The 40,452-nt window shown below is 72.6% G+C and carries 34 protein-coding genes, 1 tRNA gene and 2 pseudogenes; 17 read left to right on the top strand and 20 right to left on the bottom strand.

Annotation, left to right across the window (positions count from 1 at the left end):
- Window positions 1-270: 270 nt before the first annotated feature.
- From ACWDGI_RS18165 to ACWDGI_RS18155, 3 genes are all read right to left on the bottom strand, one after another.
- Window positions 271-1,041 carry an SDR family oxidoreductase gene (locus ACWDGI_RS18165; RefSeq protein ID WP_450760137.1) on the bottom strand — a complete coding sequence of 257 codons (771 nt, stop codon included), beginning with the start codon at window positions 1,039-1,041 and terminating at the stop codon, window positions 271-273.
- 96 nt (window positions 1,042-1,137) lie between these two features.
- Window positions 1,138-2,673, bottom strand: coding sequence for an RNA polymerase subunit sigma-70 (locus ACWDGI_RS18160; RefSeq protein WP_450760135.1), 1,536 nt, complete (start codon window positions 2,671-2,673; stop codon window positions 1,138-1,140).
- Between the two features lie 24 nt (window positions 2,674-2,697).
- Window positions 2,698-3,273, bottom strand: coding sequence for a TetR/AcrR family transcriptional regulator (locus ACWDGI_RS18155; protein WP_450760133.1), 576 nt, complete (start codon window positions 3,271-3,273; stop codon window positions 2,698-2,700).
- Window positions 3,274-3,438: 165 nt separating this feature from the next.
- Here ACWDGI_RS18155 and ACWDGI_RS18150 point away from each other — a divergent pair, with 165 nt between their 5' ends.
- Window positions 3,439-4,458, top strand: coding sequence for an aldo/keto reductase (locus tag ACWDGI_RS18150; protein WP_450760131.1), 1,020 nt, complete (start codon window positions 3,439-3,441; stop codon window positions 4,456-4,458).
- A 22-nt stretch (window positions 4,459-4,480) separates the two neighbouring features.
- Entirely contained in the window at window positions 4,481-5,362 is an 882-nt protein-coding gene (locus ACWDGI_RS18145) for an LLM class flavin-dependent oxidoreductase (RefSeq protein WP_450760129.1), read from the top strand.
- Window positions 5,363-5,602: 240 nt separating this feature from the next.
- Here the strand turns inward: ACWDGI_RS18145 and ACWDGI_RS18140 are convergent, their stop codons facing one another.
- From ACWDGI_RS18140 to ACWDGI_RS18120, 5 genes are all read right to left on the bottom strand, one after another.
- On the bottom strand, window positions 5,603-5,890 hold the full coding sequence (locus tag ACWDGI_RS18140) for an SCO5918 family protein (RefSeq protein ID WP_450760127.1): 288 nt from the start codon (window positions 5,888-5,890) through the stop codon (window positions 5,603-5,605).
- A gap of 223 nt (window positions 5,891-6,113) precedes the next feature.
- A complete protein-coding gene (locus ACWDGI_RS18135; protein WP_450760125.1) occupies window positions 6,114-7,652 on the bottom strand; it encodes a DEAD/DEAH box helicase in 1,539 nt (512 codons plus the stop codon).
- Window positions 7,653-7,831: 179 nt separating this feature from the next.
- Window positions 7,832-8,035 (bottom strand): cold-shock protein, encoded by a 204-nt coding sequence (locus ACWDGI_RS18130; protein WP_031482971.1) that lies wholly within the window; start codon window positions 8,033-8,035, stop codon window positions 7,832-7,834.
- A 232-nt stretch (window positions 8,036-8,267) separates the two neighbouring features.
- On the bottom strand, window positions 8,268-8,606 hold the full coding sequence (locus ACWDGI_RS18125; protein WP_450760123.1) for a helix-turn-helix domain-containing protein: 339 nt from the start codon (window positions 8,604-8,606) through the stop codon (window positions 8,268-8,270).
- Between the two features lie 280 nt (window positions 8,607-8,886).
- Entirely contained in the window at window positions 8,887-9,744 is an 858-nt protein-coding gene (locus ACWDGI_RS18120) for an MBL fold metallo-hydrolase (protein ID WP_450760121.1), read from the bottom strand.
- 449 nt (window positions 9,745-10,193) lie between these two features.
- Here ACWDGI_RS18120 and ACWDGI_RS18115 point away from each other — a divergent pair, with 449 nt between their 5' ends.
- Both ACWDGI_RS18115 and ACWDGI_RS18110 read left to right on the top strand, forming a co-directional pair.
- The gene (locus ACWDGI_RS18115; RefSeq protein WP_450760119.1) at window positions 10,194-10,637 is read left to right on the top strand and encodes a hypothetical protein; all 444 of its coding nucleotides are present in this window, start codon (window positions 10,194-10,196) and stop codon (window positions 10,635-10,637) included.
- Window positions 10,638-10,846: 209 nt separating this feature from the next.
- On the top strand, window positions 10,847-13,663 hold the full coding sequence (locus tag ACWDGI_RS18110) for an AAA family ATPase (protein WP_450760117.1): 2,817 nt from the start codon (window positions 10,847-10,849) through the stop codon (window positions 13,661-13,663).
- Window positions 13,664-13,759: 96 nt separating this feature from the next.
- Here the strand turns inward: ACWDGI_RS18110 and ACWDGI_RS18105 are convergent, their stop codons facing one another.
- The gene (locus ACWDGI_RS18105; protein WP_450760115.1) at window positions 13,760-14,827 is read right to left on the bottom strand and encodes a 2-dehydropantoate 2-reductase; all 1,068 of its coding nucleotides are present in this window, start codon (window positions 14,825-14,827) and stop codon (window positions 13,760-13,762) included.
- 173 nt (window positions 14,828-15,000) lie between these two features.
- On the opposite strand from ACWDGI_RS18105, the gene ACWDGI_RS18100 reads away from it, so the two are divergent.
- Window positions 15,001-15,393: a nuclear transport factor 2 family protein gene (locus tag ACWDGI_RS18100; RefSeq protein WP_450760113.1), complete on the top strand. Its 393-nt coding sequence runs from the start codon at window positions 15,001-15,003 to the stop codon at window positions 15,391-15,393.
- 439 nt (window positions 15,394-15,832) lie between these two features.
- Here the strand turns inward: ACWDGI_RS18100 and ACWDGI_RS18095 are convergent, their stop codons facing one another.
- On the bottom strand, window positions 15,833-18,247 hold the full coding sequence (locus tag ACWDGI_RS18095; protein WP_450760111.1) for a SpoIIE family protein phosphatase: 2,415 nt from the start codon (window positions 18,245-18,247) through the stop codon (window positions 15,833-15,835).
- Between the two features lie 562 nt (window positions 18,248-18,809).
- Here ACWDGI_RS18095 and ACWDGI_RS18090 point away from each other — a divergent pair.
- On the top strand, window positions 18,810-21,095 hold the full coding sequence (locus ACWDGI_RS18090; RefSeq protein ID WP_450760109.1) for a tetratricopeptide repeat protein: 2,286 nt from the start codon (window positions 18,810-18,812) through the stop codon (window positions 21,093-21,095).
- On the opposite strand, the gene ACWDGI_RS18085 is transcribed toward ACWDGI_RS18090, so the two are convergent.
- Window positions 21,070-21,900 (bottom strand): PP2C family protein-serine/threonine phosphatase, encoded by an 831-nt coding sequence (locus ACWDGI_RS18085; protein ID WP_450760107.1) that lies wholly within the window; start codon window positions 21,898-21,900, stop codon window positions 21,070-21,072. The genes ACWDGI_RS18090 and ACWDGI_RS18085 overlap by 26 nt on opposite strands.
- Before the next feature lie 334 nt (window positions 21,901-22,234).
- Here ACWDGI_RS18085 and sigJ point away from each other — a divergent pair, with 334 nt between their 5' ends.
- Complete coding sequence (gene sigJ, locus ACWDGI_RS18080) at window positions 22,235-23,191, top strand: RNA polymerase sigma factor SigJ (RefSeq protein WP_450760105.1); 957 nt, start codon at window positions 22,235-22,237, stop codon at window positions 23,189-23,191.
- A gap of 121 nt (window positions 23,192-23,312) precedes the next feature.
- Window positions 23,313-24,512: an NAD(P)/FAD-dependent oxidoreductase gene (locus ACWDGI_RS18075; RefSeq protein WP_450760103.1), complete on the top strand. Its 1,200-nt coding sequence runs from the start codon at window positions 23,313-23,315 to the stop codon at window positions 24,510-24,512.
- Between the two features lie 72 nt (window positions 24,513-24,584).
- Here the strand turns inward: ACWDGI_RS18075 and ACWDGI_RS18070 are convergent, their stop codons facing one another.
- A complete protein-coding gene (locus tag ACWDGI_RS18070; RefSeq protein ID WP_450760101.1) occupies window positions 24,585-24,908 on the bottom strand; it encodes an antibiotic biosynthesis monooxygenase family protein in 324 nt (107 codons plus the stop codon).
- Between the two features lie 197 nt (window positions 24,909-25,105).
- Between ACWDGI_RS18070 and ACWDGI_RS18065 the strand changes: the two genes are divergently transcribed.
- From ACWDGI_RS18065 to ACWDGI_RS18045, 5 genes are all read left to right on the top strand, one after another.
- Window positions 25,106-26,584, top strand: coding sequence for an FG-GAP and VCBS repeat-containing protein (locus tag ACWDGI_RS18065; protein WP_450760099.1), 1,479 nt, complete (start codon window positions 25,106-25,108; stop codon window positions 26,582-26,584).
- Window positions 26,585-26,771: 187 nt separating this feature from the next.
- Window positions 26,772-28,241, top strand: a complete 1,470-nt coding sequence (locus ACWDGI_RS18060; RefSeq protein ID WP_450760098.1) for an FG-GAP-like repeat-containing protein — start codon at window positions 26,772-26,774, stop codon at window positions 28,239-28,241.
- Window positions 28,242-28,488: 247 nt separating this feature from the next.
- Window positions 28,489-29,937, top strand: a complete 1,449-nt coding sequence (locus tag ACWDGI_RS18055) for an FG-GAP-like repeat-containing protein (RefSeq protein WP_450760096.1) — start codon at window positions 28,489-28,491, stop codon at window positions 29,935-29,937.
- Window positions 29,938-29,939: 2 nt separating this feature from the next.
- Window positions 29,940-31,367: an FG-GAP-like repeat-containing protein gene (locus tag ACWDGI_RS18050; protein WP_450760094.1), complete on the top strand. Its 1,428-nt coding sequence runs from the start codon at window positions 29,940-29,942 to the stop codon at window positions 31,365-31,367.
- 64 nt (window positions 31,368-31,431) lie between these two features.
- Window positions 31,432-32,460, top strand: coding sequence for a Yip1 family protein (locus ACWDGI_RS18045; protein WP_450760092.1), 1,029 nt, complete (start codon window positions 31,432-31,434; stop codon window positions 32,458-32,460).
- Window positions 32,461-32,660: 200 nt separating this feature from the next.
- Here the strand turns inward: ACWDGI_RS18045 and ACWDGI_RS18040 are convergent, their stop codons facing one another.
- The 5 genes from ACWDGI_RS18040 to ACWDGI_RS18020 all read right to left on the bottom strand — a co-directional run bounded on the left by ACWDGI_RS18040 (window position 32,661) and on the right by ACWDGI_RS18020 (window position 36,205).
- The gene (locus tag ACWDGI_RS18040; RefSeq protein ID WP_450760090.1) at window positions 32,661-33,941 is read right to left on the bottom strand and encodes an MFS transporter; all 1,281 of its coding nucleotides are present in this window, start codon (window positions 33,939-33,941) and stop codon (window positions 32,661-32,663) included.
- A 130-nt stretch (window positions 33,942-34,071) separates the two neighbouring features.
- On the bottom strand, window positions 34,072-34,650 hold the full coding sequence (locus tag ACWDGI_RS18035) for a TetR/AcrR family transcriptional regulator (RefSeq protein WP_450760088.1): 579 nt from the start codon (window positions 34,648-34,650) through the stop codon (window positions 34,072-34,074).
- A gap of 218 nt (window positions 34,651-34,868) precedes the next feature.
- Window positions 34,869-35,381 carry a phosphoribosyltransferase gene (locus tag ACWDGI_RS18030; RefSeq protein ID WP_450760086.1) on the bottom strand — a complete coding sequence of 171 codons (513 nt, stop codon included), beginning with the start codon at window positions 35,379-35,381 and terminating at the stop codon, window positions 34,869-34,871.
- A 10-nt stretch (window positions 35,382-35,391) separates the two neighbouring features.
- Window positions 35,392-35,967: a dCTP deaminase gene (gene dcd, locus ACWDGI_RS18025; protein WP_351709320.1), complete on the bottom strand. Its 576-nt coding sequence runs from the start codon at window positions 35,965-35,967 to the stop codon at window positions 35,392-35,394.
- Between the two features lie 73 nt (window positions 35,968-36,040).
- On the bottom strand, window positions 36,041-36,205 hold the full coding sequence (locus ACWDGI_RS18020; RefSeq protein WP_362728503.1) for a hypothetical protein: 165 nt from the start codon (window positions 36,203-36,205) through the stop codon (window positions 36,041-36,043).
- A gap of 283 nt (window positions 36,206-36,488) precedes the next feature.
- Between ACWDGI_RS18020 and ACWDGI_RS18015 the strand changes: the two genes are divergently transcribed.
- Window positions 36,489-36,562 (top strand) — tRNA-Gly (locus ACWDGI_RS18015).
- 49 nt (window positions 36,563-36,611) lie between these two features.
- Here the strand turns inward: ACWDGI_RS18015 and ACWDGI_RS18010 are convergent.
- From ACWDGI_RS18010 to ACWDGI_RS18000, 3 genes and pseudogenes are all read right to left on the bottom strand, one after another.
- The gene (locus ACWDGI_RS18010; protein ID WP_450760083.1) at window positions 36,612-37,781 is read right to left on the bottom strand and encodes a tyrosine-type recombinase/integrase; all 1,170 of its coding nucleotides are present in this window, start codon (window positions 37,779-37,781) and stop codon (window positions 36,612-36,614) included.
- A complete protein-coding gene (locus ACWDGI_RS18005) occupies window positions 37,781-37,993 on the bottom strand; it encodes an excisionase family DNA-binding protein (protein WP_381740982.1) in 213 nt (70 codons plus the stop codon). Before ACWDGI_RS18005 ends, ACWDGI_RS18010 begins: the two co-directional genes overlap by 1 nt.
- Window positions 37,990-39,503 (bottom strand): annotated as a pseudogene (locus tag ACWDGI_RS18000) (replication initiator). Before ACWDGI_RS18000 ends, ACWDGI_RS18005 begins: the two are co-directional and overlap by 4 nt.
- Between ACWDGI_RS18000 and ACWDGI_RS17995 the strand changes: the two are divergent.
- The 3 genes and pseudogenes from ACWDGI_RS17995 (at window position 39,455) to ACWDGI_RS17985 (ending at window position 40,378) form a co-directional block, all read left to right on the top strand.
- A pseudogene (locus ACWDGI_RS17995) lies at window positions 39,455-39,695 on the top strand (ATP-binding protein). The pseudogenes ACWDGI_RS18000 and ACWDGI_RS17995 overlap by 49 nt on opposite strands.
- Window positions 39,695-40,078, top strand: a complete 384-nt coding sequence (locus tag ACWDGI_RS17990; RefSeq protein WP_450760715.1) for a hypothetical protein — start codon at window positions 39,695-39,697, stop codon at window positions 40,076-40,078. Before ACWDGI_RS17995 ends, ACWDGI_RS17990 begins: the two are co-directional and overlap by 1 nt.
- 63 nt (window positions 40,079-40,141) lie before the next feature.
- Window positions 40,142-40,378 (top strand): hypothetical protein, encoded by a 237-nt coding sequence (locus ACWDGI_RS17985; RefSeq protein WP_450760081.1) that lies wholly within the window; start codon window positions 40,142-40,144, stop codon window positions 40,376-40,378.
- Window positions 40,379-40,452: the final 74 nt, after the last annotated feature.

Here is a 40,452-nt window from a genome sequence, read left to right as displayed (position 1 = left end):
CCCGGACCGGTGACCGGGGTCCGCACCCGGCGCCTGGGTCGGTGACCCCCCGTTCCACCCGGCGTCCGGACCGGTGACCGGGGTCCGCACCCGGCGCCTGGGTCGGTGACCCCCCGTTCCACCCGGCGTCCGGACCGGTGACCGGGGTCCGCACCCGGCGTCCGGGACGGTGCCCCCCGTTCCACCCGGCGTCCGGACCGGCGACCAAGGTTCGCACCCGGCGTCCGGACCGGTGACCTCGGTTCCCACCCGGCGTCTGGGGCCGTGGCGTCAGCTGGGGAACATCCCGGCGGTCGCGTTGACCCAGGTGCCGGTGAGGGCGACCCCGGCGTCCGAGGCGAGGAACGCGGCCAGCGCCGCGATGTCCGCGATCCGCGGAGAGCGCTTCGTCATCCGCAGCGAATCCAGGTGGGCGCGGATACCGGCAACCGCCGCCTCGTCCATCGCCGGGGCGCCCGCCGCGCTCAGCTTCTCCGGGGTGAGCGTGTCGGTGACCCCGGCGGCCCAGATCCCGCAGACCCGGACGCCGGACGGGCCGACCTCCTGGGCGAGCTGCCGGACGAGCGCGTCGATCGCGCCGTCGGCGGCGCCCGTACCGCCGAGCATCGGGGTGCCGTTGTGGGAACCGCTGTTCAGGGCGAGGATCACACCCGAACCCTGCGCGGCCATCCGGCGCGCGGCCGCCTTGGCGGTGATGAACTGGCAGGCGATGCCCCGCACCACCGGCCGGGTGTAGTCCTCGACCGACATCTCGGTCAGCGGGACGCCCTGGAGGTCCCCGCGCGGTACGAGGTTGAGGGAGACGTCGATCCGGCCCGCCCGCTCGACCACGGCTTCCGCGTGCGCCTCGACGGCGGCCTCGTCCTCGGCGTCGACCACGTCGAACTCGGCGCCGGTCTCCGCCGCGACCTCCCGCAGCGTCGCCGCCGTACGCCCGGCCAGGAACACCCGCGCCCCGGCCCGTGCGTACTCCCGCGCCACCCCGGCCCCGAGCGCACCGGCTCCGCCGTACACGACCGCGACCTTGTCCTTCAGCAACATGACTGGAGCTCCGTTCGGCTTCGTGAATGTCCGTTGCCTCATAGGACGCGCGGCAGCCGTGAACTCATCGGTCTCATCGAATCGGTTCGGTTCGGTTCAGAGTGTCATCGGCAGGCCGAAGGCCGGGAAGAGGTGGGGCTCGAAGGTGGTGATCTCGGCGATCCGGCCGCCCTCGATCCGCAGCACGTCGATGAGCTGGGCGCGGAAGACGCTGGTCCCGGGGCGTTGCAGGTAACCGGCCACGGCGGGCTGGCCGTTGGCGCGCACGGGCAGGTGGCGCCAGTGGCCTGCGAACATCGGGGACGCCGGGTCGAGGTTGGGACGGACGAAGCCGAAGAGCGCGTCGCGGGAGGTGAACCAGAACGGGTTCGGCGGCATGGTGAGCACCGCGTCCTCGCGGACGAGGTCGACCATGGCGTCGATGTCGGCGCGGGCGGCGGCTTCCATGTAGCGCTGGAGCAGGGCCAGGTCCGTCGCGCTGGGGGCGGTGGCCGGGGCCGACCAGTCCTCCCGGCGTCCGGGCAGCGCCTCCCGAAGAGCCGAACGGCCGCGCTGCACCGCGCTGTTGGTCGAGGCGAGGCTCGCGCCCAGCAGGTCGGCGGTCTCCCGCGCCGACCAGCCGGCCACATCACGCAGGATCACCGCGGCCCGTTGGCGGGGCGGGAGCTGCTGGATGGCGGTGAGGAAGACCAGCTCCAGGGTCTCGCCGGCCACGGCCTGCTCGTCGGGCTCGTGCTGCGGCGCGGCGGGCTCGGGCAACTGGTCGTCGGGGAACGGCTGCAGCCAGGGCATACGGGGTGGCGGCGGACCGTCGCCCGAGTCCATGCCCGGCACGGGTTCGTAGGGGACCGGGCGCCGGTTCTGCCTGCGCAGGAAGTCCAGGCACAGGTTGGTGGCGATCCGGTACAGCCAGGCGCGGGTGTTGTCGACCCCGTCCAGGGTCTCCTTGGCCCGCCAGGCCCGCAGGAACGCCTCCTGGGTGAGGTCCTCGGCCTCGTCGTAGGACCCGAGCAACCGGTAGCAGTGCACGCGCAGTTCGCGGCGGTGGCCCTCGACGAGGGCGGTGAAGTCGGTGTCGTCGGATTTCGTCTCGGTCGGGGGCGTGACGATTTCCGGGGCGGCCGGTGCGACGCTTCCCGTGACGATTTCCGGGGCGGCGGGGGTGACGTGTTCCGTGACGTTTTTCGCGTCGGCCGCTGTGACGTCTCCCGCGCTGACCGTCGTTACGTCTCCCGCACTGACCGTCGTTACGCCTCCCGCACCGGCGGTCGTGACGCCTCCCGCGTCGACGCCTCCGAGGGCGGTCCGGCCCGGCCGCCGCCCCGACGATTGCCCCTGCCCCGACCCCGACCCCGACCCCTCCCCGGCCTCCCGGGCGAGGCGTCGTAGCTGGGCGAAGCGGGTGGTGAGGTCCTCCACGTCCGCGTGGAACGCGGTCCCCGGCGCCAGCCGCACCCGCCCGAGCCGGTCCCCGAGGTCCGAGAGCAGTTCCCTGGCCGGGGGCGTGCCGTCCGCCCGTCGCCGTTGCCGGTAGGCCCGCTGGCGGCAGGCCTGGGAGCAGTACGACGCGGTACGGCCGGGGCCGCCGCCGCTCTCGATCGGGTTGCCGCAGGCCTCGCAACTGCCTCTCATGCCCGGCACCTTATGCCCGGTGTGTCATGTCCGGCCCAGCCCGGTGACGAGAAGGGCGACGAGTCGGCGGGCGTCGTAGCCGGGGTCGTTCTCCGCGCCGATGCAGAGGTTGCCGACGCCGCGCATCAGCTCGATCGCGGCGATGTCGGTGTGGATCTCGCCGGACTCGGTCGCCGCGTCGAGGAGCCGGGTGCAGACCGGCACCAGACGGTCCAGGAAGTGGGCGTGCAGGGTGTCGAAGCCCGCCTGGTCGGAGCGCAGGGCCGCGGCGAGGCCGTGCTTGGTGACCAGGAAGTCCACGAAGAGGTCGATCCAGCTGCGCAGCGCGTCGTACGGGCCGGGCGCGTCGGCCAGCAGGGCCGGGCCGGCCTCGGCGCAGGCCTCCACCTGGTGCCGGTAGACGGCGATGATCAGGTCCGCGCGGGTCGCGAAGTGCCGGTAGATCGTCGCCGTGCCGACGCCCGCCCGGGCCGCGATGTCGCGTACCGGCGCCTCCACGCCCGACGCGACGAACGCCGCCGCGGCCGCCTCCAGCAGGGTCGTCTCGTTGCGCCGGGCGTCCGCCCGGCGGGGCCGGACCGCCTGCTCCTCGTCCTTCATCGTCCGTCCTTCGTCGGGTGCTCCCTCCGGTGTCACCCTATCGGGGCGTTGCTAAACGGGACAGCGTTCCGTATCGTCGAAGACGTGAAACGGGACATCGTCCCGCTTTCTGGTTCGTCCCTGTTGTCTTTGTGTTGTGTTACGTCAATGTGAGGAGACCCGGTCATGCAGTACCGCAGCTTGGGCCGTACCGGTGTGCAGGTCAGCGCGCTCGCGCTCGGCGCGATGAACTTCGGCGCGGTCGGCCGCACCACGCAGGCGGAGGCGACGGCGATCGTCGACGCCGCGCTGGACGCCGGCATCAACCTGATCGACACCGCCGACATGTACGGCCAGGGCGAGTCGGAGGAGATGGTCGGCAAGGCGATCGCCGGCCGCCGTGAGGACATCGTGCTGGCCACGAAGGCGGGCATGCCGATGGGCGACGAGCGCAATCACCGCGGCGGTTCACGGCGGTGGCTGGTCACCGGGCTGGAGAACAGCCTGCGCCGGCTCGGCGTCGACCACGTGGACCTCTACCAGATACACCGCTGGGACCCGGCCACGAGCGACGAGGAGACCCTGTCGGCGCTGACCGACCTGCAACGCGCGGGAAAGATCCGCCACTTCGGCTCCTCGACCTTCCCGGCGTACCGGATCGTGCAGGGCCAATGGGCGGCGCGCGAGCACCACCTGAGCCGTTACGTCACCGAACAGCCCAGCTACTCCCTGCTCCAGCGCGGCGTCGAGGCCCACGTGCTGCCGGTGACCGAGGAGTACGGGATGGGCGTGCTGGCGTGGAGCCCGCTGGCCTCGGGCTGGCTGTCGGGGGCCGTGCGCAAGGGCCGGCCCATCACGACCAACCGGTCCCAGCTCCTTCCCGACCGCTTCGATCTCGCCCTGCCCGCCAACCAGGCCCGGCTCGACGCCGTGGAGCGGCTCGCCGCCGTGGCCGAGGAGGCCGGACTGACCCTGATCCAGCTCGCGCTCGGCTTCGTCACCGCGCACCCCGCCGTCACCAGCGCCCTCATCGGCCCCCGCACCCAGGACCACCTGAACTCCCAGCTCGCCGCCGCCGACACGGTGCTCTCCGCCGATGTCCTCGACGCGATCGACGCGATCGTCGCGCCCGGCACCGACCTGGCCGCCCACGAGAAGCACGACACCCCGCCCGCTCTGCTCGACCCGTTGCTGCGCCGCCGCTGACCAACGGCAGAGAGGCCGCCCCATGGCATCCACGACCACGACCCCACCCCGCTTCGGGATCATGACCGCTCCCATGCAGGTGTCGTACGACGACGTCCTGCGGGTCTGGCGGGAGGCGGACGCGATTCCCCAGATCGAGCACGCCTGGCTCTTCGACCACCTCATGCCGATCGGCGGCGATCCCGAAGGGCCGATCTTCGAGGGCTGGACGCTGCTGTCCGCCCTGGCCGCCCAGACGCGACGGCTGCGCCTCGGGCTCCTGGTGACCAGCAACCGTCTCCGGCCGCCCGCGATACTGGCGAAGATCGCCACGACCGTCGACGTCGTCTCCGGCGGCCGGCTCGACTTCGGCATCGGTGTCGGCTCACGGCCGCACCCGCCCGAGGCCCGCCGCGAATACCGGGCGCACGGCCTGCCCTTCATCCCTCCGGCACAGGCCGTCGAGAACCTCGCCGAGGCCTGCGCCCTGATCCGCCGGTTGTGGACGGCCGCCGAACCCTTCGACTTCCACGGCACCCACCACCAGCTCACCGGTGCCTTCGCCAACCCCAAACCCGTCCAGCGCCCGCATCCGCCGATCCTGATCGGGGGCCGCTCGGCGGCGACCCTGCGGGTGACCGCCGAACACGCCGACCTCTGGAACATCCCGGGCGGCGACATCGAGGACTGCGTGCGCCGCAGTGCCCTTCTGGACCGCTACTGCTCGGAGATCGGCCGCGACCCCGCCGAGATCGCCCGCTCCATCCATCTTCCCGTCTCCTACGACCACCCGGAAACGACCCGCACCGCGATCGCGGAGGCACTGAACGCCGGCTTCCGGCACATCGTCCTGGGCCTGCCGGCCCCGTATCCGGAGGGAGTCGCGAGCTGGGTGACAGACGAACTGATCGACAAGGAGGCCTGACTTCCCCGGGGGAGAGAGGGGGGAAGAGATGTCGTCCCGGACGCGTGGCGTACCGGTTGCCGCCGGGCAGCCCCACGGCGACAACCGGCTGAGCGGGGCGTGCCGGGTCTGTGCGGTGTGCGGCTCTTTGCTGAACCGTCGGCCGCTCCTACCGAAGTACGGCCCGCTCAGGATCCGGGTGCCACATCTCAGGCTTTCCAACCCGCGATCCGCGCAGTACTCGCGGTCGCCCGGAGGGTGTCACCAGCCGAGGACGTCCTCGTCGGCGCGCTCCTCCCGGGGCGGAGTCACCGGGCGCGGGTCGTGGCAGGTGAATCCGAGGCGGGTCAGTGCGCGGCGCATTTCCAGCGTCGTGAAGTCGCGCCGGTTCTGCCGGGTGATCACCTCACCGACCTGCATCACGGGGTAGACACGGCCGTCGATGGTCACGCCGACGCCGGTGACAGGTTCGGGCGTGTGGCTGCTCATCGACTGTTCGACCTCGCTCTTGGTCAGGTCGAAGGGGAAACGGGCGATGACAACACGCATGGATGCCTCCTCAGGGGGCGACCGCGAGACGCGGCGGGACGGGGTTTCGGACGGCTGTCAGGGGGTGAGGGCGAGAACGCCCGGGGTGTATCCGTGTTTCGTCGACCACGGCGGACACGTCCGGGGTGCGGTCCAGCGTCGGGGCGGGCGGGACGGGCGTGGGCTCGGCCAGGCCGCCGGGAGCGCGTCCCCGTGCTCCGGCAGTGAGCTGGTCCTCCTTCGGCTACGAATCGGCCCTTGAGGAGGTACGGCGGGTGCGGGCGGCGGAGGACCGGCCTCCGCGACCACGGCCCCGGCCGCGGCCGGCGGACCGTGTGCCCTCGCGTGCCGCCTCGGTGGCCGGTGGGGCCAGGGTGACGGGCACACCCGAGGGGGTGCGGGCGCCGGTGATGCGATGCAGTTCGGCCTCACCGGGACGGACCTGGACGGCACTCGCGGTGATCCCGGCGTCCGTCATCAGGCGGTCCACGGCGCGCCGCTGGTGCGGCAGGACGAGGGTCACGACGGTTCCGGTCTCGCCGGCGCGCGCGGTACGGCCGCCGCGGTGCAGGTAGTCCTTGTGGTCGGCGGGCGGGTCGACGTTGACGACGAGGTCGAGGCCGTCGACGTGGATGCCGCGGGCGGCGACGTTGGTGGCGACCAGGACCGAGACGTGGCCGTCCTTGAACTGGGCGAGTGTCCGGGTGCGCTGCGACTGGGACTTGCCGCCGTGCAGCGCCGAGGCCCGCACACCGACGGCGAGCAGCCGCTTGGCGAGCCGGTCCACCGCGTGCTTGGTGTCCAGGAACATCAGCACGCGTCCGTCACGGGCCGCGATCTCGGTGGCGGCGGTCTCCTTGTCGGCGTCGCGCACATGCAGCAGGTGGTGCTCCATGGTGGTGACCGCGCCCGCGGACGGGTCGACCGAGTGCACGACGGGGTCGTGGAGGTAGCGGCGGACCAGGAGGTCGATGTTCCGGTCCAGGGTGGCCGAGAACAGCAGCCGCTGGCCGCCGGCCGGGACCTGGTCGAGCAGTGCGGTCACCTGCGGCATGAAGCCCATGTCGGCCATCTGGTCGGCCTCGTCGAGGACGGCGATGTTGACCTGGTCCACCCGGCAGGCGCCCCGCTCGATGAGGTCCCGGAGCCGGCCGGGCGTCGCGACGACGACCTCGGCGCCGGCACGCAGGTCGCTGACCTGACGGCCGATCGACATGCCGCCGACCACGGTGGCGAGCCGCAGGCGCAGGGCGCGGGCGTAGGGGGTGAGCGCGTCGGTGACCTGCTGGGCCAGCTCGCGGGTGGGGACGAGGATCAGGGCGAGCGGCTGCTTGGGCTGGGCACGCTGCCCGTCCAGGCGGGCCAGCAGCGGCAGGCCGAAGGCGAGCGTCTTGCCCGAGCCCGTGCGGCCCCGGCCCAGGACGTCCCGGCCGGCCAGCGCGTTCGGCAGGGTGGCTGCCTGGATCGGGAAGGGGACGGTCACGCCTTCGGTGCGGAGGGCCGCCAGCAGCCGCTCGGGCATGTCCAGTTCGTCGAACGTCTCGACTGCGGGCAGCGGCTCGGTGAGGGTGACCGGCAGGGCGAACTCCTGGCGGCGCGGGGCGGAACGTTGGGCCTGGCCGTTCTTGCGGCCGGTGCCGGCGCCCTGACGGGGGCCCTGGTGGCCGGATCCCTGGCCGCGGAAGCGGTTGCCGGGGGTGGAACTGGAGCCTGCCGAGCGTGCGGTGTTGCGGTCCGTGCGGTGGCGGCCGGAACTGCCGCCGGTGCGGCGGGTGCGGTTCAAGAAGGAACCTTCCTCGATGCGGCGTATCGAGGAATTCCGGCCGGCGGGCGGGTGACCGCGCGAGGAATCACAAGAATGAGCCGGAGAAAAAAAGGAAAAAGCTGGGGCCCGCACCCCAAGAGCGCGGGCCCCAGCCTCAAATCGTGCGAGCTAGTGGCTCGCCACGGTTCGCGTCAGCTTCAGGCGGGAACGATGTTCTCGGCCTGCGGGCCCTTCTGGCCCTGCGTGACGTCGAAGGTCACCTTCTGGCCTTCCTGAAGCTCGCGGAAGCCCTGGGTGGCGATGTTCGAGTAGTGGGCGAAGACGTCGGGGCCGCCACCCTCCTGCTCGATGAAGCCGAAGCCCTTTTCCGCGTTGAACCACTTCACGGTGCCAGATGCCATATTGAATCTCCCTTGAGGGGCAGTGCCGGACTCCGCACTTTACGAAGCCGAGTCGCCGCGATGATCACCCCTCCGGAATGATCCGGAAAGCTTTACAAAGAAAAAATTTCTCTGGCAACCAAAACTGCAACTGCTATCACGCTAACACAGGTGGGCTGTAAGCGGCCATGTGTTTTCGGGGCCGCACGGGAATTCTAGTGCCGCCGTCGGGGGCATTTCTGTGCTGGCGGCACTAGGTATCCGTGCGGCACCCGTCGAGCTTCCGGCTTATCTCCCGGTTCAGCCGGAGGGCGTCCTCCAGCTGGTTCTCCAGGGAGATGATCCGGCACGCGGCCTCGACGGGGGTGCCCTGGTCGACCAGCTCCCGGGCGCGGGCGGCGATGCGCAGTTGACGGCGGGAGTACCTGCGGTGACCGCCTTGCGAACGCAACGGGGCGATCAGCCCGGCGTCGCCGACGGAGCGGAGGAAGGCGGGGGTTGTGCCGAGAACGGCGGCGGCCCGTCCCATGGTGTAGGCGGGGTAGTCGTCATCGTCGAGGTTGCCGGCGACCGGGGCGTTCTCAGCGGGCATGACACCTTCGTTTCGGGGACGCGGCGGGGGGCCCGGGCGGGCCTGGCACCGGTCTCCGAAGGATCCGGCACCATCCGCGTCGCAGGGCAACCCTAACTCCGGCAGCCCTGAAGATGTGGCTCCGCCGTGACAGATTTCTGCCGGCCGTCGGGCCCGCGCGCGGCGTGGCCGGCGGCCCGCGCCCGGCGCGCGATCAGTCCGTTCGGCGTATCGCCCAGGTCGGGACGGCGGGTCCGCGCGGCGACGGGTTCGCGTGGGCGGTCCGTCTCGGCCGGTGGGGTCAGCCTCCGCCGCCCAGCAGGTCGTGGGCGGCGACCCACAGGGTGTAGGGGTTGGCCAGGTCGGGGTGGGCGGCCGTCAGCCGGTCGATCAGCTCGGCCGGTGCGGAGCTGCGGGCCAGGGCCGTCTCGAAGTCGGCCAGGTAGCGGCGGCTCTCGTCGATCTGGCGGCGGGCGTCGTCATCGGGGGCCGAGGGGTCGCGGTGGCCGGCGATCAGGGTGTCGGACGCCAGCGCCGCCACGGTGTCCAGGGCCCGCGCCCAGTCGGCCCGGGAGTCGGGGGTGGAGCCCGCCAGCCACATGTGGGTCCGGTTGTAGACGACGTCACCGGAGACGACCAGGCTCAGCTCGGGGACGTGGACGACGCTGGAGTGCCCGGTGTCGGTGGTCCCGACCGGGATCACCGTGGCCGTCGCGGCTCCGACCGGGAGGGTGGTGCCCGCCAGCGGTCCGGGCGCGACGGGCTCGGCGGTCAGCCCACCGGGGAAGAACCCGCCCCAGACCTTCAGATAGCCCGGCGAGATCTGCTCCCGCATCGCGGGGACGGAGTCCGCCAGGGCCACCGGCCTGGCCCGCGGGAACGCCGTGAGGATCTCCGACAGCCCGAGGAAGTGGTCGGCGTGCGGATGGGTGATGTAGACGTGGTCGGGCTCGCGGTCGTGGGACCTCACCCACTCGGCCAGCTCCCGCCCCTCCCGCACGGTGATCAGGCAGTCGACCAGCAGGGCGCCCTCGTCGTCGCTGATCAGGGTCGCGGTGCTGGGCGGCCAGGTGGCCGGCCCCACCGCCTCCTCGAATTCCGGCACCGCACTCGGGATCGGCTTGGGACCCGCCACGAACACGTCGAAGTCAAGGCTCATCGCCACATGATCGTGCCTGGAGCGGCCAGGACGTATCCGCATGATGACCGCACCACCCGCCGACGCCCGCTGCGACCTGGGGGCCGCCCGGGCCCGCCCCGGACATGCTCACCTGCAGGGTCCGGCGTGTCGCCGGCCGGGCGGGGCCTGTCCGGCGGACGGGCCCCGGTGCAGTCATGTTGCTGATACCACCGGGTGGGGCGCGGCCGGATGCTGGTGGTCCGGGTCCTCCGGCAGGGCGTCGTCGTCGCGAGTCGACGCACCGCGCGCGCGTCCACGAGAACACACGGATCTTCGAATTCGCCCGCTCCGACCGGGAGATGGTCCGGACTCGACGCGCTCGACCGGACCCGCGGCCCCGAGCGCGCACGGGAATCCACCGGGTGGTTGCCTCGGCCACCCGGCGCGGTCGGGCCACCCGTCACACGAAGGAGCAGAAGGACTACGCCATGCCGATGATCGACGTGTATGCCACGACCGGCACGTTCCCGGACAAGCACCGGCTCGCCCGGGACCTCGCCGCGGCCCTGATGGCCATCGAGGAGGTCCCGGACATCGCGATGTTCCGCCAGAACACCGCCGCCTTCGTCCACGAGCTGCCGGCCGGTGACCTCTCGAACGTAGACGGCGCCTCCGACCACGTCCGCGTGCAGGTGCTGACCAATGCGGGCGCGCTCGACCGTGACAAGCAGCTCGCGGTGGTGCGCCGGTTCACCGGCATGGTCGCGGAGGCCGCCGCCGACCCGGCCCTCGCGGACCGCACCTGGGTGCTGCTGACCGAGGCCGTGCCCGGCGGATGGGGGCTGGCCGGCCACGCCCACACCAACGACGAACTCGTCGCAGCGGCCCGCAAGCAGATCGCGGAGCTGCGGTCGGCGGCCGGCGACCGGTGACGGGCTAGCACCCGGTACTCACGCCTGTTCGTGGATCAAGGCCCCGGCCAGGGTGGCCCGGATCGAGGCAGGATCAGCGGCACACCGTCGTCGTCGTCGCCGTAGCCGTCGCCATCGTCGTCGCCGTCGCCGTCGTCCGCGGGGCCGGTGTCGCGGTAGGGCTCATCGATGCGCCCTATATTGGGCCGGGTGAGGGTGGCGTTTCCGCGATGACCGGCGAGGACACGGCCGTGGTCGGGCGGCGTGCGGAGTTGTCCCGGCTGCGGGAGCTGGTCGCCCCGCCCCACCAGGAGAGCCGGGTTCTGCTGCTCCTGGGCGATCCGGGCCTGGGCAAGACCGCCCTGCTGGCCGAGGCCGCGCGGGCGGCCGGGGCGGCCGGGATGAGGGTGCTCGCGACCACCGGCCGGGAGTCGGAGCGGGATCTGGCGTTCGCCGGGCTGCACCAGTTGCTGCGTCCGCTGCTGGACCGGGTGGCCGGTCTGCCGCCCCGGCAGGCGGAGGCGCTGCGCGGTGCGTTCGGGCTCTCCGCGGAGCCCGTGCCGCCGGACCCGCTGCTCACCGGGATCGCCGTACTCACCCTGCTGTCCGAGCTGTCCGACGAGCGGCCGCTGCTGGTCGTCGTCGACGACACGCAGTGGCTGGACCGTGCCTCGCTCGACGCGCTCGCCTTCACCGCCCGCCGGCTGGAGTCGGAGCGGCTCGTGCTGCTCGCCGGTGCGCGAGGGCCCGTACCCCCCGCCGGTTTCGAACGGGACCTGCCCCAGCTGCTGCTACGGCCGCTGGCCCGGGCGGACGCCGGCCTGCTCCTGGACGCCCAGCCGCACCCGCCGCACGGCCGGCTGCGTGAACAGGTCCTGGCGCAGGCGGCCGGCAACCCGCTGGCGCTGATCGAGCTGGCCAGGATGATCGCCGCGGATCCCGACGCGGGGCGCCGCTGGACCGCCCAGCCGCTGCCGCCGACCGGGCAGCTGACCGCGATCATGGCCGCCCAGTACGTCACCCTGCCCGCGGCCGCCCGGTCCGCGTTGCTGCTCGCGGCCGCCGCCGACAGCCCGGACCTCACCACGGCGATACCGGGGCTGTCCGCCGACGCGCTCGCCCCGGCGGAGGCGGCGGGGCTGATCCGCCTGGACACCCCGGGCCCGCAGTTCGCCCATCCGCTGACCCGGTCGGCCGTCTACCACGCCGCGTCCTTCGCCGAGCGGGCCGCCGCGCACCGGCAGGTCGCCGACGCGCTCCGCGACCAGCCGGACCGGCACGCCTGGCACCTGGCCGCCGCGGCCCTGGAACCCGACGAGAAGCTGGCCGCGCTCCTCGAGGACAGCGCGACCCAGGCACAACGGCGTGGCGGTGCCGCCGCTGCCGCGCGTGCCCTGGAGCGCGCCGCCGAGCTGAGCCCCGGCGAACCCGACAGGGCCCGCCGGCTGCTGGCCGCCGCCGACCTCGCGCTGCCCGCCGGACAGGCCGACTGGGTGAGGGAGTTGGCGGGCCGGGTGCTCACCCTGACGTCCGATCCGGACCTGCGGATCGCCGCCCGGCTGGACATCGGCTGGTCGCTGCTGTGGTCCAACCGCAACGCCGACGCGATCGACACCCTCCTGTCCGTCGCCGCGGAGGCCGCCCCGAAGCTGCCGGCCATCGCCTGGCAGGCCGCCTGGATGGCCGCCACGGTGGTCCACCAGACCGGACTCCCGGAGGTCCGCGACAAGACACGCGCGGCCCTCGACGCTCTGGACGCCCTCGGCTCCGGGGACGGGTCGGAGGGCTGGCCCGCCGCCCGTGCCGAGGAGTACCGCCTCTGGATCCGGGCCTGCACGGACCCGTTCGGCGAGCGAGCCGACCTCGTGCCCCGGCTGCGGCGGCTGACGGACGGCTCCCGGGGGGCCCGGGGATCCCAGGGCCCCCTCTTCGACCCGGGCACGGTCGGCGCCGCGGCCTGGGTCCTGGACGAGACCGAACTCGCGGTCAGGGTGCTGCGGGAGGCGCTGAGCCGGCTGCGCGCCCCCGGCGTGCGCGGTGCGAGCGGCGGGGTCCTGTCGGCCCTGGAGTGGGCGTGTGTCGACAGCGGGCGCTGGGACGACGCGCTCGCGGCCGCCCGTGAGGCGAGGGACATCGCCGCGGCCTACAAGATGGAGACCGTCGCCGGCTCGGCCGACCTCACCACGGCCGTCGTGGCGGCCCTGCGCGGTGAACACGAGCAGGTGGCACCGCTGCTGGCCCGGGTGCGTGCCGCCGTGGACACCTCCGAGTACCGCGGGTTCGCGGCCCGGATCCGGCAGGCGGCCGGGCTCGCCGCACTGGCCCAGGGCGACCACGGCACCGCCTACGCCCAGCTCAGCCGGCTCTTCGCGGCCGACGGCACCCCCCTGCACCACCACTTCTCGTATCTCGCCGTCGCCGATCTCGCCGCCGCCGCGGCGCGCTGCGAACGGCACCTCGAGGCACGGACGGTGCTGGAGCGCGCCGTGGCCCTGCTGAAGCCCGCGCCCGGACCGCGCCTGGAACAACTCGCCGCCCGAGCCCGCGGGTTGCTCGCCGACCCCGACGAGGCGGAGGCCCACTTCGCCGCGCCGCTCGCCGATCCCGCCGGAGACGCCTGGCCGTTCGAGCGGGCCCAGCTCCAGCTGGACCACGGGGAGTGGCTGCGCCGGCGCCGCCGCATCAACGACGCCAAGCCCGTCCTGGCCGCCGCCCTGGAGACGTTCCGCCGCCTGGGCGCCGTGCCCTGGACCCGGCGCGCGGAGTCCGAACTGCGGGCCTGCGGTGTCCCCGTGCAGGCCCCGCCGGCCGCCCCGGGCGCGCTGGACGGACTCACCGCCCAGCAGCGCGAGATCGTCGTCCTGGCCGGACACGGCCTGACCAACGGCGAGATCGCCGACCGGCTCTTCCTGTCCCCGCGCACGGTCGCCTCACACCTGTACCGCTCCTACCCCAAGCTGGGCATCGCGGGCCGCCACCAACTCCGCGCCCTCATCGACCGGCAGGGCACGCCACCGGCCGGCGGGCAGCGGCGACAACACCTGTGACCGGCACGGCCGGGTCTGACACCGTCGTGGGCCGAGGGGCCGTGGCCGGTTCGCTCTCCGAGGAGCCCGGTCACGGCCCTTGCCGTCCGCGCCCGTTCAGCGGGCGGCGCGCAGTTCGGCGTAGAGCTCCGGGCCCTGCCAGGTGCGCGGCTCGGCCTCCGCCGCACGCACCAGGGTGACCAGACGGGCGTTCGCGGGTGCGCTCAGCCCGTGGGCGGTGGCGAGGGCGACGATCTCGCCCTGGAGGGAGTCGATCTCCGTGGGCCGGCCGCGTTGCAGGTCCTCCCACATCGAGGAGCGGGCGTGGGCGTCGATCCGCAGGGTCGCCCCCGCCAGCCGGCGGAAGAGGCCGTCGGGCAGCCCCAGGACGTACGGGGTGACGGCGGGCGCGGTGGGGCCGAGGCGGGCCGGGGTGACCCCGGCGGCGCGGTAGACGGCGAGGGCCTCCCGCTGGCACAGGGCGAGGCAGCGGCGGTAGGCCCGCCCGCCGAGCTGGTCGCGGAGCGGCAGCCCGGACAGGGCGTTGATCGCGTTGTTGAGGTTCAGCAGCAGCTTGGCGTGCTGCACCTCGGACATGTCGGTACGGGCCTCGACGGCCAGGTGCGCCTCGCGGAAGGCGGCGACGAGCGTGTCGTCCGGCTCGGTCATGAGCCTGCCCGGCATGCCCTGGTGCACGGCACCCGGCTCGGACTGCACCACGTTGTACGGCACCATCCCGGCCAGCACGGTGTGGCCGGGGAGCGCGGCGCGCAGGGTGGCGGGGTTGTGCAGCCCGTTCTGGAAGCTCACCACGACCGCGCCGGGGGCGAGATGCGCGGCGAGGTCCTCGGCGGCGGCCGCGGTACCGGCGCTCTTCACGGTGACCAGCACGTAGTCGGCGCCGGCCGCGGCCTGTGGGCCGGTGGCCAACGCCAGCCGCTCCGGCGCGAGACGGACGGGCGGCCGGACGGAGGTACTGAGGGTGAGCCCCCGCTCGCGCAGCACGTCCATGGCCGCGGGCCGTCCGATGAGCGTCACGTCGTATCCGGCGGCGAGCAGATGGCCGCCGAGATGACACCCGATGGTGCCGGCGCCGAGAACGGCGAAGCGGGGCTTGGACGCGGGGGCCACGGAGGCCACCGAAGGCTCGGAGGGCTCGGGTGACACGGGTGGCTCGGGTGGCATGGGGGCTCCTCCGGAAGGCTCGTGATCAACCGTACTCACGTTCGCGCCCCCTTGGCGACGGCGTCACACGTACCCGTCGCACGGCGTTTCTCCTCGCCGCCTTGCCGCTCTCACGCTCTGATACAGACCCCGCCCCTGATCCGACGTCAGTTTCCGCCAGAGGAGCACCCCCCATGCCCGCTTCGGAGAACATCGCCCTCGTCCGTCGTTTCTACGAGTCCAAGGTGGCGCCGGAGGTCTTCCAGGAGGTCATGGACCCGGAACTCGTCTGGGACATCACGCCCGGCTTCCCCGGCGGCCGGGTCTACCACGGCCCGCAGAGCGTGGGCCGGGACTTCTTCGCCCCGCTGATGGAGAACTTCGACACCTTCTACCCCGTGGGCGACGAGTACTTCGCGGACGGGGAGGACCATGTCTTCGCCCTCGGGCACTACCACACGGTGAGCAAGCGGGGGGCGAGCGCCGACGCCAGGTTCATGCACATCTGGACCGTCCGCGACGGCAGGCTCGTCAAGCTCCAGCAGGTCAGCGACAGCCTCGTCGTGGACCGCGTGATCAACGGCTGACACCGCCGGGGCCCACCGGTCCCACCGGCCCGCCCGGCCCGCCCGGCCCGCCCGGCCCGCCCGGCCCGCCCGGCCCGCCGGGACCGCCGGGTCCTTCGAGACCGTCGAGCAGCATGCCGAGCCCTGCGGGCGACAACTCGGAGATAGCCACCGTCCCCTCATCGCCCCCGGCGGCCAGGTCCTCGCCACCAAGTACGGCGAGCACGCCTACGACCAGTGGTCGGTCGACGAACTCCTGGAACTGGCCGCCCGCGTGGCGCGGACACCGCCCTCCGCGCATCCCCCGGCCGCCGAACGGCCGTGACGCCGGCGCCGCTCCGCACGCTCGTGAACAGCCCGGCGGGCCGCACCCCGGCCGGTGCGTGGTCGGTACCTTCGTCGCCTCCGCGGTCCGCTGCGCCGTGCTCGACCTTCCGCGCCGGGACGTTCCGGTCACCCACTAGACGAGGGCCGGCGCGGGCAGCGGCTGTTCCGCCCAGATCGTCTTGCCGGTTGGCGTCTGGCGGCTGCCCCAGCGCTCCGAGAGCTGGGCGACCAGGAGCAGACCCCGGCCGCCCTCGTCGTAGACCCGTGCCCGGCGCAGATGCGGGGCCGTGCTGCTGCCGTCTGAGACCTCGCAGATCAGGGACGCGTCGCGGATCAGACGGAGGGCGATCGGGCCGTCGCCGTAGCGGACCGCGTTGGTGACCAGCTCGCTGACGATCAGCTCGGTGGCGAAGGCCGCGTCCGTCAGACCCCAGGCCTCCAGCTGCTGGCCGGCCATCTTGCGGGCCCCGGCGACCGCCGCCGGGTGCTGGGGGAGCTGCCACGTGCGGACCTTCCCGGCGTCCAGGGCGCGGGTACGGGCCAGCAGGAGCACGATGTCGTCGGCCGGGTGGTCGGTCAGCACCGTGTGCAGGACGCGGTCGCAGGTCTGCTCCAGGGGCGCGGCCGGGGCGGCGAGGGCGCGGCGGAGGAGGCCCAGGCCCACCTCGATGTCGTGGTCGGCGGTCTGCACCAGGCCGTCGGTGTAGAGGGCGAGCAGGCTGCCCTCCGCCAGTTCCACCTCGGTGGACTCGAAGGGGAGACCGCCGAGGCCGAGCGGCGGGCCGGCCGGGAGGTCCAGGAGGCGGACCGCGCCGCCGGGGGTGACCAGGGCGGGCGGCGGATGGCCGGCCCGGGCCATGGTGCAGCGGCGGGACACCGGGTCGTACACGGCGTAGAGGCAGGTCGCGCCGACCTCCCCCGACGTGGTCCAGGGGTCCTCCTCCCGGGCCAGCCTGATGACGAGGTCGTCCAGCTGGGTGAGGAGTTCGTCGGGCGCGAGGTCGACGTCCGCCAGCGTCCGTACCGCCGTCCGCAGGCGGCCCATCGTCGCCGAGGCGCGGATGCCGTGGCCGACGACGTCCCCGACGACCAGGGCGACCCGGGCGCCGGACAGCGGGATCACGTCGAACCAGTCGCCGCCGACGTCCGCGCCGGACCCGGTGGGGAGGTAGCGGTAGGCCACCTCGGTCGCCTCCAGGCCGGGCGGCGGCCGGCCGGGCAGCAGGCTGCGCTGGAGGGCGAGTGCGGTGCGGCGCTCCCCGGTGTAGCGGCGGGCGTTGTCCACGCACACCGCGGCCCGGGCGACGATCTCCTCCGCGAGCCGCTGGTCGTCCTCGGTGAACGACTCGGGCGTGCGGTGCCGGAGGAAGTGCACCAGGCCGAGGGTGACACCGCGGGCGCGCAGCGGGACCATCAGCACCGAGTGGATCATGTGCCGGGCGACGGTGTCCGCGCGGGCCTGGGAGGCGCTGATCCACTCCGGCATGCCGGGGTCGCCCGGCCGGTTGCGGGTGCCGTGACCGGCGAGCAGGGTCCACATCGGGGGCGTGTCCACCGGGTAGTGGATCGGGTCGCCCGGTTCGGCCACCCGCTCCGGGCAGCCGGGCAGGACCGAGCGCTGCGCGGCACGGCGTACGGTGATCGCCTCGCCCGGCGTCAGCAGGGCCGGCTCGTCGCCCTCGGTGACGGACTCCAGCAGGTCGACGGTGACGTAGTCCGCGAACCCGCCCACGGCCACCTCGGCGAGCTCCTCGGCGGTCCTGGTCACGTCCAGGGTGCTGCCGATGCGCAGGCTGGCGTCGTTCAGGACGGCCAGGTGGCGGCGGGCCCAGTACTGCTCGGTGGTGTCGAAGACGATCGCGGACAGGCCCTGCACCCGGTCGGACTCGTCCTTCAGCGGGGAGAAGTACATCGACCAGGCGTGCTCCCGGGTCTCCCCGGGCGCCTGGCCGTGCTGCTCGTGGAAGACGGTCCGCCCGGTGCGCAGCACCTGCCGCTGGAGGCGGTCGTACTCGTCGAAGGGCGGCCCGGACTCGATCTCCCGCAGGGTCAGGCCGCGCATCTCCGCCACGGACAGGCCCATGATCCGGGTCATGACCTCGTTGGCGGCGACCAGCCGGGCCTCGCGGTCGTAGATCGCCACCGGCATGGGCAGCTGGGCGAGCGTGAGGTACCACAGGGCCGCCGCCCCGGGCTGGTCGTGCCCGGACACGGCCGTCCGCACGGCATCGGTCACCAGCCAGAGCGGCCGGGCGCCCGCGTCCGCGAGGGGTATGCCCTGCAGGCGTACGACGATCCGGTCGCCGTTGCGGTGCCGCAGGGCCGCCTCGGTGGACCAGCGGTGCGCGACGGCGATGTGACGGCGCGCGGACGCCGGCAGGTCGGCGGCGAGCAGGTTCCGGGCGGGGCGGCCGACGACCTCCGAGGGTTCGTACCCGAGCAGCCGCCGGGCACCGGCGCTCCACACCAGGACGGACCCGTCGGCGTCGACGACGACCGCGAGGTCGTCCGGTACGGCCGTCGGGTCCTGCGGTGCGCGTCCCTCCATGGTGCCTCCGGATGCCCGGCGGCCCGGCTGTCCGGGGCACCCGCACCCGCTCCCAGCATCCCGCCGCACGGTGCGCCCTTCAACCGACGACGGCCAGGCCTGGGCGGCAGGCCCCTCGTGCAGCCTGGTGGCGGTCCCGTGTGCCGGGGTGGCGGTCGGATCCTTCGGGCCGCCCGGCGGTGGCCCCCGTGTGCCGGGGCGGTGGGTCGAGGATCGGCGACGGGGGCCACGTCCGGGCGGCAGGTCCTTCGGGCCGCCTGGTGGCGGTCCCGTGTGCCGGGGCGGCGGGTCGAGGACCACCGCGACGAGCGGCGCCCCGCCGGTGGTCCCGCCGGTGGTCCCGCCGCGCGGCCGAGCGCGCGCGCCCTCGCCCCCGATGGCCGGTTCGTTCGCAGGGTGGCCACGCAGCCGCCCGGCGTCCCCGTGAACGCGAGGCCGCCGGCGACCGGGCAGGGCGGGCCGGGTTGGGTGAAGTCGTCCCCCCGGGCGGTGGGGATGCTCTACCGTGAAGCACCTCAAAGCGGTCCGAGCCTGGCGGATGCCGGCCGAAGAGGAGCCACGGGTGCACGCAGGTGACGGCCGGACACCGGACTCCGGCAACGACGAACCGGCACCCGGCAACGACGAACCGGGACCCGGCGACGACGAACCGGGACCCGGCGACGACGACCGGGACCCGGGCGGCGACCACGTCGGCGACCGCGTCGACTTCCGGCGGAGCACCTTCATGGGGCCCGTCGTCGGGAAGGTGGTCGTGCAGCACGGGACGCCCCCCGACCGGACCGGTCCGTGCACGTTGCCCATGGTCCAGGCCGGTTTCACCGGGCGGGCGACGGAGCTGGCCGCGCTGGAGGCACGGCTGCGGGCGCCCGCCGACCCGGCCCCGGACGCACCGGTCGTCTGTGTCGTCACCGGACTCGGCGGCATGGGCAAGACCGCCCTCGCCCTGAAGGCCGCGCACCGGGCACGCACCGCGGGCTGGTTCGCCGGCGGCGCCCTCTTCCTCGACCTCGCGGGCTACGACGACAACCCGGTCACCCCCACCCAGGCGGTGACGTCGTTGCTGCACGCCTTGGCCGCGGGGGACTTCGACACCGGCGCGGACCGGGTCGGCCACTTCGGGGAGGAGGGCCACCAGCTCGACGTCTACCGCAGCCATCTCGCCGCGCTCGCCGACGCCGGCCGGCGGGTCCTGCTGGTGCTGGACAACGTCTCCGACTCGGCGCAGGTCTCACCGCTGCTGCCCGCCAGCGGCCTGCACTGCGTCCTGATCACCTCGCGGGAGTGCCACGAGTCCCTGACGGCCGTCGAGTTACCCCTCGGGCCGCTCAGCCCCGGCGAATCCGTCCGCCTGATCGCCCCCGCGCTGCGCCGCCCCACCGCCGAGGCCGGGTGGACGCCGGAGGAGACCGAGGCGGTGGGCGAACTGACCCGGCTGTGCTGCCGTATGCCGCTCGCCCTGCGGATAGCCACCGCCCGGCTGCACCGGCGCCGGGTCCGCGACAACCCGCTCGGTTCCCTGGTCGAGGAGCTGAGGGACGCCGCCGACCGGAGCAGTGTCCTGCGCAGCCGGGGCGTCGACGAATACGGCAAGGCCCTCGCGCTGGCCCCGGTGTTCGACGTGTCCTTCCGCCGGCTGCTCCCGGACCGGCGCCGCGCGCTGTGCGGGCTGTCCCAGGTGCCCTTCCCGGACTTCAGCACCGAGACCGCGGTGGTGGCCACCGGCCAGGACCGGTCTCTGGCGCTGGAACTCCTCGACGACCTGGTGGGCACCCATCTGATCACCGGCGAGGGGCGCGGCGGCGGACTCCCCGAGCGCTGGCGCATACACGACCTGGTCCGCGGCTACGCGAACGCGCTGGCCGCCGACGACCCCGCGCTGGAGGAGGAGGGGCGCGAGGCACGCCGGCGGATACGCCACCACTACCGGACGAAGGCGGAGGCGGCCGACCGTCATCTGCGGCCGCCCGGCGACGACCCGCTGCCCGACCTGTTCAAGGGCCGGACGGAGGCGCTCGGCTGGCTGGACGCCGAGCGGGTCAACCTCGTCGCCGCCGCCCAGTGGCCCGACGAACCCGGCGAACGCGACGGACACGCCCCGGTCCGCACCGTGGAACTCGCGCTGCACCTCGCCGGGTTCCTGCGCGAGCGGCGCTTCTTCGAGGACTGGGTCGCCGTCGGCCGCGCCGCCCGGGACCGGGCGGCCGAGTCGCGGGACCGGCACGCGGAGGCGGCCGTCTGCAACAACCTCGGCAACGCGCTGCTGCGGGCCGACCGCTCCGAGGAGGCCTTCGAGCCCCTCGTGCACGCCGCGGACCTCTTCCGCGCGCTCGGCGATCCGAACGGCGAGGGCGTGGCGTGGAACAACCTCGGTCTCGCACAGCGCAGGTCCGGCCGTCCCGACGAGTCCCTGGTCACCCACCGGCGGGCCTGCGAGCGTTTCCGTGACACCGGCGACCTCTCCCACGAGGGCCGGGCCTGGCACAACCTCGGTCTGGCGCTGGAGGGTCTGGGCCGGTACGACGAGGCGGTGGCCGCGTTCCGGCGGGCCTGCGCCCTGCACCACCGGACCGACAACCGCTTCCTGCACGGCGACTCCCTGAACAGCCTCGGCTGCGTCCTGCACGCGGCGGGCCGGACCGAGCCGGCCGTCGCCGTCCTGCGGGAGTCCATCCGGATCCGCCGGGACTCCGACAACTGGTACGCCATGAGCCTGACCTGGAACAACCTGGTCCGGGTGCTGGACAGCACCGGCCGTGCCGAGGAGGCCGCCCACGCCAGGAACCGCGCCGCGGAAGCGGCCACCCGCGCCGGGACCACCACTACCGCCTACGGCCACCACCACTGAGCCCGGCGCCCCCGTCCGGTCCGGCCGCCGCGGCGGTCCGCAGCAGGAGCACCGCCACGTCGTCGGTGTGACCGCCGGCCGGCCAGGTGTGGTGGACGAGGCTGTCGATGAGGCGTACCAGGTCGTGGACGTCGGTGCGGGCGAGGTGGGCGGCGAGGTCGGCGAGGTGGGCGGCGAGGTGGGCGAGGTGGGCGGCGAGGTGGGCGGCGAGGTCGGCGGTGGCGTGCGGGACCTCGGTGCCGGGGCGTTCGATCAGGCCGTCGGTGTAGAGGGCGAGGACGGCGCCGGCCGGGAGCGCCGCGCGGGTGACGGGGTAGCGGGCGTCCGTGTCGACGCCCAGCGGCGGCCCGGGGTCGACGTGCAGGGAGTGGGCCCGGCCGAGTGCGGGGCGCAGCAGGGGCGGTGCGTGGCCGGCACTGGCCAGGGTCAGTTCCTGGCCGACGAGGTCCAGGTGGACGTGGAGGCAGGTCACCAGGAGGTCGGAGGAGAGATCGGCGAGCAGCCGGCTGGTGCGGGCGACGACCTGGTCCGGGGCGGCCCCGGTGGTGGCGTGGGCGTGGATGGCGGTGCGGACCTGCCCCATCAGGGCGGCCGCGGCCATGCCGTGGCCCTCCACGTCACCGATGACGGCCGCGGCGTGGGTGGCGTCGAGCCGCAGCAGGTCGTAGAAGTCGCCGCCGACGTCGATGCCGTGTCCGGCCGGCAGGTAGCGGGCGGCGACGTCGAGACCGGGCAGGGCGGGCAGGCCCCGGGGCAGCAGCGCCTGCTGGAGCTGGTGGACGAGGTGGTGCTGGCTGTCGTACACGCGGGCCCGGTCCAGTGCCTGGGCCAGCAGGCCGGCCAGCGGGTTGAGGACGGCGCGTTCGTCGGCGGTGAAGGTGTGCGGGCGGTCGTAGGAGAGGATGCAGCAGCCCAGCGGACGTCAGGACGGCCCACGCCTGCTTTCCGCTGATCAGCGGGGCGCGGGGGTAGGCGGAGGCTGGCGGGGCCGCCGGGGCAGCCGGGTCGGATGGGGCATCCGGAGTGGATGGGGCATCCGGAGTGGATGGGGTGCGAGGGGCGGTCGGAGGCGGGGGTGGGGGACCGGAGGTTGGCGGGGGCGCGGTCGGCGTAGGGCTGCGCGGGCTAGGATCCGGGCCATGGGCCAGACCATGAGCGAGGTGGACCGGTTCGAGGCGGCCAGGCCCCGGCTGGCGGCCATCGCCTACCGCCTCCTCGGCTCCGCGAGTGAGGCCGAGGACGCCGTGCAGGAGACGTATCTGCGCTGGCAGGCCGCCGACACCGGCCGTATCGAGGTCCCCGAGGCCTGGCTGACGAAGGTGCTCACCAACCTGTGCCTCAACCAGCTCACCTCGGCCCGCGCCCGGCGCGAGACCTACGTCGGCCAGTGGCTGCCCGAGCCGCTGCTCGCCGGGGACCCGATGCTCGGACCCGCCGACACCGCCGAACGGCGCGAGTCCGTGTCGTACGCCGTCCTGACCCTGCTGGAGCGGCTCACGCCCGGCGAACGCGCGGTGTACGTGCTCCGGGAGGCCTTCGACTACCCGCACCGGGAGATCGCCAGGATCCTCGACATCACCGAGGCCGCCAGCCAGCAGACCTTCCACCGGGCCAAGAAGCACGTCGCGGCCGGCAAGGCGCGCGCCGAGGTCGACGAGGCCGCCGCCCGGCGGATCATCGAGGAGTTCCTCACGGCCGCCACCAGCGGCCGGACCGAACCGCTGGTCCGGCTGCTCACCCAGGACGCCGTCGCGGTCGGCGACGGCGGCGGGAAGGTGCCGGCCGGCGCCAAGGGGTTCAAGGGTGCCCTCGCGGTCGCGACGTTCCTGCGGGGCCTGTTCAAACCGGGCCCGGCACAGCGGGCCCTGGCGGGCGGCCCGGTCGAGATCCATGCCGCGACTGCCAACGGGGGCCACGCCCTGGTGGCCGTCGTCGGCGGCCGGGTCTTCGGCGTCATGTGCCTGGAGATCACCGCCGAGGGCATCGCCGCGCTCCGCAACCAGGTCAACCCCGACAAGCTCGAGCGAGCGACCCGGCAGTGGGCGGCCACCGGCCACGGCGAACCCCTGCTCCGGCTCTTCTCCGACCCTGTGTGAGCCGCCTCACTCCACGTTCCTGTCAGGAAACGGCGGGCCGCCCGGTTCAGGGGGCGACTCGCCGTTTCCCGGGTCGCCGTTTCCGTTTCCAGACTCGCCGTTTCCCGACAGGAGCACGGACATGCAGCACCGCATCGTCGTCCTCGGCGCCGGATACTCCGGAGCCATCGCCGCCGGCCGTCTCGCCAGGCGACTGCACCGCGAAGACGTCGCCATCACCCTCGTCAACGCCGAACCCGACTTCGTCGAACGCGTCCGCATGCACCAGCTCGCGACCGGCCAGGACCTCAAGGCCCGGCCGTTCGCCGAGATGTTCGCGGGCACCGGCGTGGAGCTGAGGCTCGCGAGGGTCACCGCCGTGGACGCCGACCGCAGGACGGTCACCACCGTCGACGCCGGGGAGGAGACGGAGGTGCTGGAGTACGACACCCTCGTCTACGCCCTCGGCAGCGCCTGGAACGACCAGGGAGTCCCCGGCACCGCCGAGCACGCCCACCAGATCGCGAGCCGCCCCGGCGCGCTCCGGCTGCGCCAGCGCCTCGCCGCCCTGCCGGCCGGAGAACCGGTGCTCGTGGTCGGCGGCGGACTCACCGGCCTGGAGGCCGTCACCGAGATCGCCGAGGCCCGCCCGGACCTCGCCGTCGCCCTCGCCGCCCGCGGCGCCCTCGGCGACTGGCTCTCCGCCAAGGGCGGCCGGCACCTGCGGAAGGTCCTCGACGGTCTCGGCGTCACCGTGCACGAGCACACCGCCGTCACCGCCGTGGCGGCCGACCGGGTCACCACCGCCGAAGGCGGGACGATCCCCGCCGCGGTCACGGTGTGGACCACCGGATTCGCCGTCCACCCCATCGCGCGGGCCAGCACGCTGGAGGTCACCGGCTCCGGGCAGATCGTGGTCGACGGGACCATGCGGTCGGTCTCGCACCCGGACGTGTACGCCGTCGGCGACGCGGCGCTGGCGACCGGCCCCGGCGACAAGCCGCTGCGCATGTCGTGCGCGACGGGCGCCCCGATGGCGTGGCAGGCCGCCGACGCCCTCGCGGCCCGCCTGACCGGCGGAAAACTCCCGAAGGTGCCGCTGCGCTACTTCAACCAGTGCATCTCGCTGGGCCGCGGGCAGGGCCTGATCCAGTACGTCACCGCGGACGACCGCGCCGTACGGGCGGCCCTGACGGGTCGTACCGCCGCCCTCTACAAGGAACTGGTCTGCAAGGGCGCGGCCTGGGCCGTCGCCAACCCGACCCTCGCCCTCCCGACCCGCACCCGCCGCACCCTGCCGAAGCCGGCCCCGGCACCCGAGAGGACAGCCACCCCGGCCTGACCCGACCGACCCGAACAGGCGCGGCCCGCCACTCCGGCGGGCCGCGCCGTGATCCCGCACGCGGACCGGTCGCTACTCGCCCTTCGGCCCCGCCGACTGCACCACATCGAAGGACCACAGCGTCGACCCGGAGGCCGCCGGCTTCGGACGCTCGCCCTCCGCACCCCCCTGATGCGCCGTCTTCATCGGCCCCTCCATCCACGCCTGGAAGGCCTCCTCGTCCCGCCACCGCGTGTACACCAGATACTGCTCGGTCCCCTCGACCGGCCGGAGAAGCTCGAACCACTCGAACCCGTCCGAGTTCTCCACGGCGTGGGCGCGGGAGGCGAACCGCTTCTCCAGCGTCTCCCGCTGCTCGGCGGGAACGGTCAGCACGTTGATCTTCACTACGCTCATGGGCCCATCGTGCACCAGTCGGGACCAACACCCCCGCAAGTCACAGCCGCTTCGAGGTCACAGCAGACCCAAAGATTCACCGAACCCATGTACAACCCTTACTCCCCGGTGCGGGTCTCCTGATCGCCGGACACCAATTGACTCCGGCCGTCCGCCGGGAGGCGGGCGGCCCCCGCATGCCGCAGGAGACGACCCGCATGCACACGTTCCCGCGACTCGCCCTCGCGACGGCCACCGCGGCCGCGCTGACGGGCGGTCTGCTCACGTTCTCCGCCGCCTCGGCCACGGCCGCGGACTCCCTCAAGGTCGCGCGCGCCGACTTCAACGGCGACGGCATCGGTGACATCGCCACCTCGGCCACCACCGCCTACGTCAGCGGTCACAAGGGCGCCGGCCAGGTCGTCGCCCTCTACGGCTCCGCCTCGGGCATCACCACCACCAAGCGCACCACCCTCAGCCAGAACAGCGCCGGCGTCCCCGGCAGCGCCGAGGCCGGCGACAGCTTCGGCGAGGCGCTGGCCTACGCCGACTTCAACGCGGACGGCTACGACGACCTCGCCGTCAGCTCTCCGTCGGAGAAGGTCGGCACCGACACCGACGGCGGTACCGTCACCCTCCTGTGGGGTTCCAAGAGCGGACTCACCGGCAAGGGCGTCGACATCAAGGACCCGTCGCCGAGCGGTCACGACTACTGGGGGCTGCAGCTCGCCGCCGGTGACTTCGACGGCGACGGCAAGGCCGACCTCGCCGTCGGCAGCTCCGCCGCCACCCTGTGGGTGTTCAAGGGCGGTTTCTCCGCGAGCGGCACGCCCGGCGGCCGGTACACCGTCAAGCCGCCGATCGAGCCGGGCACCAGCTCCTACCCGTACGGCCCGATGAAGCTCACCGCCGGTGACGTCAACGGCGACGGCCGTACCGACCTCGTCGTCGACGGGTACGAGACGAAGACCAGCAACCACTGGAACACCAACTACTGGCTGCCGGGCAGCTCCAAGGGCGTGACCGTCACCGGCGCCAAGACGCTGAAGAGCGGCATCGTCACCGGCGTCGGCGACATCAACGGCGACGGCTTCGGCGACATCGTCAGCGGCGCCTCCTGGGACTCCAGCAGCGGCGGGACCGTCTTCCCGGACTCCGCCACCGGCGGCCGGGTGGCCATCACCTACGGCAGTGCCTCCGGCCCGGCCAAGGCCACCATGTTCAACCAGAACTCCTCCAACGTCCCCGGCACCTCCGAGAAGGGCGACAACTTCGGCTGGGAGATCGACCTCGGTGACGTCAACGGCGACGGCTACGCCGACCTGGTCGTCACCACCCCGTACGAGGACATCGGCAGCAACTCCAACACCGGCCAGGTCACCGTCTTCTACGGCTCGAAGACCGGGGTCGACCTCGCCTCCGGCGCCCAGTCCTTCGCCCAGAGCACGGCCGGCGTCCCCGGCGACGACGAGAAGAACGACCTCTTCGGCGTCGACGTCAAGCTCGACGACGTCACGGGCGACGGCCGGGCCGACCTGATCGTCGGCTCGTACGAGAACGCCGGCGACGGCGCGGTCACCTACCTGCCGTCCAACGGCTCGAAGATCACCACGACCGGTTCGCGCGCCCTGTCCACGAGCAAGCTGGGCGTGTCGACGACCGGCACCCCGCAGCTCGGCGCCGTCTTCGCCGACTGACCGCGGGCCGGAAGAGCTTCTCGGGACGGCGTACGGGCGGGCCCGTCGGTCGTACGACCACGGGCCTGCCCGGTCCCGCGCCCGCTCCCGCACGTGAGCCCCGTCCTGCTGCCGCACCGCCTCCACCTACCCGCGTACCTCCGGCACCGATGTCACCGATGCCACCGATCTCAGGAGTTCCCTCCCCGTGAACGGAAACCACCGCCACCGCCTCGCCCTCGCGACGGTCACCGCCGCCGCGCTCACCGGTGGCCTGCTGACCCTCTCGGCCCCCGTCGCGTCCGCCGCCACGGCTCACGCCTACAAGGCCGACTTCAACCACGACGGCTACGGCGACGTCGCCTTCGCCGCCCCCTACGCCCAGGTCGGCGGCAAGGGCATGGCCGGGTACGTCGCCGTCGTCTACGGCAGCGCCTCCGGACTCAACCCCGCCAAGCGCACGATCGTCAGCCAGAACACCGCCGGTGTCCCCGGCACCGCCGAGACCGAGGACCTCTTCGGCCGGGCGCTCGCGGTGGCCGACTTCAACAAGGACGGTTACACCGACCTCGCCGTCGGCGCGCCCGGCGAGAGCAACGGCTCGGACACCGGCGGCGGTTCGGTCACGATCCTGTGGGGTTCGGCGAGCGGCCTGAAGAACGGTACGACGGTCAAGGACCCGTCCGCGGTCAAGCACGAGGCCTGGGGCTCGGTCCTGGCCGCCGGTGACTTCAACGGCGACGGCAAGGCCGACCTGGCGTCCGGCACGACGGCGTCGTACGCCTACATCGTCAAGGGCGGCTTCACCAAGTCCGGCACCACCGGCGGCACCCAGAAGGTCCCCACGCCGGAAAAGGCGGAGTTCGGCATCGACGCGCTCGCCGCGGGCGACACCAACGGCGACAAGAAGGCCGACCTCGTCCTCACCTACCGCACCGCGCTCACCTCGGACCCGTCGGGCAGCTGGTCCAAGGGCGCCGCCTACCTCGGTGCGTCCAAGGGCGTGGTCGTGACCCAGCCGCGCCCGCTGAACGGCGGCACCTCCCTCGCCCTGGGCGACATCAACGGCGACGGCTACGACGAGATCGCCATCGGCAACGTCTTCTCGAAGGACGACGACCACACGGGCACCCTCGGCGGCCAGGTCGTCGTCATCAGCGGCAGCAGGGGCGGCCCGATCAACGGCGACGCCCCCATGGCCGAGCTCACCCAGTCCGCCACCGGCGTCCCCGGCACCGACAAGGCGGACGACGGCTTCGGCGGCGCCGTCTCCATCGGCGACACCAACGGCGACGGCTACGGCGACCTGGCCATCGGCGTCGTCTTCAAGGACATCGGCGCGGCCGAGGACACCGGCCTGGTCGTGCTGATGAACGGCTCGGCAGGCGGCGTCTCCCGTACCGGCGCCCGTACGATCTCCCAGAACACCACCGGTGTCCCCGGCACCGCCGAGTCCACGGACTACTTCGGCTCGGACCTCGTGCTCTCGGACGTCAGCAAGGACGGCAAGGCGGACCTGACCGTCGCGGCCGGCTTCGAGGACGGGGGTGTCGGCACGGTCACCGCCCTGCGTGGCAGCGCCTCAGGCATCACCGCGACGGGTGCCAAGTCCTTCGGCCCGGGCACTTTCGGGCTCTCCCGTACGTACGGTGCGTTCGGCATGGGCCTCACCGGCTGACCTCGGCCCTGGGCCCTCGACGGTCCCGGATCCGGCCCCTGGGGGCCGGATCTGAGTGACCCCACAGCCTTGCCGCAGGCAACGGCGACCTGCTCCGCCGCAACTACGGCGACCTGCTCCGCCGCAAGCAACCGCGACGGCACCGGCACCGGCAACCGCGGTGTGACCACCACGAGGTGACGCGCCGCCACCCGCCCACGCCTCGCCACTCCTCACCTCGTCACTTCACCACCTCACGGGGAAATCCATGCCCAAGCGCACCACCCTGCTCCTCGCCACGGCCCTCACCACGGGCCTGCTCACCGCCCTGCCCGCCGCCACCGCCTCCGCCACCGCCGCCCCCTCGGGCCTGTCCGGCGACTTCAACGGCGACGGCTACCGCGACCTCGCGATCGCCGCACCCGTCGCCAAGGTCTCCGGCAAGTCCGGCGCCGGTTACGTGGCGGTCGTCTACGGCACGAGGAACGGCCTCGACACCACCAAGCGCCAGATCATCAGCCAGGCCACCACCGGCGTCCCCGGCAACCCGGCCTCCGGCGACTACTTCGGCGACCGGCTCACCACCGGCGACCTCGACGGCGACGGCTACACCGACCTCGTCGTGGGCGTCCACAGCGAGCGGATCGGCACCACCGACTCCTACGGCAACGTGACCGTGCTCTGGGGTGGCGCGAGCGGCCTCAAGGGCGCCAGCAACCTCTCCTCGCCGATGCCGAGGTACCGCAACGAACTCGGCTGGGCGCTGGCGGCCGGCGACTTCGACGGCGACGGCCACACCGACCTCGCCGTCGGCAACGTCGCCGCGCCCGAGCTGAACATCTTCCGGGGCCCCATCACCCGCAAGGGCAAGGCGGCCTCCCTCGTCGGCATCGACACCTCCACCCAGACCGGCGTCAACACCGACAAGCTCATCGCAGGCGAGGTCAACGGCGACGGCAGGACGGACCTGCTGGTCATGGGCCAGGAGGAGACCGCCTCCGGCGACTACCGCACCCGCAGCGTCCTCTACACGGGTTCCGCCACCGGCACGCTCAAGGCCGGCAAGAAGCTCGCGGGCGGCTACGAGGCGGTCATCGCCGACGTGAACAAGGACGGCTACGGCGACATCGTCACCGGCAACTTCCTGGAGAAGTCGGCCACCGAGCCGAACGGCGGCCTCGGCGGGGCGGTCACGGTGACGTACGGCGCGGCCGGCGGCCTCGGCAGCCGTACGCCGGTCCGGATCACCCAGGACACGGCGGGCGTGCCCGAGAAGGGCGAGAAGAACGACGGCTTCGGCTGGAGCCTGTCCGCCGGGGACGTCAACGGCGACGGGTACCCCGACATCGCGGTCGGCACCGAGGACGAGACCCTCGGCTCGGCGCGGAAGGCGGGCACGGTCACCATCCTGCGCGGCTCCGCCTCCGGACTGACCGGTGGCGGCGCCAAGCTCTTCTCCCAGAACACGGCGGGCGTCCCCGGCACCGCGGAGACCCTCGACAACTTCGGCGCGGCCGTCCGCCTCATCGACGCGAACGGCGACGGGCGGGCCGAGCTGGTCACCTCCGCCTCGAACGAGGACAAGGGCGCCGGCGCCGTCTGGCTGTTCAAGTCCACGGCCTCCGGCGTCCAGGCCGGCGGCTCCAGGACCTTCACCGGCACCACCCTGGGCGGCCCGTCGGGGACCGCCTACTTCGGCGACCTACTGGAGGGCTGATCATGCGTATGCGCACGGCGGCGACCCTTGCCGCACTCCTGACCGCAGGGCTCGTCCCGCTGGCCGGCCCGGCCTCCGCCGCGCCGGCCAGGTACGCCGACGACTTCAACGGTGACGGCTACCGCGACCTCGCCACCGCCGCCCCGGGCGCCACGGTCGGCGGCAGGGCGCGGGCGGGCGCGGTGGTCGTCACCTACGGCTCCAGGTCCGGTGTCAGGGCGTCCAGCCGTACCGTCGTCACCCAGAACTCGGCGGGCGTCCCGGGCACGGCCGAGAAGGACGACGCGTTCGGCTCGTCGCTCGCCTTCGGGGACCTCAACCGGGACGGGTACGCCGACCTGGTCGTGGGCGCCGAGGGCGAGGACGGCGAGGCCGGGTCGGTGACGATCGTGTGGGGGAGCAAGAAGGGCCTGACCGGTGGTCGTATCGTCGCCGACCCGGCCCGCACCTCCCACACCCGCTTCGGCATGTCCCTGGCGGTCGGCGACTTCACCGCGGACGGCCGGGCGGACCTGGCCGTCGGCAGCACCGGCGCCGACGTGCAGATCTTCCGGGGCGCCTTCACCAAGACCAACGGGGCCGCGTCCCGCACCTGGGTGGTGCCGCCCCTGGCCACCGGCAACCTCTACGGCTCCCAGTCGCTGGCCGCCGGCGACATCAACGGCGACGGCGTCGACGACCTGGTGATCAGCGGCTCGATCCAGTCGGGGACCGGCGACTACATCGACGGCAACCTGGTGTACCTGGGCGCGGAGTCCCGGCCGAAGGCCCAGCGGACGCTGGAGAGCGGCGGCTGGCAGCGTGCGGTCGTCGGCGACCTCAACGGGGACGGCTACGACGACGTCGTCACGTCCTACAACACGGTCTACGGCGACAAGGTCGGGCCCGGCACGGTCGCCGCCTACCTGGGCGGCGCGCACGGCATCAGCCCCACACCCCAGGCGGCGCTCACCCAGGACAGCCCGGGCGTCCCCGGCGCCACCCGCGCCCCGGGCACCAGCTCGTTCGGCGACTCGCTCTCCATCGGCGACGTCAACGGCGACGGATACGCCGACGTGGCGGTCGGCGCCGAGTACGAGGGGGTCGGCGCGGCCTGGCAGACCGGCACGGTCACACTGCTGCGCGGCTCCGCGGCCGGTCTGACCGGCGCGGGCGCCACCCGCTACACCGAGAACACACCCGGTGTCCCCGGCGCCGACGAGGACAACGACTTCTTCGGCTCCGCCGTCCACCTGGCCGACCTCGACGGTGACCGCAAGGCCGATCTGGCGGTCGGCGCGCGCGGCGAGAACGGCTCGGACGGCGCGGTGTGGACCCTGCGCGGCTCCGCCTCGGGCCTGACGGCGACGGGCGCGGTGAGCTTCGGACCGACGTCGGTGGGCGTCTCGACGGCGGGGGCGCCCCAGCTGGGATTCTCCATCGGCCAGTGACGCCCGGGCCCCTGGGGGGAGTTCTTGAACGCCCCTTGGGTATCCCGTGAGCATCCCTTAGGGGATGTCACAGCTCTGCGGCAAAGGCGGGCTCGGGCGCCCGAGCCCGCCACACCGATCTCCGGGACCAGGTACGTTCGATGACGTGGCTGGATTCAGGATCGGACGCGGCGGCCGGGACGACCGTGCCCCGCACACGCGACCGCAACAACCCGCGTACGGGCAGCAGACGCCGCCCCAGAGCTTCGGCGGGCAGCCGGCGGGACCGTCGTACGGGTACCCGTCGGCTCCGCAGCCGTACCCGCAGAACGGCGGGGGCGGCGGCTGGCCGCAGGGCCGCGGCGGCTACCCGGGGCAGGGGCAGCCCGGCGGCGACGGCCCGGAGTACTTCGGCGACGACCACGGGTACGGCGGCCGGGGCGCCGGCACTCCGGACCCGTACGCGGCCGACAATCCGGGCCACACCCAGGCGTTCTCGGTCGACGAGGCCGACGGCTACACGCGGGGCGCGACCTACCACGCCGGTTCGGCGGCGCCGTCCGGACCGATCGGCCCGCGCCTGCACTGGAAGGACCTGCTGAAGGGGATCGTGCTCGCCCCGAACCAGACGTTCCTGCGGATGCGGGACTACGCGATGTGGGGGCCCGCCCTCATCGTGACCTTCCTCTACGGCCTGCTCGCGGTCTTCGGCTTCGACGGCGCCCGTTCGGACGCGATAAGCGCGACCCTCACCAACGCGGTACCGATCGTGCTGACGACGGCGGTCGCGATGGTGCTCTCCTCCTTCGTGCTGGGCGTGGTGACCCACACCCTGGCCCGCCAGCTGGGCGGCGACGGGGCCTGGCAGCCGACGGTCGGCCTGTCGATGCTGATCACGTCGATCACCGACGCCCCCCGTCTGCTCTTCGCCATGTTCTTCGGCGGCGACGCGGGCTTCGTGCAGATCCTCGGCTGGGCCACCTGGATCGCGGCCGGCGCCCTCCTCACCCTCATGGTCGGCAAGTCCCACGACCTGCCGTGGCCGAAGGCCCTGGGCGCGTCGGCGATCCAGCTGATCGCCCTGCTGTCGATCGTGAAGCTGGGCACGTTCTAGGCTTCCACCCACACACGGCAAGGGCCCCCGGCGACTCGGCCGGGGGCCCTTGCCGTACCCCAGCCCCCCCCGAGACCCCGGCCGGCCACCTGCTGACCCCTGTCCCGGTCTCTGCCGGCCTCCGGCTGACCCCTGTCCCGGCCTCTGCCGCCCCCGGTCGCCCAGGTGGTGGGTTGAGCAACACGGGTGCCGCTGAATGCTCACTTACGGTCAACGGTTTCGTGGACGCCGTCCGCGGCGCGCTGCGCGGCGGGGGCTGAACGGGCCGCGACGCCGTCAGCCACCCGGAATCCGGCACGCCGCGTGCGCGACAGCATGACCAGACCCATGAGGAGCGCCGCGCCGAAGAAGACGCTGAAGGACGCGGCGCCGGTGAGCAGACCCGTCGGCAGTCCGTGCGCGGTGACGACCCAGCCGAGTACGGGCGCCCCGACACCTTGGGCGAGATAGCCGGCGAGGTAGCCGCCGGACACCATGCTCGCGCGGTGGTGCGGTGCCGCGTAGGCGTTGAGGACGGTCAGTCCGCCGGCGAAGTCGAAGGCGTAGGCCGCGCCCGCGCACGCCGAGGCGAGGAGGAAGACCGCCATCGAGTGGGTGGCGCTGGTGACGACGAAGAGCCACACCGCGGCGACCGACCCGGCTGCGCCGACGGTCACCAGGGTCCACGGCCTCAGGCGCCGGGCCAGCAGGGCGCTGACCGCGATGAACGCCGCGAACACCGACAGCAGCGCGCCGGTGACCAGGGCGTTGGTCGAACCCGCCAGCTGGTGGGCGATCTTCGCGCCGAGCGGCAGCACGATGGCGCCGAGGAGGAAGGACGACGCGAACGCGAACGCGCCGGCGGTGAAGACCCCGCGGTTGCCCCGGGGGATGATGATCGCGCGCATGCGCCACCGGGTGCTCGTCTCGTTCGCGGTGTGGTGCGGCATGCCTGCGACGAAGCAGACGACGACCGCGATCACGGCGGCGAGGACGAAGAAGTTCAGGTGCAGCGGGAAGGGGGCGTACTGGGTCAGGGCGCCGCCGACCAGCATGGCCAGGGCGATACCGGACGAGGAGACGGCCGTGCCGACCGATCCGGCGCGTCCTTCCTTGCCCCGGGCGCTGAACTCCACCATGGCCACGCTTGCGGGGCTCAGGGACAGGCCGACGCCGAGGCCCATGAACGCCCGCCCGGCCAGGAGCCAGGGGACGCCGTCGGCGAATGCGAAGAGGAGCACCCCGGCGAGTTCGGCCAGCAGGCCGAGCAGCATGGCGGACCGCCGCCCGATGTGGTCGGACAGGTCGCTGAAGACGATCAGAACGGGGATCAGCGCGATCGGGTACGCGGCGAAGATCCAGGTCACCGTGGTCGTCGAGACGTTCCAGTCGGCCTGGTAGAGCGGATAGGTCATGGTGGGGCACGCGCTGGTCCAGAGTGCGAGGGCGACGACGGCGCCCGCGGTCCAGAAGGCGGCACGGGTATTGAGGAAAGGTTGCACGGAAGCACCGTTCTTGAACTTGAGGTACAAAACAAGGGCAGACGGGACCCAGGTGCGGGCACGCAGGGGACCCGCAGGGGGTCGGTGGGTTGATGTCAGGGGCCGGAGCCCGAAAGTGGGGGGCGGACGGTCACAGGGAGTCGATCACCGTGTCGATGATGCGGGCCGGCCGGTCCGCGTCATCGGCGACGCGCACTGCGAGGCGCAGCCCCACCACCGTGTTCTGCAGCATGGCGGCCAGGCCGGCGGGGTCACGTTCGGGCGAGATCTCCCCCGAGCGCTGCCCCTCCTCGATCACGGCACGGAAGGCGCTCTCGTTGCGCTCGAAGGCGCGGCGGATGAGATCGGTCGCCACCTCGTCGGTCCGCGCCACTATCGCCGCCGTGTTCACTGCCAGGCAGCCGCGGCGGTCCGGGTCGGCCAGATCCGTCCGCACGAGGGTCTCAAGAGCCCTGCGCAGGCGCGCCTTCGCCGGTCCGGGTTCCTCGAGCGCCTGCAGCAGCACGCTCGTCTGCCGTTCGCGATAGCGCCGGAGTGCCTGCTCGAACAGGCCGCGTTTGCTGCCGAAGGCGTTGTAGAGGCTGCCTTTTCCGATCCCGAGGGCGTCCACCAGGTCCTGGGGCGTGGTGGACGCGTAACCCTTCCGCCAGAACACCTCCATGGCCTGTTCCACGGCGACGTCCGGGTCGAACTGCTTGGGCCTCGTCATGCGGGCGACCCTAACACGCAATTGGACCTCCAGGTCAAAAACCCTCGGCTGTGGAGAGCGCCAACGAATAGAGCACCGACGAACAGGGGCGGCCGCCGGCGAACACGAGCAGGGCGGCATCCATCTCGCATCCGCGTCCTCACAGCGAAGGTCCGGATAGCAGGAGAGTCCCTCGCCGATCCAGCGAGGGACTCTCAGGTACCTGGAGCAGGTGCAGGTCAGAGCGCTTCTTTGTTCTCCCTGGGCGCCTCGCCCGACTTGTGTACCGGAGGCAGGACACTCCACGGGAAGTTGATCCAGTCGTCGGTCCGCTTCCACACGTACTCGCACTTCACGAGCGAGTGGGACTTCTCGTAGATCACCGCGGACCGGACCTCGGCGACGGTGTCCAGGCAGAAGTCGCGGACCAGCTTCAGCGTTTTGCCGGTGTCGGCGACGTCGTCGGTGATCAGCACCTTCTTCTCGCTGAAGTCGATGACGTTGGGGACCGGCGCGAGCATGACCGGCATCTCGAGAGTCGTCCCCACCCCCGTGTAGAACTCCACGTTGACCAGATGCAGGTTCTTGCAGTCGAGGGCGTAGGCGAGCCCGCCGGCGACGAACACGCCACCGCGGGCGATGCTCAGCACTATGTCGGGCTCGAACCCGTCGTCGGCGATGGTCTGCGCGAGCTCGCGCACGGCGACGCCGAACCGCTCGTAGGTGAGGTTCTCCCGTACGTCACTGCTCATGACCGGTCCCTCACACCTGCGTCCGATGGAAATTGAGGTAGGAGCGGGAGGCGGTGGGCCCGCGCTGCCCCTGGTAGCGGGAGCCGTAGCGCTCACTGCCGTAGGGGTGCTCGGTGGGGGAGGAGAGCCGGAACATGCACAGCTGCCCGATCTTCATGCCCGGCCACAGCTTGATGGGGAGGGTCGCGAGATTGGACAGCTCAAGGGTCACGTGCCCGCTGAACCCCGGGTCGATGAACCCGGCGGTGGAGTGCGTGACCAGCCCGAGCCGGCCGAGCGAGGACTTCCCCTCCAGCCGGGACGCGAGATCGTCGGGGAGCGAGATGACCTCGTACGTCGACGCGAGGACGAACTCCCCGGGGTGGAGGATGAAGGGTTCGTCGCCTTCCGGCTCGACCAGCCGGGTCAGGTCCGGCTGCTCGACGGAGGGGTCGATGTGCGGGTACCGGTGGTTCTCGAACACCCGGAACAGGCGGTCCAGCCGCACGTCGATGCTCGACGGCTGCACCATGGATTCGTCGTAGGGATCGATCCGTACCCGCCCGGCGTCGATCTCGGCCCGGATGTCCTTGTCTGAGAGAAGCACGCCCCGAGGATACGCAAGGCGCGCGGACCCACGACAATCGTGACAGTCCACGCGCCCGTGCTACTGCTGCCGGCTACTGCTGCTGCTTCTCCAGGGCGACCGGCACGACGCTGCGCAGCCGGGCGCACTTGGGACACCGGACGAGCCGACCAGGGCCGAGCCGCTCGGCCTGCTGCATCGGGAACGAAGTGGTGCTGAACACGTGCCCTTCGGCACAGCGGACGACGGTGCGTTCCATCAAGTCCCTTGAATCCCTTCCCCAGGAGCCGCGTCGGGCTTACTGCCGTGACGACGGAAAGCCACATTACGGGATCTAAGGGACGGCTCTCCAGGCGGCACTCCGGCGCGCCCGGCCCCTCTCCCGAGCCCCCACCGTACGCCCCAACTCCGGCCGCCCGCACCCGGATCCCACCCCCGGCCCACCCCTGAAACGCACGCGAACCCCAAGGCCTGAGCGCCGGGGGTTCACGATGAGGTACAGTGAGCGAGCGTTCGGACACCGACTCCGGTCGGCGTCTTACGCGGGTGTAGTTTAATGGTAGAACATCAGCTTCCCAAGCTGAGAGCGCGAGTTCGATTCTCGTCACCCGCTCCATGGAGAAGGCCCAGGTCAGAGACCCGGGCCTTTTTGCTGTCCATGGTGATCAGTTGTCGCGTGCCAGATTCGTGCCAGAAGGCTTCTCAGGCGCTCTCTGCGCGGCGGCTGCCCGTGCCTTACGGACCGTGGCGTCCAGCCCGGCGGCGACCTCCTCCTGCCGCTCGTCGTCGGAGTGCTGATAGATCAGCGCCGCCTTCTCGGAGGACTGTCCGGCCCGGACCATCGTGTCCTTGAGCGTGGCCCCGGAGCGCGTGGACAGCGTGTGCCCCGTGTGCCGGAGATCGTAGAACCGGAAGCCCTCAGGCATACCGACGATCTCCCGCGCCTTCCGCCACCTCCGCCCGAAGGTGCTGCGCCGGAAGGGAGCACCCTTTTCCCCGACGAAGAGCAACCCATCCGGCCCCTGCTCGGCGTAGCTCTCCAGATGCCAGCGGAGCTCCCGGTGGAGGAACGCGGGAAGAATCACAGTCCGTGTTCCGGCCTCGGACTTGGTGTCGCCCTGTACCCGTCGCCCGTTCATCCGCTCCGGCTCTGCGAGGCGCACACGAACACGCAGGTTGTCGAGGTCGACATCCCGGCGGCGGAGGCCGGCCAGCTCTTCCGGACGCATCGGACCGTACGCACCGAGGTAGACCATGAGCCGCCATCGCATCCCCACGGCGTTGGCGAGTGCGTCGACCTGGGCCACGGTGGCGATGCGCCGCTCAGCCGCCATCTCCTTACCGGCGCCCTTGATCCGGCACGGGTTGCGAGTGATCAACTCGTCGTCCACGGCCGTCTCCATGATGGCCTTGAGGAGCCGGTACGCCTTGGCGGTCATCGTCTTGGCGTTGGCGGTCCGCAGCCGATCGGCGCGCCACTCACGCACGCGCGGAGCTGTGATCTCGTCCAAGTCCGACTCGGTGAAGGCGAACAGGTGCTTGTCGAGGAGGTAGCGGTAGAGGTCGCGGGTGAGGGGCGCGATCTCCCGTTCGTCGACCCACTTGGCGGCGTAGGCCCGGAAGCTCACGGCGCCCGCCTCGGGATCGCGCCATTCGCCCCGTCGGATCTCCGTCTGTTTCTCGGCAAGCCAGTCGTCCGCGTCCGCCGTCGTCTCGAAGGTGATCGGAGCCGGACGCATCACGCCGTCAGGGCCCGGATAGCGCGCCTGGTACCGGCCGGAAGGAAGCCGTCTGATCGCGCCGAAGCGGCGGCGCCTGCCCTTGCTGTTGGCCATCAGGCGGCCCTCCTGAAGCCGGTGCGGGGACGCCTCAACGGCTCCACGGTGCGGGACTGGATGAACTCGTCGACCGCGCTCTCGGGGATGCGTACGTGCCGACCGACCTTCACGTACCGGATGCGCCGTTCTTCGATCAGCCGCCGGGGAAAGCGGGTGGTCGTGCCGAGCAGCTCGGCGACCTGGTCGACGGACAGGTAGCGGTCGGTCATGTGGTGGGTTCTCCTTCCGTTCCGGGGGCTGGTTCGAGGGATGCGGCGAGCCAGGTCTCGGCGGCGCTGAGGCCGGTGCCGGCGAAGACCCAGTGGGCGAGGACGTACGTCGTGTCCGGCTGAGGGTTGGCTGCTACTTCCGCTTGGGCGCGGCGCCATTCGGCGCGGGCGTCTCGAAGGGCGCCGAGGGTGGTGGAGTAGCGGCGGGATTTGGTGGAGAAGTGGCCGCGGAAGCCGAGCATGTGGGCCCAGGCGCGCAGGCGGAGGTGTTCGAGGTCCTTGCGGGCGCCGAGGGTCCAGGCGGTTCGGATGAGGCGGCGGGCGTGGTCGGTGATGTCGAGCTGGGCGAGTTCGGCGGCGAACTTCAGCGGCCGGTCGAGGGCTCCCGTGGCTGTCTCGGCGCCCTTGGTGGCGTACTTGGCGATGTAGGCGGCGACAGCTCGTTCGGTCAGTTCCGTGCCGGTGTCGAAGTCGGCGGATCGGATGGTGCGGACGTCGAGTTGGCGGCCGAAGGTGAAGGTGTGGGTGTGTCCGTCGAGGGTCGGGCCGTCGACCCGGACCTTGGTGGCGGCGGTCTGGATCGCGTCGGTGAGGAGTTCGGCGGTGGCCCAGGGCGGAGGTGGGGTGTCGCCGCCTTGCGGGCCGTCGAGGCGGATGACGGCGTGGAAGTGGACGGCGCCGCGCTTTTGGTACTCGGCGACCTTGGCGAAGGAGACGCGGGCGTGGTCGCGTAGGCGGCGTTGTGAGAGGCCTGCGCGCTTGGCGACCTCCCGGCGGAGGTAGATCGAGAAGCGCCGCCAGAGGGCACCAGCGTGGGCGTTCCAGAGCACGGCCGCTTCGTAGTCGTAGGCCTCGGGGTCGAGCGGGGTGCCGAGGGCGTCGTCGTCCTGGTCGTGGTGGGTGCCGCAGCGGCAGGCACGGCCGTCGGTGCGGCGGTTGTGGACGGGCCGAAGCCGGGCGCGGTGAAGGTGGCGAAGACGCGGGGGTGCGCGGCGACGTGTTCCGGGGTGCCCTTACCGCCACGTAGTCCGGCGGTGATCAGGTGGAAGGTGTCGCGGCGGTAGACCTCGGCGCAGGCCGCGCAGCGGGTGGTGCGGCGGTTGTTGCAGCGGACGAGGAGTTGGCCGGCGGGCAGGTCGGTCGAGTTGAGGTGCTGGAGGATGCGGCCGATCTCGCCGGTCGTGGTGTCGACGTCGTACTCGGTGCGGTGGCCGTCGAGGCGGACAGGGTTGGTGCAGCCGCCGAGGCCGGAGAGTTGGCGGAGGATACCGGGCAGGGTGCCGCCGGAAGCGAGGCTGGTGAGTTCGCGGAGCGGGGGCGGGGTGGTGCGGGTGAAGATGGCTGGCTCCTTCTGGCTGGCTCGGTCAGGAGTGACGGGCCCCGGGGGCGGCCGGATGCTTGGCGGTGTCGTGGCCGCCCCAGGGGTCGGGCGGGAGAGGTCAGCGCCGGTTGTGATCGCCCCTGGCGGACGACGCAGCCCTGATCGTGAGCGAGCTGAGCACGAACGCACTCCTCCACCACGGACGACGGAGGCGGCGGCGCCCCGAAGGTCGAGCACCAGGACCAGGACGCCGAGCACGGCCGAGGCCTGGGCATGGTCAGCGCCCTCGCCCACAGGGTCGTCGTCCAGGGCGCGGGCGGCGGCTACACGGTCACCGCGGAACTCTTCGTGAACGCCCGGCGGGGAGGCCATCCGTGCTGATGGACAAGCCCCGGCGGGGTTTCTGGTGCGAGTGCTGGACCGAGGACCTCACCGACGGGATGCAGTGGCCGGCACTCCGGGCATCCTTCGACGCCTACTCCGCACCCCAGGCAGACAGATGGGTCGCCATCGCACTGCGCACCATCTCACCGGCACTCGACCCGGACGTCTCGGACGAGGTATGGGCATGGCTCCACGACGGCCGCGCCGAAACCCGACGAGCCCTGCTGCGCTTAGAGCCCTGCACGGTGTCCGTCACCCAGGTCAACACTCGCATCACATGGACGATCCGGCCCGTGGTCTTCCTTCCGCTGGCTCATCGGCACGACGAACAACTCCCCCCCTGTGCATACACCTTCAAGCCCCAGGCGAAGGGAGCCTAGGTTCACTTGATGCTTGACGGCCCGGCCTCACTCTGGAGCCGGGCCTCAGGCATGCTCGCCTGCATGAGCGCCTACAGCAGTGATCCGGACCTCAACGTGTACGACGTCACCGGCAACGGCACGGAAGTCGACGTTGCCACCAACCTGCTCAACGGTGACATCAGGCTCTCGATTCTGTGGACCCAAGAGATCCTCCTGTCCGCCGAAGCCGCGGACCGAGTAGCCGACGCTCTACGCCGAGCGGCAGCACAGTCCCGCAGCATCACAGCCACCCCAAGCACCGTGTCGGGTCTCAGATGATGCTTGACGATTCGGCGTCAGGTGATGCTTGACGTCTGACCTAGACATCGTGGCTTACTGGCTGCCATGACGGA

The organism is Streptomyces sp. NPDC001220, assembly GCF_053597895.1.
The sequence above is the reverse complement of the archived record's forward strand: the minus strand, read 5'-3'. Positions and strand labels throughout refer to the sequence as shown.

Bases quoted from the DNA above. Each gene is read 5' to 3' on its own strand.
- ACWDGI_RS18165 (WP_450760137.1), bottom strand. From the start codon at position 1,041: ATGTTGCTGAAGGACAAGGTCGCGGTCGTGTACGGCGGAGCCGGTGCG.
- ACWDGI_RS18160 (WP_450760135.1), bottom strand. From the start codon at position 2,673: ATGAGAGGCAGTTGCGAGGCCTGCGGCAACCCGATCGAGAGCGGCGGC.
- ACWDGI_RS18155 (WP_450760133.1), bottom strand. From the start codon at position 3,273: ATGAAGGACGAGGAGCAGGCGGTCCGGCCCCGCCGGGCGGACGCCCGG.
- ACWDGI_RS18150 (WP_450760131.1), top strand. From the start codon at position 3,439: ATGCAGTACCGCAGCTTGGGCCGTACCGGTGTGCAGGTCAGCGCGCTC.
- ACWDGI_RS18145 (WP_450760129.1), top strand. From the start codon at position 4,481: ATGGCATCCACGACCACGACCCCACCCCGCTTCGGGATCATGACCGCT.
- ACWDGI_RS18140 (WP_450760127.1), bottom strand. From the start codon at position 5,890: ATGCGTGTTGTCATCGCCCGTTTCCCCTTCGACCTGACCAAGAGCGAG.
- ACWDGI_RS18130 (WP_031482971.1), bottom strand. From the start codon at position 8,035: ATGGCATCTGGCACCGTGAAGTGGTTCAACGCGGAAAAGGGCTTCGGC.
- ACWDGI_RS18125 (WP_450760123.1), bottom strand. From the start codon at position 8,606: ATGCCCGCTGAGAACGCCCCGGTCGCCGGCAACCTCGACGATGACGAC.
- ACWDGI_RS18120 (WP_450760121.1), bottom strand. From the start codon at position 9,744: ATGAGCCTTGACTTCGACGTGTTCGTGGCGGGTCCCAAGCCGATCCCG.
- ACWDGI_RS18115 (WP_450760119.1), top strand. From the start codon at position 10,194: ATGCCGATGATCGACGTGTATGCCACGACCGGCACGTTCCCGGACAAG.
- ACWDGI_RS18110 (WP_450760117.1), top strand. From the start codon at position 10,847: ATGACCGGCGAGGACACGGCCGTGGTCGGGCGGCGTGCGGAGTTGTCC.
- ACWDGI_RS18105 (WP_450760115.1), bottom strand. From the start codon at position 14,827: ATGCCACCCGAGCCACCCGTGTCACCCGAGCCCTCCGAGCCTTCGGTG.
- ACWDGI_RS18100 (WP_450760113.1), top strand. From the start codon at position 15,001: ATGCCCGCTTCGGAGAACATCGCCCTCGTCCGTCGTTTCTACGAGTCC.
- ACWDGI_RS18095 (WP_450760111.1), bottom strand. From the start codon at position 18,247: ATGGAGGGACGCGCACCGCAGGACCCGACGGCCGTACCGGACGACCTC.
- sigJ (WP_450760105.1), top strand. From the start codon at position 22,235: ATGGGCCAGACCATGAGCGAGGTGGACCGGTTCGAGGCGGCCAGGCCC.
- ACWDGI_RS18075 (WP_450760103.1), top strand. From the start codon at position 23,313: ATGCAGCACCGCATCGTCGTCCTCGGCGCCGGATACTCCGGAGCCATC.
- ACWDGI_RS18070 (WP_450760101.1), bottom strand. From the start codon at position 24,908: ATGAGCGTAGTGAAGATCAACGTGCTGACCGTTCCCGCCGAGCAGCGG.
- ACWDGI_RS18065 (WP_450760099.1), top strand. From the start codon at position 25,106: ATGCACACGTTCCCGCGACTCGCCCTCGCGACGGCCACCGCGGCCGCG.
- ACWDGI_RS18055 (WP_450760096.1), top strand. From the start codon at position 28,489: ATGCCCAAGCGCACCACCCTGCTCCTCGCCACGGCCCTCACCACGGGC.
- ACWDGI_RS18050 (WP_450760094.1), top strand. From the start codon at position 29,940: ATGCGTATGCGCACGGCGGCGACCCTTGCCGCACTCCTGACCGCAGGG.
- ACWDGI_RS18045 (WP_450760092.1), top strand. From the start codon at position 31,432: ATGTCACAGCTCTGCGGCAAAGGCGGGCTCGGGCGCCCGAGCCCGCCA.
- ACWDGI_RS18035 (WP_450760088.1), bottom strand. From the start codon at position 34,650: ATGACGAGGCCCAAGCAGTTCGACCCGGACGTCGCCGTGGAACAGGCC.
- ACWDGI_RS18030 (WP_450760086.1), bottom strand. From the start codon at position 35,381: ATGAGCAGTGACGTACGGGAGAACCTCACCTACGAGCGGTTCGGCGTC.
- ACWDGI_RS18020 (WP_362728503.1), bottom strand. From the start codon at position 36,205: ATGGAACGCACCGTCGTCCGCTGTGCCGAAGGGCACGTGTTCAGCACC.
- ACWDGI_RS18010 (WP_450760083.1), bottom strand. From the start codon at position 37,781: ATGGCCAACAGCAAGGGCAGGCGCCGCCGCTTCGGCGCGATCAGACGG.
- ACWDGI_RS18005 (WP_381740982.1), bottom strand. From the start codon at position 37,993: ATGACCGACCGCTACCTGTCCGTCGACCAGGTCGCCGAGCTGCTCGGC.
- ACWDGI_RS17990 (WP_450760715.1), top strand. From the start codon at position 39,695: ATGGACAAGCCCCGGCGGGGTTTCTGGTGCGAGTGCTGGACCGAGGAC.
- ACWDGI_RS17985 (WP_450760081.1), top strand. From the start codon at position 40,142: ATGAGCGCCTACAGCAGTGATCCGGACCTCAACGTGTACGACGTCACC.